Genomic DNA, 55638 nt, shown 5'->3' with positions numbered 1-55638 from the left:
AGCCCGCGCCCTGCTCGTGCCGGGTGCCGACGTGGCGGATGCCGTGGCGTGGCAGGTGCTCGTAGATCTCGAGGTTGTGGGTGCCGGGGATCCCGAACACGACGTCGACCCCGTGCGCGGCGAGCGCGGCGACCAGCGCCGCGCCGCCCGTCATCTGCTCGGCCATGTCTCAGGCTCCCGCAGACGAGTCGGCGTAGACCACCTTGCCCAGCCACTGGCCGCCGTCGACGCTCAGGACGTCGCCGGTGACGTAGCCGGCACGACGGTCGTCGAGGAGGAACGCGGCGGACTCCGCGACCTCCTCGGGCGTCGTGAACCGCCCGGCGGGCACGCTGCCCAGCACCCGGGTGCGGTCGGCCTCGGTCGGCCACAGGGCGGCACCCGCGCCCTCGGTCTCGGTCGGGCCAGGGGAGATGCAGTTGACCCGAACCCCGCGCGGACCCCACTCCGACGCGAGGGTCCGCGTCATCGCGAGGATGCCGCCCTTCGCCGCTGCGCTGTGCACGGTGCCCGGGTGGCCGTGCCAGGCATAGCTGGCGATGACGTTGAGGATCGCGCCACCGCCCGCGGGGAGCATGTGCTGCGCCGCCGCGCGGGTGGCATAGAAGGTGCCGTTGAGCACGATGTCGACGACCGCGCGCCAGCCGCCGGGGGAGAGGTCCTCGGCGGGGCACACGAAGTTGCCGGCGGCGTTGTTGACCAGGGCGTCGATCCGCCCGAAGTCGGCGACCACGCCGTCGACAGCGGTCGTCAGTGCGTCGGCGTCGCGAACGTCGCAGCTCACGGTGCCGGTGCGCACGCCGAATTCAGCCGCGAGCTTGGCCGTCTCGTCGAGCGGCTCGGCCCGGCGCCCGAGGACGACGACGTCGCCGCCGCCCGCGGCGTAACGCAGTGCGATCGCGCGGCCGATGCCGGACCCGCCGCCGGTCACGAGGGCCACCTTGCCCTCGAACTCGGTGGTGCGGTCGAACGAGCGCGTCCCGCTCGCCTCGATGGTGTCGGTCACTTCACAGCTCCTGTCAGCTCCACGTCGGTTGTGGTGTCGGCCGTGTCGGCGAGCACCACGAGGGCATCCACCGCCACGGCTCCGCCGGGGCCGACCCGCAGCGGGTTGATCTCGGCCTCGACCACGTCGGTCCGGTCGACCAGCAGCCGGGAGATGCCGGCCACGACCTCGGCCGCTGCGTCGATGTCGACGCCGGGGCGGCCACGCCACCCGGTCAGCAGCGGGAACCCGCGCAGCTCGCCGAGCAGCGCCCGGGCCGCGGCGGTGTCGATCGGCGCGAGGGCGAGGCGGGTGTCGCGGTAGAGCTCGGCGTGCACGCCGCCGATCCCGACCAGCACCACCGGCCCGAACGACCGGTCGTGCCGCGCCCCCACGATCAGCTCGACGACGTCGCTCTGGTCGTCCATCTCCTCCAGGACATAGGCGCCGTCGCCGAGGCGACCGCGCATGTCGTCCCATGAGCTCTCCGCGGCAGCGGCGTCCAGTCCGACCGCCACGCCCCCGACCTCGGTCTTGTGCTCGAGCCAACCCGCCTTCAGGACGTACGGCGCCCGCAGGTCCGCGATCGCCGCGCGCAGCTGCTCGCGCGTGCTGACGGCCGCGGCGCGCGGGTAGGCGACGCCGTACCGGCCGACGAGCTCGCGCGCGGCGAGATAGTCGGTCGCCGACCCCACTCCGGCTGGCGGTGTCGGGACCGCGACCGGAACCGGCCGGTCGCGGGTCTCGGCGATGGCGGTCGCGAGGTCGAGGGACCGGGCGACCGCGTCGATCGTGTGGAGCGTCGGCACCGCCTGCGCCCGCATCGATCGCACCGCGGTCGAGTCGTGGCTCATGCTGTGCACCAGGATGGGCCGCTGGTGGGCGCGCGCCGTCCCGGCGAGCGTCTCGACGATCTCGAGCTCGCGCTCCTCGAGCGCCGGGGTGTCGGCGCCGTAGCAGCCGAAGTAGCCCGACAGCACGACCGCGTCGACCTCGCCGCTGCTGGCGAGCACGTCGACGACGCGTGCGTACGTCGCCAGGTCCTGCTCGCCGCCGCCCGCGAGGTCCACGGGGTTGGCCACTGCCGCTGTTGCGGGCAGCAGCCTGGCGAGCGACGCGCTCGTGGCAGCGGACAGCCGCGGCACGGTCAGGCCGTGCCGCGCCATCGTGTCGGCGCCGACGGCGCCCTGGCCCCCGCTGTCGCTCACGACGGCGACGCGGCGCCCTGACGGAAGCGGGCTGCCGACCAGCAGGTGGGCGAGGTCGATCGCCTGCGCCGGCGTCTCGACGAGCACGGCGCCTGCCGCCCGGCACGCCGCCGCGACCACGTCGGTCGCCGCGGTGAGGGCCCCCGTGTGGGAGCGGGCCGCCGCGCGGCTCGCCTCGCTCGAGCCGACCGTCAGCACGACCACCGGCTTGCCGGCGTCGCGAAGGCGCGCCATCGTCGCGACCAGCTCGCGGCCGTCGGCGAAGCTCTCCAGGTAGAGCACGACCGCCCGCGTCTCCGCGTGGTCGACCAGGTCGTCGAGCAGCTCCCGGGCGGTCACGTCGGACTGGTTGCCGACCGAGACGAACCGTGCGACCCCGAGACCCGCGTGGGCGGCCAGGCCCGCCAGCTCCAGCCCGAGCTGGCCCGACTGCGAGACGATCGCCAGGCTGCCGGGCGCGAACGTCCCCCACGCCAGCTCGAGCTGGTTGGCGGCGTCGTAGAGGCCGAGGCAGTTGGGTCCGACGAGGCGGGCGCCGGCTTCGCGGATCTGCGCAGCGACCTCCCGCTCGAGGCCGGGGGACACGCCGTCGAGCCCTGCGGTGATGCCGAGGAACCCGCGCGTCCCCTGCTCGAGGGCGGTGGTGACAACGTCGGGGATCGTGGGCGCCGGGGCGCACAGGACCACCAGCTCGGCCGCCTCCGGGAGGGCGGACAGCGACGGCACGGACGGCGTGCCCTCGATGACCGTCGACCGAGCGTTGACGAGGTGCACCGTCCGGCGGTGCGCGCCACGCAGCGCGCCGCGCGCCAGCCAGTAGCCCCACTTCGCCGGGTCGGCGGACGCGCCGAGCACAGCGACCGACCGGGGGTCGGTGAAGACGGAGAGGTCGGTCATCGCTTCCCGCCGACCGCGCGCGAGATGATCAGCCGCTGGATGTCGCTGGTGCCTTCCTCGATCTCCTCGAGCTTGGCGTCGCGCAGCCACTTCTCCACCAGGAACTCCCGCGAGTAGCCCCACCCGCCGTGGGTCTGGAGCGCGGCGTTCGTCACCCAGGTGGTGTTCTCCGACGCGGTGAGCTTCGCGACGGCCGACTCGGCCGCGACGAACTCGCCCTGGTCGAAGAGCCGGGCGGCGCGCATGGTCACGAGGTGCGACACGTCGGTCTTCGCGGCCATGTCGGCGATCCGGAACGCGACCGCCTGGTGCTCGATGATCGGGCGCCCGAACTGCTCGCGCTCCCGGGCGTAGGTGATCGTCGCGTCGAGCGCGGCCCGCGACAGGCCCGTCGCGCCCGCGCCGATGAGGATCCGGGATGCGTCGAACGTGCGCATCAGCCCGTAGAAGCCCTGTCCCTCCTCGCCGAGGCGGTTGCCGACAGGAACCCGGACGTTGTCGAGGAACACCTCGGCGTTGACGATGCCGCGCTGCCCCATCTTGGGCATCGGGCCGCCGATCGTCACGCCCGGCGTCTCGCGGTCGACGACGAACGCGGTCACGCCCTTGGACCGCAGGCCGGGGTCGACGGTGGCGAACACGACGATCCATTTGGCGTAGGGCGCGTTGGAGATCCACGTCTTCTGGCCGTTGAGCACGTAGTCGTCGCCGTCGCGGACGGCGCGCGTCTGGATGGAGGCGGAGTCGGACCCGACGCCGGGCTCGGTGACCGCGACCGCGGTCACCGGCGGCTCTGCGGTCGTCAGCGGAGTGAGCCACCGCTTGCGCTGCTCCTCGTCGCCCAGGGCCTCGACCGGGCCGGCGAAGAACGCGCTCGAGGTCAGGAAGTTGCCGATGCCGATGTCGCCGTAGCAGAGCTCCTCCTGCACCAGGCACTGCGTCACCAGATCGGTGATCCCGCCGCCGCCGTACTCCGCGGGCAGCATGTAGGACGCGAGGCCGATCTCGGCGGCCTTGGCCCAGAGGTCGAGCGGCGACTCGGTGTCGGCCTCGTCGACGGCCCTGGCCCGCGGCCGGATCTCGCGCTGGGCGAAGTCGCGGGCCAGCGCGACGAACTCGCGCTGCTCCTCGGTCAGGTCGATCCCGTCGCGCACGTGGTGAGTCATGTCTTCTGCTTCCGTTCGATTCGAGTCAGTGGGCAAGCTGGTCGGGCCGGTCCGCCCTGCGGCGCCGGCTGGGGGTCGGCATCGCGCCGGCGGTGCCTCAGTCGGTGACGTCGTCCTCGACGACGAGCGTGTGCTCGGGGTGCCAGTGAGCGGTCACGGCGAGGCCGGGAGTCGGCGCCAGGTCCCCGCGGGCCTCCGTGCGGGTGATCAGGGTGCGGCCGTCCGGGAGGGTGACCTCGACGCGCAGGCCGGAGCCGAGGTAGACGACCTCGCTGACCACGCCATCCACCGCGTTGTGCTGCTCCGGCGGGAGGGTGCGACTGTCGGTCAGCCGGACGTGCTCGGGTCGCACGACGAGCGCCGTCCCGGCGGTCCGCTCCGCGACGGCGAACGACGCGCCGCTCGCGTCGTCCACGAAGACCGGCCCGTCGCAGCGTCCGGTGAAGATGTTGGACTCGCCGAGGAACTCGGCGGTGTAACGGGTCGACGGGCGCTCGTACAGCTCGACGGGCGTGCCGACCTGGACCACGCCGCCGTCGCGCAGCACGGCGATCCGGTCCGACATCGCCAGTGCCTCCTCCTGGTCGTGCGTCACGAAGACGAACGTGGTGCCGAGCTCGCGGTGCAGCCGCTTGATCTCGAGCTGGAGCTGCTCGCGCAGCCGCTTGTCGAGCGCGCCGAGCGGCTCGTCCATCAGCAGCGCCTGGGGCTGGAACACGATGGCGCGAGCCAGCGCGACCCTCTGCTGCTGGCCACCGGACAGCTGGTTCGGGCGCCGTTTCGCCAGATGGCCGAGCTCGACGACGTCCAGCGCGCGCTGCACGCGGGCGGTGACCTCGGCACGCGAGCACTTCCGGCGCCGGAGCGGGAAGGCCACGTTGTCCCACACCGACATGTGCGGGAAGAGAGCGTAGTGCTGGAACACCATGCCGAGGTCGCGCCGGTACGGCGGCACCTTCGTGAGGTCGCGGCCGCCGACCTCGATCGTCCCGGCATCGGCCTCGATGAACCCGGCCACGATGTTGAGGAGCGTGGACTTTCCGGACCCGCTGGAGCCAAGGAGGGTGAGGAACTCGCCCGGCTGCACGGTCAGGCTGACGTTGTCGACCGCGGTCGTCGACTTGTAGCGCTTCACGACGTCGCGGATCTCGATCGAGACGCCGGTGCTGGCCAGGTCCGCCGTCCGGGCCTCGGGTGCAGTGATGGTCATCGGGGACTCCTAGCGGCCGCTCAGGCGACCCGGTTGAGGCGGCGGGAGCGCACGAGGCGCACCAGACCGGCGGAGGCGAACAGGGCGAGGGTGACCAGCAGCAGCATCGTGCTGACCGCAGCGACCGTCGGGTCGATCTGGACCCGCACGCCGCTCCACATCTGGACGGGGAGCGTGCTGACGTCGGGCCCGGCGAGGAAGGTGCTCGTCACCACCTCGTCGAAGGACGTGATGAAGGCGAACAGGGCGCCGGCGAGCACACTCGGAAGGATGTTGGGGAGCGTCACCTTGAGGAACGTCGTGACCCGGTTTGCGCCGAGACTCATCGACGCGAGCTCCAAGCGCTCGTCGAAGCTCACCAGGGCGGCGCTGACGTTGATCACGACGAACGGCACCGCGAGCGCCGTGTGGACCAGCACGAACCCGAGGATCGACTGCGTCAGCCCCAGCTCGAGGAACACCGCGTAGACGGCGAGGCCGACGATCACGTAGGGCACGAGCATCGGCGCGAGCACGAGGCCGCTGACGATCGCACGCAGCGGGTAGCGACCGCGGACCATCGCCAGGGCCGCGCCCGTGCCGAGCACGACCGAGAGGATCGTGACCCAGACGCCGATCTGCAGCGAGTTCAGCGTGGCGTTGATCCACGCCGGGTCGTCGAAGTACGACTGGTACCACCGCGTCGAGAAGACCTTCGGCGGGAACTCCAGGAACGGGCTGGCGTTGAACGACGTCGGGATCACCACGAACACGGGTGCGACCAGGTAGATCGCCGTCAGGGTGACGACGCCGGCCAGCGCCGTCCGGCAGAGGACCTTGGTGCTCACTCCTGGCCTCCGATCAGCCGGCCGATGCGGACGAAGCGGGACACGACGAGCAGCAGCAGGCTGGTGACCACCAGCAGCACAACGGCGAGCGCGGAGGCAAAGCCCCAGTTGAGGACGCCGGACAGCTGCTGGACGATCAGCTCGCCGATCATCATGCTCTTCGGGCCGCCCAGCAGCGCCGGTGTCACGTAGAACCCGATCGACGAGATGAAGACCAGCAGCGTCGCCGCGACGACGCCTGGCAGGGTCAGCGGCGCGTAGATCCGCCAGAACGCGACGATCGGCCGGGCACCGAGGCCCTCTGCCGCGTCGACGAGGCGGCGGTCGATCCCGCGCATGGTCGCGAACAGCGGCAGCACGGCATAGGGGAGCATCACCTGCACCATGCCGATGAGCACGCCCGTCTGGTTGCGGATCAGGGCGAGCGGCTCGTCGACCAGACCCTGGTCGAGCAGGAACGTGTTGACGATCCCGGTGTTGTCGAGGAGCAGCTTCCACGCGAACGTGCGCACGAGGAGGCTGGTCCAGAACGGCACGAGCACTGCGACCAGGAGCACGCCGCGCCAGAACGGCGAGGCGAGGGTCATGAGGTAGGCGTACGGGAACCCGAGCAGGAGCGTCAGCAGCGTGACGAGCCCGGAGATCTCGAACGTGTTGACCAGGACGTCGAAGTAGACCGACGAGCTGAAGAAGTCGAGGTAGTTCTCAACGCCGACCTGGGGGTCGGTGACGCTGCGGGCCAGGATCACCGCCAGCGGCGTGATGAACACGAGCAGCAGGAAGACCACCAACGGGAGGACCAGCAGGCCCCACCTGTCGAGGCCCCGGCGTTCCGCGCCGTGCCCCCGACCCGGCCGGGTGGCCGGGTCGGTGCCGTCGGCCGGAGGCGACTCCGCGGCGTGGGTCAGGGTGGTCACTGGGCGGCCCACTCGTTGAGCCGCTCGGTCACCTCGTCGTAGTTGTCGGCCCACCAGGCGTAGTCGACGATCGCGGCGCGCTTGGCGGCGTTCTCGGGCGAGGTGGGGAGCTCACTGAGCACGTCCTCGTCGATGTGCTCGACGGCGTCCTCGGTGATCGGCCCGTAGCCGGTCTCGTTCGCGTAGCCGGCCTGCGCCTCGGGGTGGTCGACGTACCAGGCCATCCAGTCCATTGCCTGGTCCGCGTTCGGCGCACCCTTGGGGATGACCAGCTGGTCGTAGGAGAGCAGGTGCTCGTTCCACTCGTTGGCGACCGGCTGACCCTCCTGCGCGGCGGAGAAGATGCGGCCGTTCCAGGCCTGCACCAGGGGTGCCTCCCCGGAGGCCACGAGCTGCTGCTGCTGCTCACCGGTCTCGTAGAAGACGATGTCGTCCTTGATGGTGTCGAGCTTCTCGAACGCGCGGTCGATGTCCAGCGGGTACAGGTCCTCCGGAGCGACGCCGTCCGCCAGCAGGGCGGCCTCGAACATCGCGCCCGTGGCGTACTTCCAGAAGCCGCGCTTGCCGGGGAACTTCTCGGTGTCGAAGAACTCCGCCCAGGTCGTCGGGTGGTCGCCGGGGAACGTCTCGGTGTTGTAGCCAATGGTGAACGCGTACTCGAGGACCGGGATCGCGCAGTCCGTGACCTCCTCGGCCTTGAGCTCGCTCGTGTCGACCACCTCGGTGTCGAGCTTCTCGGCCCACCCCTTCTCGCACGCGGTGTGCGCGAAGTTCGGCTCGACCTCGACCACGTCCCAGCTCACGTTGCCGGACTCGACCTGGGCACGGAACTTGGCGTAGTCGCTGGGGGAGTCCTGCTTGACGGTCACGCCGGCGTCCTCGGCCCAGGGCTCCACCGCCTCCTCGACGTGGGTCTTCTGGTCCGCGCCGCCCCACATGACGACCGTCAGCTGCTCGTCGCCGCTGCCGGCCGCGCCGCACGCTGCCAGGGCCGACACGGTCATCAGGGTCACGCCTGCCGTCAGAACTCGCCTCATCAGTCCACCGGTGCTTTCCAAAGTTGATTGGTCCGTCAGTTATTCAAGTGGTGTCAGCGTGACCGCCGTCACGTGGACCTGTCAAGGGGTGCGGCGAAAAGTCCCGAGAACGGAGCGAGCGCGCCGGAAAACGACAGCGGCGCCGACGGTCCGTCGGCGCCGCTGAGGGGAGCGGGTCAGCTGAGGAACTGGGTCAGCACCTGGTCGCACACCGCGCGCATCCGCTCGACGGTCATGGCGCGGGAGCCCATCAGCACCTGGAGGCTGAGCCCGTCGACCATGCCGATCAGCGCGTTCGCGAACACCACCGCGTCGCCCTCGCGGAACTCGCCGGCGTCCTGGCCGTCGCGGACGATCGCGGCGACCATCCGCCGCCACTCGCCGTATACCTGCTCGTTGAGTTCCTGCAGGTCAGGGTCGTGAAGGGCTTCGATCCAGAGCTCGGCCCACACGTTCCACGCGGTGATCGTCTCGTCGTCGGAGGGTAGGTAGGAGTCGATGAACCTGCGGAGCCGCACCGAGGGCGGCTCGGCCGCGTCGAGGAGCTCGCGCCGCCGGTCGACCGACCGCGAGAAGTTCCACTCGAAGGCGGCGTGCATCAGGTCGCGCTTGGTGTCGAAGTAGTAGTGGACCGTGCCGGTGCTGGTCCGTGCCCGTTTCGCCACGTCGGCGATCCGGAGCGACTTGAAGCCGATCTCCGCGATCACCTCGCACGCGGCCGAAAGGATCTGCTCCTTGCGTTCGGCCTCAACGCTGACCCGCGGCATGCTGCCTCCTCATTTCTGACGCATCAGTCAGTTAGTCAACCACACGCGAGGGACACGGTCGAGCGTCTCCGGGCCCGGCGCGCCGGGAGGTGCGGGCCACCGGCACGGCTTCGCAGCGGGCACTAGCCTTCTCCGGACGTACGGCATCGAGACGGGACGGGTGGATGGCGGAGACCGGGGACTCACGGCGTCGGCGCATCCTCGAGGCGACGCTCGAGGTCATCCGCGACAAGGGGCTCGCCGGCGTGCGCACCCAGGAGGTGGCGCGGAGGGCCGGCGTCAGCGCGGGCCTCCTGCTCTATCACTTCGGCACGCTCGAGGGCGTGGTCGCCGCGGCGATGAGGGAGTCCGAGGAGGACTACTACCGCTCCTTCGAGGACGAGGCCGCCGCCGACCTCCCCGCGCCGGACCGTCTCCGGCTCCTCGTGCTCCGGCAGGGCGAGCCCGACGCCGTCGTGGCGGCGTGGACGTTGTGGATGGAGTTCTGGGTGCGCGCTCTCCGCGACCCGGAGACGGCACAGCTCTGCGCGGACCTCGACTCCCGCTGGCGATCGGCACTCCAGGTGGTGATCGAGCAAGGGGTCCGCGAGGGAGTGTTCGCGTGCGCGTCACCGCGCGCGACCACGATCCGGCTGTCCGCGCTGCTGGACGGGCTGTCGGTCGCCGCCACCCTCGACGACCCAGAGGTCCCGGTCGCCGCGGTCCCCGACCTCTGGCTCGAGACCGCCGCGCTCGAGCTGGGGTGCGACCGGGCGCTGCTCGGTCTGGGCTAGACGACGGTCGACGGGAGCCCGTCGTTCGACGCGCGCCGCGATCCCAATGCGGCGACCACCTCGCGAGCGGCGCGCTCCCCGGACCGGATCGCACCGTCGATGTAGCCGTGCCACGGGCCGGCCGTCTCGGTGCCGGCCCAGTGGATCGGGCCGACGGGGCGCCGCCAGCCGTCCTCCCCGTACGCGGTCCACGTGCCCGGGGACGGCACCGCGCCGTACGCGCCCTCCGCCCACGGCAGGTCGGGCCACAGCGCCTCGTCGTAGGCGAGCAGCTCCCGCTCCGCGAGCCCGAGGGGCGCGAGCGAGGCGAGGACCTCGTGGTGGCGGCGGCTCGCGTCGAGCGTGCGCCACCGGCGGTAGTGGTCCGCGTAGACGAAGCCGACCAACACTCCGCGAGACGCGTCGGCGGGGGAGTTGTCGAACGTGTAGGCCACCGGGCCATCGCCGTAGTCGACGAGCTGCCCCGACAAGCCGCGCGCCCGCCAGAACGGCTCCGCAAACGTCAGGTGCACCTTCGCCACGTCGCCCATCGGGCTGCGACCGAGCCAGCGTCTGCGCGGCATCGGCAGCGGCGGCTCGAACCCGATGCGCGCCTGCGCCGGTGGCGTCCCTGTCGTCACCAGGCGCCGGGCAGCGACGGTGCCGGCAGGGGTGTCCAGCTCGACCCCCCGGGCGTGCCACCGCACCGTGCGGACGGGCGAGCGCAGGCGGACCCTACTGCCGAGCTCGGCCGCTGCGGCGCGCGCAGGGGCGTCGGCCCCGTAGAGGAACCGGCGGTCCTGGGCACAGCCGCGCGTCCCCATCAGCTGCTCGAACCCGCCCGCGGCAGCGACGTAGAACAGGAGATGGAAGAGCGAGAGGTCGCGCGGCTCGCACGCCCACACACCCTGCACGGCGACGCGCATCCGGGCGCGCGCCGCAGGCGACGGCAGGTTGCGGCGCATCCATTCGGCGACGGTCAGGGAGTCCCACTCCGCCAGGCTGTCGCACCGGGTCGGTTCGTCCACCGGGATCCGAGCGGCCATCCGATCGAGGTCCGCCAGCGCGCCGGCGTACTCCCCGGCTCCCCGCCCGGGCGCGGGCGTCCCGGAGCGGTACTGGACCGGTGCGGCGCCGGGCCAGCACTCCAGGTGCGCGCCCTCGTCGTAGGTCGGGAACGTGGCGCAGCCGAACCGGTCGGCCCAGCCGAGGAGTGCCGACTGCGTGGGGCCGACCCACTGGCCGCCACGGTCGACGACGGGCCCGTCCTCGTGCCACGACCACGCCCGTCCGCCGACGCGGCCGGACGCTTCGAGGACGAGCACGTCCAGGCCGGAGTCGCTCAGGGATAGGGCGGTGGACAGGCCGGCGTAGCCGGCTCCGATCACTGCGACGTCGACCGTGGCAGAGGGGATGGGCACGCAGGTCCTCGCTCTCTCGGATGCTCTTGACAGGTGTGAGCCGGGTCACCCATATTCCTCCTAACTGAACGTTCAGTCAAGATTGGAGCGCCATGGACCCCGAGACGCGTGCTGAGCTCGAACGCCGGATCGAGCTCATCGAGAACGGCGGGGACGACGGCGTCCTTCCGCCCCTTCCGCTGGTGGACCTGGTTGCTGCGGTGGTGGGTCTCGCCCTGGCCGCGTGCGCGCTGCTGTGGTGGGCCCTGTGAGCGCGGGTGCGGAGGTGCGCCCGGCGTCGGAGGACGCCACAATGAACGAGCTCCCGTTGCTCCGCCGCGAGCGGATCTGGGGGTTCGGCGACTACTCGGCGGTCAACGTCGGCCTGGCCATCGCGACCTGGGCCTTCCTGCAGGGCGGGGCAGTCGCCTACTACGTGGGCGCGAAGGCGGCGATCGCCAGCATCGTCATCGGCTACGGGATCAGTGTGCTGCTCGTCGCGCTCGCGCCGTGCCTGCCGTCCGCACGGTACGGCGTCGAGCAGTTCGTCAGCATGCGCAGCGCGTTCGGCGAGCGCGGTGCGCGGGTCCTGATGGTCGTCATGTCCGCCGTCCTCGCCGCGGCATGGTCGGCCGTGCTGGCGATCATGTGTGGGCACGCCCTCGTCAACGTGTGCAACCAGGTGCTCGACACCGACCTGTCGTCGTCCTCGGTCGCGGCGAGCCTGCTGGCTCTGGCAGCCCTGCTCGGGAGCTGGGTGATCGTCGCTCGCGGCCCGCGGTCGATCGAGGCCGTGAACCGGTACGTCGCGCCCGGGCTGATCGTCGTCACGCTCGTCATGCTCGCCCTGGTGTTCACCAAGGTGAGCTGGTCCGAGCTCGCCGCGACGCCGGCGTTGGACCCGTGGGGCGACGACCACCTGGACTTCATCCTCGCGGTCGAGCTCAACATCGCCGGCGGGTTCGCGTGGTGGCCCAACGTCGGGAACCTCGCGCGGATGACGCGCAGCAGCCGGTCGGCATTCTGGCCCAACGCGATCGGGCTGTTCCTGGCGTCCGTCGTCGCCGCGATCGTCGGCGTCTTCGCGGCCCTGGCGCTGGGCTCGGAGGACCCGACCGTGTGGATGGTGCCGCTCGGGGGTGCGCTGCTCGGGGTCCTCGCACTCGCGTTCGTCGGGATGGCGAACGTGACGAGCGTGGTCGCCCAGTCCTACGCGGCACTCGTGGCGATCAAGGGCGGTGCGGGCGACCGGGTGCGCCGCGTGCCCTGGGCTCTGCTCGCGGCCGCGATTCTCGCCCCGGCGGCCGTCCTCGTGTTCTTCCCGGCCGCCGTCTACGGCAACTACGCGCGCTTCGTCTCCTGGGGCGCGGTCGTGCTCGCACCACTGTGCGCGGTGCAGCTGGTCGACTTCTTCGTCCTCCGGCGCCAGCGGCTCGACCTCCGCGACCTGCACCTGCCGTACACCGAGTCGCGGTACGGGTTCTGGCGAGGCTGGAACCCGATCGCGGTGCTCGCGGTCGCGCTCGGCGCGGCGACGTACGCCGCTCTGCTCAACCCGGTGACCTACGAGCCCTCGGGATGGTTCCGCTACCTCACGGCGTCGTTGCCTGCGTTCGTGGTCGCCGGCGCTGTCCACTACGTCGGCACCCGCGTCGCGTCGAGGCGCGACGGATGGGGTGGGTACCGATGACCTGTCGCTCCCGGTCAGGCTGACGCGAGCGCGTCCCCGATCGCCCGCGCCGCCTCGGGATAGCGGGCGGGATCCGGCCCCGTGAAGTTCAGCCGCAGGTAGGGACCCGTCGGCTCGGTCGGGAACCATTCGTCCCCGGACGCGACCCAGACGCCCCGCTCCTCGCAGGCCCGGACCAGGCGGACGACGTCGGTGCCGTCGGGGAGCCGGGCCCACAGGTGCAGGCCGCCGGCCGGGCTGCGGTCGACCCGGAGGTCGGGGACGTGCTGCCGGAGGCTGTCGACGAGGAGGTCGCGCCGCTCGCGGAGCTGGCCGCGCAGGCGGCGCAGGTGGGTGCGCCAGCCGGGGTCGGTGACGACCTCGAGGGCCGCGTGCTGGAGCAGGCCGCTCACGTAGAGCGACTCCGCCGCCCGGTCGGCGGCGATCCGCTCCAGCGCGGGGCCACGTGCCACGACGGCTCCCACCCGGATGGTGGGCGACATGCTCTTGGTCAGCGAGCGGAGGTAGACGACGTGGCCGGCCTCGTCGGATGCGGCCAACGGCGCCGACGAGGTGTCGATGCCGAGGTCGTGCGCCCAGTCGTCCTCGACGAGGAACGCGTCATGCTCCCGTACGACGTCGAGCACGGCCTGCGCCCGGCCGGGGGACCACTGGACGCCGGTGGGGTTGGCGAAGCTCGGCTGTGCGTAGAGGGCGCGGGCCCCGGTCTCGCGGAACGCGCGGTCGAGCTGGACGGGGTCCGGCCCGCCGTCGTCACCCGCGACGGGCACGAGCCGGACGCCGGACTGGTGCGCGGCAAGGAGCGCGCCCCAGTAGGTGGGCGACTCCACCAGGAGGGGCTGCCCCGGTGCGACCAGCGATCGGAAGACCGAGGTGAGGCCGGCCTGGCTGCCCGGCACGATGACGACGTCGGTGGCGCTCGGCGTCGACCGGGCGGCGGGCGTCGCCGCGGCGACCTCGGCGGCGAACCACGCGCGCAGCTCCGGCAGTCCCGCCGCCGGCGGCCGGCCGGTTGCGGAAGCGCCGCGTGCGGCCCGTACCAGCGCGGCGCGGACCAGGCGCTCCGGCAGCAGTCCGGGCTCGGGATAACCGGAGTGCAGCGCGATGGCGTCGTCCGGAGCGGTCCGCATCGGCCCGGCGGTCCGGGGCAGCGTGGCGCGGGGAGCGCCCAGTGCCCCGCTCTGCCACCCGTAGTCGGGGGAGCGCGTGACGCGCGCCGCGCGCACGAACGTGCCGACCCCGGGGCGGCTCTCCACCAGTCCGGCCGCCGTCAGGCTGCGGAGCGCCTTCTGCACGGTCACCGGGCTGGCGCCGTAGTCGGCGACGAGCCGACGGGTCGACGGCAGCTGGGCGCCCGGGGGCGCCGTCCGGATCCAGTCGCGGAGCCCGTCGACGATCCGAGTGCTGCTATCGTTGCTCATGACGATCCAGGATAGCGCTACTACACCGATCGCCACGCCGCTACCGACCGCGTCCAGCGGGGTGTTCTGGGGGCTGGTCGGTGTCGCTGCCTTCTCGCTGACGATCCCGCTGACCCGGGTCGCGGTGGGTGGGATGTCGCCGCTCTTCATCGGCTCCGGACGCGCGGTCGTCGCCGCCCTGCTCGCCACGGCGGCGCTCGCCGCGGCTCGCGCGACCCCGCCGAGCGGTGCGCAGTGGTGGCGGGTCGGCATCGTCGCGGGCGGTGTCGTCGTCGGCTTCCCGGTGCTGACGTCCTACGCCCTGACCACGACGCCGGCGAGCCATGGCGCGGTGGTCGTCGCCCTGCTGCCGGCGATGACGGCCGCGGCCGCCGTCCTGCGCACCGGCGAACGTCCCGGCCGGCGCTTCTGGGTCCTCTCGGCCGCCGGCGCCGCGGCCGCGGTCGTGTTCGCGCTGCTCGGCAACGGTGGGCTCGGCGGCCTCCACGTCGCCGACCTCCTGCTCTTCGGGGCCGTGCTGGCGGCCGCGATCGGGTACGCCGAGGGCGGGCTCCTGGCGCGGGAGATCGGCGCGTGGCAGACGGTCTCGTGGGCGCTCGTCGTCGCGGCGCCGCTGATGGTGACGCTGGCCGTCGTCGCGGCGGCCGCGCGGCCGCCGTCCGGGACGGCGACGGAGTGGGCGGCGTTCGCCTACCTGTCGGCGGTCAGCATGTTCCTCGGCTTCTTCGCGTGGTACCGCGGGCTCGCGATCGGCCCGATGGCGCGGGTCAGCCAGGTGCAGCTCGCGCAGCCGGTCATGACGATCTGCTGGGCGGCGCTGCTGCTGGGCGAGCAGGTCGGTTGGCGGACGTTCGCGGGCGGGTTGCTGGTCATCGCGTGTGCCGGCGGCGCCGTACGAGCGCGGCTCGGGGTCGGCGTCACGGCGTCGCGCTGACCTGCAGCGCCACCCACGCGTCCACCCGGACCTGCGGATCGTCGAGCGAGCGGCCGAGAAGCGTCTCGATCTGCTCGATCCGGTTGCGCACCGTGTTGCGGTGGACGCCGAGCTCGGCGGCGGTCTCGCCGCGGGAGCCGTGCTGGCGGAGGAAGGCGCCGAGCGTCTCCGTCAGCGTGGCATCTCCGGCGAGAGGAGCGAGGAACGATCGCGCGAACGCGGACGCGCGGTCCCGGCCGAGCAGCCCGACGATCCCGGCGTCGGCCAGGTCGTCCCACGTGCGAACGGGCACGGAGGCGGTCGTGGCGGCGAGAGCGTGCCCGGCGGTCTCATGGCTCGCCGACGCCTCCTCCAGCGGCCGCGAGCGGCCGACGCCGACACGGAGCCCGCGCGCGGCGAGCGCATCGGCGACGCCGGATGAGCGACGGGTGGTGCCGACAGTGACGAGCTCCTCGTCGAGGACGGCGGCGAGCAGGCCCTCGTCCTCGAGCAGCGCGAGTCCGTCGTCGACGGCGTCGGCCGGCCCGCGGGCGCGCAGGAGCCGGACCTCTCGCGGCAACCGGGGTGTCGTCGCATCGGCGGCGGTCGCCCCGAGCACGATGCGCGCGGTCCGGTCGTCGTCGGCGACAAGGAGCTCGAGCGCGCGGGCGCGCAGCTGGCGGTCCGACGTACGGCGCTCGCGGCGTCGCTCGAGCCCGAGACCAAGCAGCGAAACGGCGGTCGTGATCGCCACCCGGTCGACGTCACCGATCCGCCCCGGCACGAACACCGCCAACCAGTCCTCGGGACGCGAACGGACGCCGAGTGGGCGGATTACGGTCGTGCCGAGCGGGCCGGACGCGCTCGCGGCGGCCCGCAGGCCCTGCGGCTGGATGCGCCGGACCTCTGCGGCCACGTCGTCGAGGTCCAGGTCGGGCGCGCGGGGTCCGTGCGGGCCGTCGGTCGGGGCCCCGTCGCGCGTGACCAGGGCAGCCGCCCCGTCGACGATCGTGGCGAGCCGGCGCACGACCGACGTACTCGCGTCGACGACGTCCAGCGCGGCCTGGGTCAGCAGCCGCTGAGCGTCCAGGGCGTGCCGCGCCGCGCTCTCACGCTCGGCCTCGAGTAGTCCCGCCGCGGTGCGCGAGACCGCGACGAACGCCGTGGGACGCGGGACCTCGAAGAGGTTGAGGCCGACGCCCCGGCATGCTCGCGCGAGGGACGCCGGCGGTCGGTCGTGGGTCAGGCCGACCCCGAGGCCGAGCGCGGCGACGCCCGCTGCGGCAAGGCGCTCGACGTAGCCGCGCCACTCCGCGCGCCAGCCGCGCGTCTCCAGGCCGGTGGTCAACAGCACCTCGCCGCCCTCCAGGTACGGCGTGGGGTCGACGAGCTCGCTCGTCGCGACCCAACGGACCTCAGCGCCGGGGCGGGGGAGCTCGGTCGCCGCGAGCCGCAGCGCCGGCGCGGCAAGCAGGTCCGCCACCGTCACCATGGTGTCATCTTCGCACAAGACGGCTGTCCAAACTGTGCAGGACGGGCATCGCGCCGTGTGGCCGGCGCTCGTAGCGTGGGCGGCACGTCCCCCGCGCACCGAGGAGCCCGTCATGACCCACGCCGACACCCCCGCCGTCCAGGGCGGCCCGGAGCTGGCCCAGGAGCGCCGGCTCGTCACCGAGATCCCGGGCCCGCGCTCACGTGAGCTCGCCGCCCGCAAGGACGCCGCGGTCACCCGCGCGGTGGGCACCATGCTGCCCGTCTACACCGTCGCCGCCGGTGGTGGCGTGGTCGTCGACGTCGACGGCAACTCGCTGATCGACCTCGGCTCGGGGATCGCGGTCACCACGGTCGGCAACGCCAACCCATGCGTCTCCGCGGCGGTGGCCGAGCAAGCGGCCGCCTTCACCCACACCTGCTTCATGATCACGCCGTACGACGGCTACGTGCGCGTCGCTGAGGAGCTCGCGCGCCTGACGCCGGGCCAGCACGAGAAGCGGTCGGCGCTCTTCAACTCCGGCGCCGAGGCTGTCGAGAACGCCGTGAAGATCGCGCGCGCCCACACCAAGCGGCAGGCCGTGGTCGCGTTCGACCACGCCTACCACGGCCGCACCAACCTGACGATGGCGCTGACCGCGAAGAACATGCCCTACAAGCACGGCTTCGGGCCGTTCGCCGCGGAGGTCTACCGAGCGCCGATGTCGTACCCCTTCCGCGACGCCGGCGTCGACGGCCCGGCCGCGGCCCGGCGCGCGATCGACGTGATCGAGAAGCAGGTCGGCGCGACGAACCTGGCCGCCGTGGTGATCGAGCCGATCCAGGGAGAGGGGGGCTTCGTCGAGCCCGCTCCGGGTTTCCTCCCCGCGCTCCTCGACTGGTGCCGCGCCAACGACGTCGTCTTCATCGCCGACGAGGTGCAGACCGGCTTCGCCCGCACCGGCGACATGTTCGCCTGCGACCACGAGGGCGTGGTGCCGGACCTGATCGTGACGGCGAAGGGGATCGCTGGCGGCCTGCCCCTGGCGGCGGTGACCGGCCGCGCCGAGATCATGGACGCGCCCCACGTCGGTGGGCTGGGCGGCACGTACGGCGGCAACCCGATCGCGTGCGCCGCGGCTCTCGCCGTCATCGAGACGATCGAGACCGACGGGCTGGTCGACCGCGCCCGGGCGATCGGCAAGACCATGCTCGACCGGCTCACGGCGCTCCAGGCAGACGACCCACGCGTCGGCGACGTCCGCGGTCGCGGCGCGATGGTGGCGGTCGAGCTCGTGCAGGCGGGTACCACCGAGCCCGACGCGGCTCTCACCGCCCGGATCGCTGCCGCCGCCCACGCGCAGGGGCTCGTCGTGCTCACCTGCGGCACGTGGGGCAACGTCCTGCGCTTCCTCCCGCCCCTCACCATCCCCGACCACCTGCTGGCCGAGGCGTTCGACCTCCTCGCCCAGATCATCAAGGAGAGCTGACCCGCCGATGGACCTCCACGACCGCATCGCCCACCTCGATCCCAAGCACGGGATCCTCGTCGGCGGGCGCCCCCTGGGCGCGGAGCGCACCTTCGCCGTGCATGACCCGGCGACGCTCGCGACCATCGCCGAGGTCGCCGACGCCGGGCCGGAGCATGCGACCGCCGCCGTCGACGCGGCGGCCGGGGCGCTCGCGGCATGGGCCGCCGAGACGCCGCGGGCCCGCGCCGAGGTGCTGCGTCGCGCGTTCGACGCTCTCGTCGCCGAGACCGACCTGCTGGCCGACCTGATCGTCGCCGAGAACGGGAAGGCCCGCGCCGACGCCCGCGCCGAGGTCGCGTACGCCGCCGAGTTCTTCCGCTGGTTCTCCGAGGAGGCGGTGCGCAGCGAGGGGGACTACGCCGTCGCCCCCGCGAGCGGCACCCGGACGATCGTGACCCACCGTCCGGTCGGCGTCGCCGCCCTCGTCACGCCCTGGAACTTCCCGGCCGCGATGGCGACCCGCAAGATCGCGCCCGCGCTGGCGGCCGGCTGCACCGTCGTACTGAAGCCCGCGTCGGAGACGCCGCTCACCGCGATCGCGATCGTGCGTATCCTCCGCGAGGCCGGAGTCCCGGACGGTGTGGTCAACCTGGTGCCGACGACCGACCCGCGTGCGGTCGTCACGACCTGGCTGGAGGACAGCCGCGTCCGCAAGGTCTCGTTCACCGGGTCCACCGGCGTGGGCCGCACGCTCCTGCACCAGGCGGCCGACCGGGTCCTCAACGCGAGCATGGAGCTCGGCGGCAACGCCGCGTTCGTGGTGACCGCCGACGCCGACGTCGACGCCGCCGTCGCGGGCGCGATGATCGCGAAGTTCCGCGGCGGCGGCCAGGCCTGCACCGCCGCGAACCGCTTCTACGTGCACGCCGACGTCGCCGAAGCGTTCATCGCGCGCTTCGGCGCCGCGGTGGAGGCGTTGCGGGTCGGCCCCGGCGCCGACGAGGAGTCCGAGATCGGACCGCTCATCAGCGCCCGGGCCGTCGAGGGCGTGCAGGCGCTCGTGGACGAAGCGGTCGCCGCTGGGGCACGCGTCTCCCACCGCGGGGCCCGGCCGGAGCACGGCTGGTTCTTCCCGCCGACCGTGCTCACGGACGTCGCTCCCGACTCGCCGATCCTGGGCCAGGAGATCTTCGGCCCGGTGGCTCCGGTCGTGACCTGGACCGACGAGGAAGAGATGCTCGCGCAGGTCAACGGCACCGAGTTCGGGCTCGCGTCGTACGTCTACGCGGGCCGGCTCCAGGACGCGCTGAAGATCGCGGAGCGCATCGAGGCCGGCATGGTCGGCATCAACCGCGGCATCGTGTCCGACCCTGCCGCGCCCTTCGGCGGCTTCAAGCAGAGCGGCCTCGGCCGGGAGGGTGCCCGCGAGGGACTGCGCGAGTTCCAGGAGACGCAGTACTTCAGCGTCGACTGGAGCTGACGGAGACATCAGTTGGGGATGCACAGCGCCCAGGCGTAGACGGTGGTCTGCTGCTCGCCGGAGTTGAGGACCTCGACGCCCCAGTCGTCCCCGTTGGGGAAGGAGCGCCGCACGGCGAGGTCGGCAGACGCCGAGGAGACCCCGCCCGACACCGCCTTCTCGCCGTCCGCGCACTCCGCCGACCACGTCAACTGCTCCTTCCGGGGGATCGCCAGCGGGGTGTTGCGGTAGACCAGACCGGGCACGCCGTTCGCGCCCGGAGCGCCGACGGGGCCCTGCGGACCCTGCACCCCCGGCTCGAGGTCCGTCAGGTCGGTGAGCTGCAGGGATGCATCCCGTACGTCGGCGCCGGTCAGCGTGCCGTTACGGATGTCGGCGCCGGACACCGTGTCGTCCTTGATGCGGGCACTGCCGATCAGTGCGCCTGCGGTGGCGCTGCCGGCGGTGACCGCGACCAGCAGCAGCGCGGTGACCAGGATGGTGCGGAGGGTCCTCATCACCTCATCACCCCACACAGGGTCCAGGCGGTCATCGGCGCGCTGGCGAGGCCGGCGTTCTGCGCTCGCACCACCCACGCGCCCCGTTCCTCGCCGGCCGTGCCGAAGGGTGCGCTCTCCATGAGGTTGAATGCGCCGCCGGCGTTGCCACCGAGCCCGCCGGCGATGGCCACCTGACCGGGGCCGCAGCCCACGACCAGGGTCTTCGTCGCGTTGATGCCCACGACCTCGGTCGCCACCTGCGGGAACACCTCGCCGAGACCGTCGTCGCCGGGCCGTCCCGCCGCGCCCTGCGGACCGGGCGGTCCGATCAGCACGCCGGCGAACTCGTCCGCGCCGAGGCTGAGGTCGGCGACGTCGAAACCGGCGACGGTGTTGTCCCGGACGTCGCGCCCGGTGACGCTGCCGTCTTTGATCTGCTTGCCGGTGATGAGGTCGGCCGCGTGGGCTCCTCCGGCGACGCCGAGCGCGACGCCGGCGACTGCGGCGATCAGTGCCGCGCGCGGCGTGCTCGCGACGAGCGAGCGGACTCGCGCGGCTCTCTCGGTTCTCTTGGTCCTGCTCATGCCCTCTTCCTTGTCGTTCGTGGTCAGGCCTTGACGCAGAGCGCCCAGGCGTAAGCGGTGATCGGGGCCTTGACGTAGCTCGTCATGACGACGGCCCAGCCCGATCCGGCGTCGTCGGCGGGTGCGCTCTCCGGCAGGACCGCGAGCTTCCCGCTCGAGCCGCCTCCGGAGAGGACCCGGGTGCCGTCGGGACAGGTGGCGACCCATGCCTTCGTGCCCTCCTTGGGGATGGTCGTGGGCTCGATGACGTAGACCAGGCCGGCCGTGCCGGCGGGTCCGGTCGGGCCCCGGTCACCCTGCGGTCCGCGGGGACCCTCGACGAGGGTGGCGAAGTCGTCCGGGGTGAGGCTCTCGTCTCGGAAGTTGGCGCCACTGAGGCCGCCGTCCCGGAGGTCCCGGGTGGTGATCGAGTCGTCCTTGATCTGCTTTCCAGTGACGACGAGGGCGGCGGTCGCGCTGCTGGCGAGCCCGATGAGTGCCGCCATCGCCGCGACCAGCAGGAGGGCCGGCATCGACGTACGTCGACGCGGCGCTCCGGACGCTGGGTTGGGCATCGGTGTCTCCTGTCTCAGGTCTGGTTGACGAGACAGGAGCGTCGAGGCAGAGCGTTGAGATCGCGTTGAGGCGCCGAGAGACCTCGCTCAGTGACCGACGGCGTCGAGCAGCCGGGTCGACGCCCTGGTCGCCGCCTCCGGGTCCTGGGCCTCGATCGCCGCGAGGAGGTCGGAGTGCTGGTCGTGGAGGTCGTCGCTGCCGCTCTCGGGCAGCAGGATCGTCGTCCGGAGGCTCTCCTCGAACCCGCCGTACAGGTCGTCGAGCAGCGGGTTGTGGGCCGCCGCGACCACGCGGAGGTGGAACGCGACGTCGGCCGCGACGAACCCTGCCGCGTCGCCCCGCTTCACCGCCCGCGTCCGCTCGGCCAGCGCCCGTCGCAACGCCGTGAGGTCGGCACGGGTACGGCGCTCCGCGGCGAGCATCGCGGCGTACGTCTCGATCGCGTGCCGGACCTCGAGCACGTGGCCGAGGTCCCGCCGGCCGACCTGTTGCCGGAGCAGAGCGGCGACCTCGTTGGGCGCGGCGACGTACGTGCCGTCGCCCCTCCGCACCTGGAGGACCCCGGTGTGGGCAAGCGCGCGGACCGCCTCGCGCACGGTGTTGCGGCTGACGTCGAGGGCGCGGGCGAGCTCCGGCTCGGGCGGGATCCGGGTGCCCACCGCCCACTCGCCGCTCGCCAGCAGCTCGCGCATGCCGTCGATCGCCTGGTCGACCAGCGACCGCGGGGTGGTCGAGGAGAGGGGCACGGGCGACTCCTTGGCTTTCGTCCAATCATCCGATGTCTGGCAGACTAGCGCTCATGTCCGCCGAGCTCCATCACCCCCGGCCTCGCGTCGCGACCTCCGGCGCGCGCGGCGGGGGAGCGCTGCTTCTCGTCGCGGTGCTGCTGATCGCCCTCAACCTCCGGCTCGGCATCACGAGCGTCGGCGCACTGCTGGACCGGATGGAGGACGACGGGCTGCCCACTGGAGTCGGTGCCCTGCTCACGTCGCTGCCGGTGCTCTGCTTCGCCGTCGTCGGCGCGACGGGGATGGCTCTCGCGAGGCGGGTCGGCGTGCACCGCGGGCTGGCGGTGGCCCTCCTGCTGCTCGGCCTCGGCCTGGTCGTGCGCGTGCTCGACGGCCCCGCCGTGCTGGTCGCGGGCACGTTCGTCGCCTGCTCGGGGATCGCGGTGGCCAACGTCCTGCTGCCCGCTGTCGTGAAGGAGCACTTCCCGACCCGTGTCGGCCAGGTCACGGGCGCCTACAGCGCCGTGCTGTCGCTGGGCGCTGCGTTCGCGGCCGCCGCCTCCGTGCCTGCGGCGGACGCCGGCGGGGGCTGGCAGGCCGGCCTCGTCGTGTGGGCGCTGGTCGCCCTGGTGGCATTCGTGGCGTGGCTGCCGTGGTGCCGCGTGCGGGACGCCGCCCAGGGCCGGCGTGGCGGCGGTCATCTCTGGCGCAGCCCCGTGGCCTGGGCGGTGACGGCCGTGTTCGGGAGCCAGTCGGTGTTCGCCTACGTCGCGATGAGCTGGCTGCCGAGCATCTACGCCGACGCCGGGTTCTCGGACGCCTCGGCCGCGCTTCACCTCTCCGTCTCGATCCTCGTGGGCGTGCCCGTCTACTTCATCGCACCGTCGCTGGCGATCAGGCTCGGTGCCCAGGGGCACCTGATCGCCGTGCTCTCCACGATGGTCGCGACCTCCTTCGTCGGCCTCGCCGTCGCACCCGTGGCCGGCTCGTGGCTGTGGGCGGTGCTGATGGGTGTCGGCGGCGCGGTGTTCCCGGTGTCGCTCACGATGTTCGCCCTGCGCACCCGCACCGCGACCGACACCGCGGCGCTCTCCGGGATGGCGCAGAGCGTCGGTTACCTCGGTGCCGCGGCGGGCCCGTTCACCGTCGGCCTGCTCAGCGACGCCACCGGGTCGTGGACGCTGCCGTGCCTCCTGCTCGCGGGCCTCGCCGCGATCCAAGTCGTCGTCGGCTACGTGGCCGGGAGGCCGGTCGTCATCGGCGAGGAGTCGGGCGCCGTCACGGCCTGATGATCCGCCGCTCGATCGCCGCCGCCACGGCGCCGGCGCGGGTGTCGACGCCGAGCTTGCCGTAGATGTGCGACAGGTGGGACTTCACCGTCGCCTCCGACACGAAGAGCTCGCGCGCCATCTCGCGGTTGCCGAGCCCCCGCGCGAGCAGCTCGAGCACCTCCACCTCGCGCTCGGTGACGGTCGGGCCCGGCTGCGAGGTACGGCGCACCAGGGTCGCGGCGACGGAGGGCGCGAGCACCGTCTCGCCCCGGGCGGTGGCACGGATCGCGGCGAACAGCTCGGTCGGCGGCGCGTCCTTGAGCAGGTAGCCCCGGGCGCCGGCGTCGAGCGCCCGCAGGATGTCGGCCTCGGTGTCGTAGGTCGTCAGCACCAGGACCTCCGGCGGCTCCGGCAGCGCGCGCAGCCGGGACGTGACCTCGGCTCCGCCGACCGCATCGGCGCCGAGGCTGAGGTCCATCAGCACGACGTCCGGCCGCTGGTCGTGGACCGCGGTCAGGGCGGTGTCGAGGCCGTCCGCCTCGCCGACGACAGAGAGGTCGTCCTGCCCGTCGACGAGTGCGCGGAGCCCGGCCCGGACCACGGGGTGGTCGTCGACCAGGAGGATCCGGATCATCGGGCCGCCTCCATCGGGAAGCGGACGGAGACGGTCGTGCCCTCGCCCGGGACGCTCTCCACGTCGGCGCGGCCCTCGAGCGCGGCGGCGCGAGCACGGATGCCGCTCAACCCGCGTCCCCGCAGGCCGCCGGCGCCGGTCTGCTCGGGGTCGAACCCGCGGCCGTCGTCGCGCACGTCGATCATCACCTCGTCCGGGTGGTAGGTCAGCGTCACCACGACGCGGGTCGCCTCGGCGTGCTCACGGACGTTCGCGAGCGCGCCCCGCGCCGTACGGACCAGAGCCGAGGCGACGTCGGCACGCACCGGCGCCGGGTCCCCGTGGATGCGCACCTCGGCAGCGACGTCGGGGCCGAGCACGGCCAGCGACCGCCGAAGAGCGTCGGGGAGCGCCGCGGTGCCGCCGTCGCCGGCCAGCTCGGAGGGGGCGAGGTCGCGGACGACGCGACGCACCTCGTCGAGGCCCTCGCGAGCCGTCGTCGCCGCGGTCGTCACGTGCTCTCGCGCTGTGACCGGGTCGGCGGGCAGGGACTGCTCGGCCGCCTGGAGCAGGAGGTTGATGCTCGAGAGGCCCTGGCCGACCGAGTCGTGGATCTCGCGCGAGATGCGCGCCCGCTCGGCGAGGGCGCCGGTGCGGTGCTGCTGGTCGGCCAGGTCGGCCTGCGCCTCGGTCAGCTCGTCCAGCAGCGCCTGGCGCGCCTCGGCCTCGCGCTGGAGGGCGCGGTAGGCGACCACCGTAACCAAGGCGATGCCCACCGGGCCAACGACGAGCGTGGGGTCGACGGAGTCGGTGATGCGCAGCCACCCGCCGGCGACCACGAGCGTCATGACCACGACGGTGGCGGTCGCGAGGGCGAACGGGACGACCTGGAGCACGGCGAACGCGACGGGCACCGCGCACCACGCGAACGACGGCGCCGCCAGGGTGAGCGCGGTCCACACCGACACGATCAGCCCGACCCACACCGACGGCCACCACGCCCGGCCGGCCAGCGCCGGGCGGGCGGCGTACATCAGCAGGAGGCAAGCAGCACCGACGAGGACGGCGACACCGGCCGCGTCGAGACCGTGCCGGTCGACGTAGCGCGCCGCGCACGTCACGACCATCACCGCGAGCACCAGCTGCAGCCACGCGTCGAGCCGGGCGGCGGGGGCGAGGATCCCGCGGAGCCCGGGACGGTCGCTCTGCACGCTCATGATCGGTTCAGCGTAGGGACTCCGGCCGATCGCGGCATCAGCCGATTGGCTATCGGATCGTGGCCGGCTGCCCGACGTACGCCGGCGCCGGGGCGAGCACGCTGGTGGCGACCCACCAGACCCGAGGAGAGACCCACATGCGCAAGACCACCGTCCTGACCGCGACCGCCGTCCTGCTGCTGGCCGGAGCCGCGCCGTCGATCGCAGCCACGCAGGACCCGCGGCCGAGCAGCTACCAGCTCACCGGCGACCCCGGTGGCTCGCGGTTCGAGGGCATCGGCGCCGACCAGCGCCGCGGCCTGTTCTACGTCAGCGAGACGACCGGCGGTGAGATCCACCGCGGCAGCGCCGGTCACGCGGTCACCGAGGAGTGGCTCGCCGGCGACGGCACCGACGGACGCTTCACCGCGCGCGGCATCACGGTCGACGCCGCCGGCAGGGTGTACGTGGCTGGCGGCCCGAACGGCATCGGCACCGGCCGCCCGGACCTGTGGGTCTACGCGCCCGACGGCTCCCTGCTCGCCGCGCTCCGCGCGCCGGGCAACGACGTCTTCCTCAACGACGTTGCGATCGGTCCGGACGGTGCCGCCTACTTCACCAACTCCAACGACCCGCAGGTCTTCCGGGTCGCCGACGACGGCGACGGCTGGGACGCGGCCCTCTGGGCTGACGCGACTGGCACCGTGGAGCGCCGTACCGGCTTCAACCTCGGTGGCATCGTGCTCACGGCTGACCGGACCGCGTTCGTGGTCGCCCAGGGCAACACCGGGCAGCTGTGGCGGTTCGACACCCGCAGCGGCGCGGTCACCGAGGTCAGGACGCGAGGCGCCGACCTGGTCAACGCCGACGGCCTGGTGCGCCGGGGTGGCACGCTCACCGTCGTGCGGAACTTCTCCCGGATGCTGGCGACGCTGCGCCTCTCCGCCGACGGCCGCACCGCCGAGCTGGTCCGCCAGCAGGCGACCGACCCCGACCGGGTGCTCACGACCGCGAAGGCGCTGCGCGGGCGGGTGCTCTACGTCGACAGCAAGTTCGACGAGCAGGTCGCGTCCGGGCCCTACGAGGTCGTGACCTCACCGTTCGCGCGATGACCCGACGTACGACGGGCGCGGTGCTCACGGCGGCGGTGCTGGTCGCCGTGAGCGCCTGCGCCGGCACCACGTCTGGCGGCTCGCCGGACGAGTCCGCGTCGCCGTCGGCCGCCGACCTGCGCGAGCCGACCGCGCGGGCCGAGCGGACCGAACGGTCGCGGACGGAGGTCGACCGCGGGCGCCGGGCTCGCAACACGGCGACCCAGGCCGAGCTCGACGCGCGGCTCCGGGACGCCGCCTGGGGCGACGACGTCGCCACCGCTCGACGGCTGATCGCACAGGGAGCCGACGTCAACGCCAAGGACGAGACCCAGCAGTCCGCCTACCTGATCGCCACCAGCGAGGGCTACCTCGACCTGCTGCGGCTCACGCTCGCCAACGGCGCGCGGATCGACGACAAGGACAGCTGGAACGGCACCGGCCTGATCCGCGCGGCCGAGCGCGGGCACGCGCTCGTCGTCGGCGAGCTGCTGCAGGCGGGGATCGACCGCGACCACGTCAACCGCATCGGCTATCAAGCCGTGCACGAGGCGGTCTGGCTCGGCGAGGACGACGCCGACTACGCGACGACGGTGCGGGTGCTGGCCGCCGGCGGCGTCGAGCTCGACCGGCCGTCAGTGGAGGAGCGGCTGACGCCGCTCCAGATGGCGAGGGAGCGAGGATTCGCCGGACTGGAGAGGGTGCTGACGAGGATGACGACCGGACGACCCGCCGACGCGGACGCGGCTCTGCTCGAGGCTGCGCGCACGGGCGACCCTGACGGGGCGGCCGCTGCGCTTCGCGCCGGCGCCGACATCGAGGTGCGCGACGCCGCCGGACGGACCCCACTGCTACTCGCTGCGACGTACGACCGGGTCGAGGTGGCCCGCCTGCTCGTCGCCCTGGGTGCCGACCCCGACGCCCTCGACGACCGGCACGACACGCCCTGGCTGGTCACCGGCGTGACCGGCAGCGTCGCGATGCTCGAGACGCTGCTGCCCGCCGGGCCGGACCTGACGATCGAGAACCGGTTCGGCGGCCTCTCGGTGATCCCGGCGAGCGAGCGCGGCCACGTCGACTACGTCCGCCGGGTGGTGCGCACGCCGATCGACATCGATCACGTCAACCGGCTCGGCTGGACCGCGCTGCTCGAGGCGGTGATCCTCGGCGACGGCGGCCCTGCGCACCAGGAGGTGGTCCGGATCCTGCTCTCCGCCGGCGCGGACCGGTCGATCCCGGACGCGGACGGCGTGACCGCCCTGGACCATGCGGAGCGGCGGGGGTTCGAGGAGATCGCGCGGCTGCTCCGTCGGTGACCCTCCGCGGTGGTCGAGGAGGCCGGCCACGGCCGTCACGAGACCCCTCCCGGTGGTCGAGGAGGCCGTCCACGGCCGTCACGAGACCCTTCTGGTCAGGGCTTACCGATTTACGTGGTTGCTCGCCGCTTGGGTCGCGGTGCTTGGTTGCTTTGCTGCGTCGGTTTCAGGCCGTCTGCGGTCGTCGTTCTGTGGTCACGGTACGACGGCAACGGGCGGTCGGTGGTTGAGGTGCGAGGCCGGCCACGGCCGAGCCTCGAAACCACCGATCCAGGGTGGTCGAGGAGCCGTGTTCAGGGTGGTCGAGTAGCCCGAGCCGCTAGGCGAGGGCGTATCGAGACCCACTTCCCGTCCACAGGCGGTGATCGAGAATTCCCTATCCACAGGCGGGTTTCCGGCGTCTGGTTGTGTCGGTCCCCGGTAGTTCAATAGGGGTCATGGATCTCGGGACGGCACCCCTCTTCGACCTCCCGGCCGCACCCCCGGCCGGCACGGTCGACGCGCCGTTGACCGAGGCCCCGCTCTCCCGCGCCGACGAACTGCTGAAAGGGATCGCGCAGCGCCGGAGGATCATCACCGACCAACAGCTCGGCGAGGTCCGCGACATCGCCGAATGGGCCATGCAGCACACCGTCGAAGTCCCGGAGGACGCCTCCACCCTCACCGAACGCGGCCTGGACACCGGCCTGCCGCTGGCGGGTGAGGGTGCCCCGTTGATCTCCGACTTCGCCGTCCTCGAGCTCGGCGCCATCCTCGCCCGCGGGATCGACTCGGTCCGCAACTACGTCGGGCAGGTCGTGGAGCTCTCCCACCGCCTCCCCCAGGTCTGGGCCGGTGTCCTGGACGGCCGCGTGCCGGTGTGGAAGGGCCTGCGGATCGCCGACTGCACCCGCGACCTCGGTGTGGAGGCGGTGGGGTTCGTGGATCAGCATCTGGCTCGGTTCGCCGACGGGCCGGTGGTTGAGGTGCGAGGCCGCCCGCGGCCGAGCCTCGAAACCTCCGGCCCCTACTGAGGCCACAGGTCGATGCCCTGGGCCTATCTGCTCGAGTGCGCTGACGGCACCTACTACGCCGGCAGCACCGTCGATCTCGACGCACGGATATGGCAGCACACCACGACGACGACCTCGGCGCGGCCTACACGCGATCGCGACGCCCAGTGGTGTTGGTGTGGAGCGGCTGGTTCGACCGCATCGACGACGCCTACGCCTTCGAGAAACAGATCCAGGGCTGGAACCGCCGCAAACGACAAGCCCTCATCAACAACGAGTGGCACCAGCTCCCAGCGCTCTCCCGCCGCTCCGCTGTACAACGCCGCGACGCCGAGGCCGACCACCCCGACCCGCCATCCCGCTGAGGCGCCGGAGGTTTCGAGGCTCGGCCGCGGGCGGCCTCGCACCTCAACCACCGGCAACCCCCGTCACCGCGGAGCAGATCCGCGAATGGTGCGCTGCCGCGGGCACCATCATCGTCCGGCCCGTCCTCGACGTCGCCGGCCACGAACCCACCGGCGCCTACGAGATCGCCGAACGCCAAGCCCGCCAAGTCCTGCTCCGCGACCAGACCTGCGTGTACCCGCACTGCAATCGTCCCGCCGAGGCCTGCGACCTGGACCACGTGATCCCCCACGCCAAGGGCGGCGTGACCTGCCCGTGCAACCTCGCTCCGGTCTGCCGCGGACACCACCGCTTGAAAACACACCGGGCCGGCTGGGCGTATCGGGTCCTCGCCCCCGGCATCTACCACTGGCGCGGCCGCACCGGGCACCAGTGGCTGGTCACCCCCGGCGGCACCTACGCCCTCGACACCCGACCCTGCCCCGGCACCTCGACGACGGACTCGACCGACCCGCCCGACGAGTAGCCACCACGCCCCGCACCCCGCCGAACCCCACCATCGGCGGGGGCACCGGCATGCCATGGGGGCCGGTGCATGGTCAGCGCAGACGCGGCAGTGGATCGGCCGAGCCGAGTCGCCACACCGCGGTGCCGCGCAGCCCGAACCGGTGGGCGAGCTGCACGCGCAGGCGGTAGGAGCGTCCGTCGGACCACCGGAGCTCGGTGCCGTTGGACAGCGTCGCGGCCCATTCGCCCACCTTGCGGCGGAACTCGGCCTCGGCACCGTCCTCGCGGACGAGGCGACGCGCGGCGCGGGGACTGAGCGAGCGCCCGGTTCCCGTCTCGGGCCAGGTGTAGCCGTAGCCGGCGACGCCGAGCTGGACCTTCTCGGCAGGAACCTTGCGCAGGAGTGCGCGGACCGCGGCTCGCTGCCAGGGAAGCGGTCCGATCGGGCCCGGGTCGGACCAGGTCGGCCCGCTGTAGTCGTAGGCCATCAGGTCGACGACGTCGGCGTGGCGGGCGAGGCCGCTGAGGCGGTAGCCGTGCTCGCGGTAGGCACGAATGCTGGTGGAGGCGCTGACGTCGATCGACACGGTGCGGTGCGGGGGCATCGCGCGCTGCAACGCGGCGACGAACCTCACCAGGCCGGGGCCGTCGCTGGCGCGCACCCGCTCGAGGTCGACGTTCACGCCGTCCCACGGTCCTTGCCGTACGGCGACCGCCAGGCGAGCGGCGACGCGACGGATGTGGCGGGGGCGGTCGAGCAGGCGGTGCAGCGCTCGCGGGTCGAAGGCCCCGAGCCGGTTGCTGTAGTTGGACACGAGCAGCTCGGTGCGGAGCCCGTTGCGGCGGCCTGCTCGAGCCAGTCGGAGCATGTCGGAGGTGACCGGCGCCGTGCTTGCGCCGTCGGGGCGAAGACCGACGCCGACGACCGCGAGGGTGGTCAGCCCGTGGGCGTTCTGCCGCACCAGCCGGTTGGCCGCCGACGGCAGGATCCAGCCGGTGACCTCGTGGTCGGATCGCGCCGCCGACGCCTGCGGTGGCAGGACCGCGCCGGCCAGAGGCAGGGTGAGCGCGAGAACGCTCAGGACGGTCGGCGCGATCCGCTTCATGTCCCGATCATCGGCCAGGGGCCAAACGAGGTGCGGCCACGGTGGGGGCCACACGGCGCGTCGGCGTGAGCTGGCCGGCGACCAGGGCGGTGAGCGCGAGCCCGAACCCGATCGCCTGGAGCGGGCCGAACGTCTCGCCGAGCACGACGGCGCCGAGCGCCGCGGCGACGAGCGGCGAGAGCAGGCCGAGCAGCGCGACGGACGCGACCGGGAGGCGGCCGATCCCGCGGAACCACAGCACGTAGGCCGCGAGCCCGCCGATGACGCCGAGCCAGAGGTACCCGCCCGCCGCCTGGCCGTCGATCGCCGGGGGAGCGCCCTCGACCAGCGCCGTGAGTGGCAGCAGCACCAGGCCGCCGCCGGTCAGCTGCCAGCCGGCGAACGCGACCGGGTTGACGCCCTCGGGGCGTCCCCAGCGCTTGGTGAGCGTCACGCCCAGGGCCATCGACAGCGCGCCGGCGACGCCCGCGAGGACGCCGACGGGGTCGAGCGCGGCGTCGGGACCGAGCACCACCAGTCCGACGCCGGCCGCGCCCGCCATGCCCCAGCCGATCCGCCAGCGTGAGGGCGCCTCGCCGAGCACCACGACGGCGAGTACAGCGACGACGATCGGCTGCACCGCGCCGAGCGTGGCGGCGACCCCGCCGGGGAGCCGCTCCGCGGAGACGAACAGCAGCGGGAAGAAGAAGCCGATGTTGAGGGCACCGAGCACGAGCGAGCGCCACCACCATTCGCCGCGGGGGAGCACCCGCAGCACGGCGAGCACCAGCAGCCCGGCCGGGAGCGCGCGGAGCAGACCTGCGAGGAGGGGATGGCCGGGCGGCAGCAGCTCGGTGGTGACGAGGTAGGTCGTGCCCCACACCGCAGGTGCGAGCGCGGTGACGGCGGTGGTCGCGGGGACGGTGCTCGTGGTCATGGCTCCAGCGTCCGCCGGAACGATCGATGAGTCCAACACATGCTTTTCATCCCATCGATCGTGGATCTCGATGGATCGAGGGAGTACCAGCGCGAGGCGGTGCCCTAGGACAGGCGGTGGGCGCCCGCCGACGGGTGCGCCGTGAAGGCCACCGGCGCCCCGAGCCCCGCCGCGGCGAACGCGACCTCCACCGCCGACGTCGCCGCCGCGACCCGCTCGTCGGGCACCAGCGCGATGACGCACCCGCCGAACCCACCGCCGGTCATCCGCGCACCGACGGCGCCTGCCTCCACGAGGGTCTCGGCCGCGAGGTCGAGCGCCGGCACCGTGACCTCGAAGTCGTCGCGCAGCGACGCGTGCGACGACGACAGCAGCGGGCCCGTCGCCGCGAGGTCGCCGCGCCGCAGGAGGTCGACCACGGCGCGGACGCGGTCGTTCTCGGTCACGACGTGGCGGGCGCGGCGGCGCAGCACGTCGTCGTCGAGCCGGTCGAGCGTGCCGGGGTCCGTGACGTCGCGGAGGCTGGCCACCCCGAGGCGGCGTGCCGCCTCCTCGCAGGAGGTACGCCGCGCCGCGTACTCGCCGTCGACGTGGCCGTGCTCGACGCGGGTGTCGACGACCAGCACCCGCAGCCCGTGGTCGGCGGGTGCGAACGGCACCGGCTCGGTCGAGAGGTCGGCGAAGTCGCACAGCAGCACGTGCCCGTCGCGGCTGCGGAGCGAGGCGAGCTGGTCGAGGCCGCCCGTCGGTGCGCCGACCACGTCGTTCTCCGCCGCGCGGGAGACGGCGAGCAGGTCGTCGGCGCCGAGGTCGAGGCCCAGCAGGTCGGACAGTGCGCCGGTCACCGAGCACACGACTGCGGCCGAGGAGGAGAGACCCGCCCCGACGGGCACGTCGCTGTCGATCTCCACGCGGACCGGCGGCACGTCGTGGCCACGGTCGCGCAGCACCTTCGCCGGGCCGAGGACGTAGCGGACCCAGCCGTCCGGCAGCTCGCCGAGGCTGTCGACCTCCACGGTGTGCCCGTGCTGGGCCGATCGCGCAGCGAACCCGTCGGCCGTCGCCGCCGTCGCGGTGCAGCCCTGGGCGAGGGCGAACGGGAGGGCGAGCCCGGCGTTGTAGTCGGTGTGCTCGCCGATCAGGTTGACGCGCCCCGGCGCGCGCCAGCGCACGCTCACCGCGGCCGCCAGCGCTTCCAGAGTGCCGTCGCCTCGGCGCGGACCTTGCCGTCGTGCTCGAGCCGCACCTCGGCGGTGATCGCCGACTCGTCGGCCGCGGAGATGGTCGCGACGAGCGACACGCTGTCGCGCAGCGGAGCCGGGCGCTTGTAGCGGACGTCGATGCCCGCCGTCACGAAGGGCAGCAGGGCTCCGCCCAACGGCTCCCAGCCGTGCGCGAAGGCCTTGTGCGTGACCGCCGCGCCGCTGTGGCAGTCGAGCACCGTCGCGATGATGCCGCCGTTGAGGAAGCCCGCGCCGTTGTCGTGCTCCGGCCACGGCGTGAAGGTCGCGACGACCGTGCCGTCGCCCTCGTCGTACGACTTCAGCCGGAGGCCCTTCTCGTTCGCCGGCCCGCACCCGAAGCAGGGGAGGTCGGCGAAGTAGCGGTCCTGGAGAGCGTCCACGCGCGCACTCTGCCACGCGCGCGGTGAGGGGCCCTCGCCGGAGGTGGGAGATCCCTCCTCCGAAGGGAGGAACTGGGGGGCCGTTCCCGCATCCCGGCGGTGGGGCGCAGGTATCCAGTCATCGTGAAGATCATGCTGCCGGTCACCGGCTCCGTCGTCCTGGGCGCCGCCCTCACCTCGTCCGCTCTTGTCGGCGTCACCGCCGCCCACGCCGCGACGCCCCGCTGCCAGGGGGTGCAGGCGACCATCGTCGGCACCTCCGGATCCGACACGCTGGCCGGGACCAACGGCCGCGACGTGATCTGGGCCGGTGGCGGCAACGACAACGTCTCCGCGCGCGGCGGCGACGACCTGGTCTGCGCGGGCGGCGGCGCCGACGAGGTCCACGCCGGCAACGGCGCCGACCGGATCCTCGGCGAGAGCGGCGGCGACGAGCTCGACAGCAGCACCGGGCACGACGACGTCGTCTCGGGCGGCTCAGGCGACGACACCCTCATCGGAGGCAGCGACGAGGCCCGCCTCGACGGCGGCACCGGCGACGACACCCTGACCGGCAACGAGGCGGGCGTCGTCCTCGAGGGCGGCGCCGACGACGACCGCCTGCTGTCGCGCTGGCCAGGCGTCGTGCTCCACGGCGGCGACGGCGATGACTACATCGACGGTCACTGGAACCGCGACGCGGACATCGACGGTGGTGCCGGCAACGACACGATCGAGGCCGGCGGCGGCCTGGACGGCAGCCCGGCCAAGCCGGTGCGCGGCGGCTCGGGCAACGACGAGATCCTCGGGCAGGGCAGCCGGGACTACGTCGACGCCGGCCCCGGCAACGACACCGTCGACCTCGGTGACGGCGACGGCGGCTGGGCCCAGGGCGGCACCGGCAACGACACCATGACCACCGGCGAGACCAAGGACACCGCGCTGTTCGGCGGCGCGGGCAAGGACCGGCTCACGCTCGTCGAGGTCGGCTCGATGGCCGACGGCGGCGCCGACGACGACGTCCTGACCGGGAGCCTGTGGGACGACCAGCTCGACGGGGGCGACGGTTCCGACACCGCGCGCGCCGGCGAGGGCGACGACGCCCTGACCGGCGGCGACGGCAACGACAGCCTCTTCGGCGAGGAGGGTGCCGACACCTGCTCCGGCGGCGCCGGCACCGACACCTGCGACGGCGGCCCGCTCGGGACCCCCGCGCCGAGCTCGGAGGACCCCGACCTGTGCCAGTCCGACGTCGAGACCAAGATCAACTGCCGTGGTGACTCCGGTGACTGGACCGGCACGGCTGACGGCACCCTGGTCCACTCCGGTGGCGTGACCGAGACCTGGTCGGCGACGATCGACATGGACGAGCAGGCCGCCGGCTACTACTGGCTGGGCGACGCCGACATCGCCTGGACCGTGTCCGGCACCAGCGCCTCCGGCTGTGTGTACGACGGCGCCGCGACCCTCGACGGCCGCGCGGAGATGGCGCACTTCGACTGGGAGGGCGAGTACTCGGTCAGCCTCTGGCGCACCACCGTCACGGCCGAGGTCGTGATCGACTGCCCCCACGCGGAGCCGGAGACCATCGTCTACAACCCGATGAACACCAACGCCGCCGAGGCCGACGACCAGGCGCTCCCGCAGGGCCCGGTCACCGAGCTGTCGGGTACGGCGACGTACGTGCCGATGAACGCGCCCGAGGGGACGGCGACGTGGAGCTGGGAGCTGCAGCGCGCCTCGTGACCGAGGTCGGGACCGGGGCTACGGTGCCTCGCCCGCGGTGATCTGCTGGGCGAGGTACTGCTCGGCGCCGACGCGCTCGATCGCGTCGAGCTGGCTCTCGAACCAGTCGGCGTGCTTCTCCTCGTCGCGGACCATCTCCTCGAACACCGCGGCGGAGCCGTGGTCGCCGAGCTCGTGGCACTCCTTGGCCGAGGCGTTGAACTGCGCGACGGCGGCCTTCTCGCTCTCCAGAGCCAGCCGCAGCATCTCCTCGGCGGTCTCGCCCACGGTGATGGCGTTGAGCTTCTGCACGTTGGGGTGGCCGTCGAACATCAGGATCCGGTTGATGAGGTCGTCGGCGTCCTTCATCTCGTCGATCGACAGCTCGTAGAACACCTTCCCCAGCTTGGGCAGGCCCCAGTTGTCGAGCATGCGCGCATGCAGGAAGTAGGTGTTGGTGACGGTGAGCTCGAACGTGAGCGCGTCATTGAACATCTCGACGATCCGAGGGCTAACAGGCTGCACCGTCTACCTCCGCGGGAGTGGGGTCCGAGGACCCGATGGTCGCATCCCGACCCCCGGCTAAGGCCAGACTCAGGCCCCGGTTCGTCCGACGATCAGCTGGCGGCGCCGTCGGCGGCGAGCACGGCGTCCTCGCGCGCGTGGTGCTGGCAGACCAGCGCCTTGACCGTGAAGATGCACGAGCCGCAGTCCTGGGCGGCGCCGGTGGCGCGGCAGACGGCGGCGACCGTGCGGGCACCGTCGGCGACGGCGGTATCGACCGCTCTGTCGCTGACGACGCGGCACTGGCAGACGATCACGCCGTACTCCCGTTCCGGATGGGCTTGCTTGAGGTGAGGCTACCCTAAAGAACGCCGCCCTGGACAGGTGACGCCGGTCACCGGTCGGGCTGTTCGCCCCCAGCGGAACCGCGCCGGGAACGCCCGGATCGCACCCGGAGTTGAGTCCACATCACTCAACTCCGAAAGAGGGTTTCCATCATGTCCTTGAGGCGCCTGCCCCTCCTTCTCCTCGACGACGTCGTCCTCCTCCCCGGGATGGTGGTGCCGATCGAGCTCGACGAGACCGCCCAGGCCGCCGTCGACGCCGCCCGTGCCGCCGATCTCGACGAGATCCTGGTCGCGCCGCGGCTCGACGACCGCTACGCGTCGTACGGCGTGGTCGCCGCCCTGGAGAAGGTCGGGAAGTTCCGCGGCGGCGGTCCCGCCGCACTCCTGCGCACCGGCGGGCGCGCCCGCATCGGCAGCGGCGTGACCGGCCCCGGTGCCGCGCTGTGGGTCGAGGTCGAGCCGGTCGAGACGCCGGCCCCGACGGCCCGCGTCCGCGAGCTCGCCGCCGACTACAAGAAGCTCGTCGTCGCCGTCCTCCAGAAGCGGGAGGCCTGGCAGATCATCGACGGCGTCAACGGCATCGACGACCCGTCGGCCCTCGCCGACACCGCGGGCTGGGCGCCGTACCTGTCCAACGACCGCAAGCGCGAGCTGCTCGAGACGCCGGACGTCGAGCAGCGGCTCGAGCTGCTCGTCGAGTGGACCCGCGACTTCCTCGCCGAGAACGAGGTCAACGACAAGATCAGCGAGGACGTCCGCGAGTCGGTCGAGAAGCGCAACCGCGAGTACCTGCTCCGCGAGCAGCTCCGTGCGATCCGCAAGGAGCTCGGCGAAGACGAAGATGGCGAGGGCACCGGCAGTCCAGGCGACTACCGGGCGCGCGTCGAGGCCGCCGACCTCCCGGAGGCGGTGCGGGAGGCCGCGCTGCGCGAGGTCGACAAGCTGGAGCGCAGCAGCGACCAGAGCCCCGAGGGCGGCTGGATCCGCACCTGGCTCGACACCGTGCTCGACCTCCCCTGGAACGAGCGCACCGCCGACCGCACGTCGCTGACCGACGCCCGCGCGGTGCTCGACGCCGACCACCACGGCCTCGACGAGGTCAAGGAGCGGATCGTCGAGTTCCTCGGCGTCCGCGCCCGGCGCGAGGAGCGCGGGCTGTCCGTCGTCGGCGGCCGCGGCTCCGGCGCGGTGATCCTGCTGGCCGGGCCTCCGGGCGTCGGCAAGACCTCGCTCGGCGAGTCGGTGGCGCGGGCGCTCGGGCGGAAGTTCGTCCGGGTCGCGCTCGGCGGCGTGCGCGACGAGGCGGAGATCCGCGGTCACCGGCGGACGTACGTCGGCGCGCTCCCCGGCCGGATCGTCCGGGCGATCAAGGAGGCCGGGACGATGAACCCGGTCGTGCTGCTCGACGAGGTCGACAAGGTCGGCAGCGACTTCCGCGGCGATCCCGCGGCCGCGCTGCTCGAGGTGCTCGACCCGGCGCAGAACCACACGTTCCGCGACCACTACCTCGAGCTCGACCTCGACCTGTCCGACGTCCTGTTCATCGCTACGGCCAACGTCCTGGAGACGATCCCGAGCGCGCTGCTGGACCGGATGGAGCTGGTCACGATAGACGGCTACACCGAGGAGGAGAAGGTCGCGATCGCCCGCGACTTCCTCGTCCCGCGCCAGCTCGAGCGCGCCGCGGTCACGGCCGAGGAGGTCGTGGTGACCGACGACGCGCTCCGCGAGCTCGCGGCCAACTACACCCGGGAGGCGGGCGTGCGCGTCCTCGAGCGACTGCTGGCCAAGGCGTTCCGCAAGGCCGCGCTCGGCGAGCTGCCGACGACCATCGACGAGGCCGCACTGAAGGAGCTCGTGGGCAAGCCGCGGTTCACGCCGGAGGCGCACGAGCGGACGTCGGTCCCGGGCGTCGCCTCCGGGCTCGCGGTGACCGGGATGGGCGGCGACGTGCTCTACATCGAGGCGTCGACGCTCCCGGGCGACAAGGGTGGGCTGACGATCACCGGACAGCTCGGCGACGTGATGAAGGAGTCCGCGCAGATCGCGCTCTCCTACGTTCGGGCGCACGCCGACGAGCTCGGCATCGCTCCCGAGCTGCTCGACCGGCCGCTCCACCTGCACGTGCCCGCGGGCGCCGTACCCAAGGACGGGCCGTCGGCAGGTGTCACGATGACGACCGCGCTCGTCTCGCTGCTGACCGGGCGCACCGTCCGGGGCGAGGTCGGCATGACCGGCGAGGTCTCGCTGACCGGCCGGGTGCTGCCGATCGGCGGCGTGAAGCAGAAGCTGCTCGCCGCCCAGCGGGCGGGGCTGACGGAGGTCTACCTCCCGCAGCGCAACGCGCCGGACCTCGACGACGTGCCCGCCGAGGTGCTCGACGCGGTCACCGTGCACCTCGTCTCCGACGTGCGGGAGATCCTCGGCACGGCGATCGCGCCGGCCACCGTGGACGCGGCGGCGACGACCGCCGCCTGAGCCGGGCCCGGGTCAGCGACCCGCGCGGAGCATCTCCTCGCGGGTCGCGACCTTGACCCGGGTGCGGCCGGCCGCCTCGCCCAGGGCGATCTCGTGCTGGTCGAGGCGCTCCCAGTGGTCGAACGTCGCGACGTCGACGCCGCGCTCGGCGAGGTAGGCGTCGACCGCCTCGGGCTCCCGCGCGGTGGCGGTCGGCGTCGTCTCGGCGAGCAGGTGCTCGACGGTCTGGGCGGCGTCGCTCTTGGTGTGGCCGATGAGGCCGACCGGGCCGCGCTTGATCCAGCCGGTGACGTAGGTGCCGGGGATCGGCCGGCCGTCGAGGTCGAGGACCCGGCCCTCGTCGTTGGGGACGACCGCGGAGCGCTCGTCGAACGGGAGGCCCGGCAGCGCGGTGCTGCGGTAGCCGACCGCCCGGTAGACGCCCTGCACGTCCCAGAACGTGTGCTGGCCGGTGCCCTCGACGTTGCCGTCGGCGTTCGGCGAGTGGGTGCGCTCGGTGCGCAGGGTCGTCACGCGGCCGTCCCGGCCGAGCACCTCGACCGGCGCCTCGGCGAAGTGCAGGTGGATCCGGTGCGGCTTGCCGACGGGGTCGCGGCCGACCCAATTGGCGAGCGTGTCGAGCACCATCTTCTGCGCCTTGTGCTTGCCGATGTGCTCCATGCCGTGCTCGTCGACGTCGAAGCCCTCGGGGTGCACGATCACCTCGACGTTGGGGGAGTGGTTGAGCTCGCGCAGCTCCAGCGGCGAGAACTTCGCGTACGCCGGGCCGCGGCGCGCGAAGACGTGCACGTCGGTGATCGTCTTGGCCTTCAGGCCCTCGTAGACGTGGTCGGGGATGTCGGTGGTCAGCATCTCCTCGCCGGTCTTGGCGAGCACCCGGGCGACGTCGAGCGCGACGTTGCCCACGCCGATCACGGCCACGCTGGTCGCGTCGAGCGGCCACTCCTGCGGGTCGTCGGGGTGCGCGTCGTACCACGACACGAAGTCCGCGGCGCCGTACGTCAGCTCCTCGCCGGGGATGCCGAGCTCGCGGTCGGCCTTCGCGCCGGTGGCGACCACGACGGCGTCGTAGAACTCGCGCAGGTCCTCGAGCTTGACGTCGACGCCGAAGTCGACGTTGCCGAGGAACCGCACCTCGGGCTTGGCGAGCACGCGGCCGAGCGCCTTGATGATCTCCTTGATGCGCGGGTGGTCCGGCGCGACGCCGTAGCGGACCAGGCCGTACGGCGCGGGGAGCCGCTCGATGATGTCCACCGACACGTCCGTCTCGGACTTGGTGAGGATGTCCGCGGCGTAGATGCCGGCCGGGCCACCGCCCACGATCGCAACGCGAAGAGTCATGTCGACGAGTCTGTCGACGGCCGCGGTACGGCGGAACGAGGTCGCGGTTGTGCTGTCACAAGGTAGCCTTGTGACCTGTGTTGGGTCCCCACGTGCCGGAGCTGCGCGCCCTGGAGCTGCTCGCGGCCGTCGCGCGGGCGGGCAGCCTGAGCGCCGCGGCGGAGGAGCTGGGCATCAGCCAGCAGGCAGCGTCGTCGCGCGTGCGCACCATGGAGGCCCTCGTCGGGGCGCCGCTGCTGACCCGGTCCCGGCGCGGCTCGGCGCTCACCGAGACCGGTGAGCTGGTCGTGCAGTGGGCCGACCGGGTCCTCGAGGCGGCCCAGCAGCTCGACGCCGGCATCGCGTCCCTGCGGTCCGACCAGCGGGCGCACCTGAGCATCGCGGCGAGCCTGACGATCGCCGAGCACCTGCTGCCCGGCTGGGTGGTCGCGCTGCGGTCGGCCCAGCAGCAGCGGGGGCAGGAGCCGACCGAGGTGACGATGACTGCGACCAACAGCGAGCGCGTGGCGACGCTCGTCGCGGACGGCGACGTCGACCTGGGGTTCGTGGAGGGGCCCGCGGCGCCCGGTGGCCTGCGTCGGCGCCTGGTCGGCACCGACGAGCTGGTCGTCGTGGTCGGGCCGGGGCATCCCTGGGCGACCCGCGGCCGCCGCCCGGTCAGCGCGGCCGTGCTCGCGGCGACGCCGCTGGTCGTGCGCGAGGCCGGGTCGGGCACGCGGACGGTCCTCGAGCAGGCACTGGCGGACCTGGACACCGCCCCGCCCGCCCTCGAGCTGTCGAGCACCGCCGCCGTCCGCGCGGCGGTCGCGGCCGGCGCCGGCCCCGCCGCGCTCGGCGCGCACGCCGTGCGCGACGACCTGGCGACGGGCCGGCTGGTCCGGGTCCAGGTGAGCGGTCTCGACCTGACCCGCCGGCTGCACGCCGTGTGGCGCGGCGGGCCCCAGCCGCCGCAGGGCCCGGCGCGCGACCTCGTCGCGTGGGCGGCGGGACACGCCGTGCGGGCGTAACGACGGGCTGACTAGGGTCGGTCGCGTGGGAGCGGGACACGGGCACGGGCACGCCGCCGGGCGGCACCGGTGGCGGCTGGCGGTCGCCTTCGGGCTGGTCGCCTCGTTCTTCGTCGTGGAGCTCGCCGTCGGCCTCCTCTCGGGCTCGCTCGCGCTCCTGTCCGACGCCGGCCACATGGCCGCCGACGTCGTCGCGCTCGGCGCCGCCCTCGTCGCCACCAAGATCGCCACCCGCCCCGACCGGAGCGGGCGGCGCACCTACGGGTCCTACCGCGCCGAGGTCTTCGCGTCCGGGCTGACGGTGCTGATCATGCTCGGGGTCGCGGTGTACGTCGCCGCGGAGGCCGTGGCGCGCATTGGCGACGAGCCGGAGGTGCAGTCGACCGCGCTGCTGGTCGTCGGAGCGCTCGGGCTCGTCGTCAACGCCGTCTGCCTGGTGCTCCTGCGGGCCGGCGCCGACGAGTCGCTGAACGTCCGCGGCGCCTACCTCGAGGTGGTCGCCGACGCCGCCGGCAGCGTCGGCGTGATCGCGGCCGGCGTGCTCGTCGCGGTCACCGGCGACGGGACCTGGGACGCGGCCGTGGCCGGCGCGATCGCGGTGTTCGTGGCGGTCCGGGCCGTGCTGCTCGGGCGGCAGGTGCTCGCGGTCCTCGGCCAGCACGTCCCCGAGGGGATGGCCGTCGACGAGGTCGTCCGCGACCTCGAGGCGGTGGCGGGCGTCGCCGGCGTCCACGACCTCCACGTGTGGACGCTGACGTCCGGGATGAACGTCGCGACCGCGCACCTGGTCGCGGTCGACGACTCGACCCACGAGGCGGTGCTGGCGGGTGCCCAGGCGGTGCTGCTGGAGCGGCACCGCATCGAGCACGCGACCCTCCAGGTCGAGTGCGCCCCGAGCCGGCAGTGCCACGAGGTCGACTGGTAGCCGGATCCGGGCCGAGGGCTGGTATCCTGCAGAGCAGATCCGCCCGACGCCCCGAGCCGTCCCAGTGGCAGCGCGATCGCGCGCGAGACCCGGAGCAGACGCGGACGATCGCACGGCGACTCGCAGGCGACCAGCAGGTCGGCTGTCGTCGCGATCAGCACGTACCCGGCGACGGCCACCACGGTCGCCGCCCAGGAAGGACATTCGTGGCTCGAAGCAGCCAGCGCGGACGCTCGCAGCAGCGCCGCTCCCGCTCCGGCAACCGACCCCGCCGCGACGAGGAGGGGATCATCCCGATCCTCGCCCGCGCGGTCCGCGAGGTCGAGTCCGCCGTCCAGCGGCGCTCGGCCGCGCCCGACGTCCGCACCAAGTACCAGGTGATCGCGCTGCTCGCCCGCGAGGAGCGCAACCGGGTCAAGGAGGACGAGGAGCTGAGCGACGCCAAGCGCGCCGACGAGCTCAAGCGCCTCGACGGCATCGCGACGATCCTTGCCCAGACCGCTGCCCGCGACTCGACGCTGTTCACGCTCCTCGCCGAGGACGCGGAGATCTCCGAGTCGGCGAAGGAGCTGCGGCGCGACATGCTGCGGCGCGCCGGCTACGAGGTCGAGGAGGAGCCGGAGCCCGAGCCCGACGTCGACCTCGGCGCCGCGCAGCGCCGGGTGGTGCCGCAGTCGGTGATCGCCCGCCAGCTCGCCAACCCGTTCCTCGTGCCCGACTTCTCCGCGGCCGCGCCCAAGAACGTCCAGCCGCGCCGCCTCGCCGGGTGGGAGCTGCTCGAGCCGCTCTTCCGCTCCTTCGAGCAGGCCGACAAGGGCGCCCCGTCGTCGATGGAGCTGCCCGAGCCCACCACGCTGAAGTCGCCGGCCGGCCGCGACCTGATGCTCCACCAGGCGCAGGTCATCACCGCCGCCCGCGAGGGCCACCGCACGTTCCTGCTCGCCGACGAGCCCGGCCTGGGCAAGACGGCGCAGGCGTTGCTCGCCGCCGAGGCCGCCGACGCCTACCCGCTCCTCGTCGCGGTGCCCAACGTCGTCAAGACCAACTGGGCGCGCGAGGTCGACCTCTGGACGCCCAACCGCACCGCGACCGTCCTGCACGGCGACGGCCTCGACGCCGACGGCTTCGCCGACGTGTTCGTCGTCAACTACGAGATCCTCGACCGGCACCTCGGCTGGCTCGGCACGCACGGGTTCCGCGGGATGGTCGTCGACGAGGCCCACTACATCAAGAACAAGACCTCCCAGCGGTCGCAGAACGTGCTGGCGATCGCCGACCGGATCCGGTCCCGCTACGCGCGGCCGCTGATGATGGCGCTCACCGGCACCCCGCTGATCAACGACATCGAGGACTTCCGCGCGATCTGGCAGTTCCTGGGCTGGATCGACGAGAAGAAGCCGCTGGGCGACCTGATGGAGGCGCTGGAGGAGACCGGCCTGGTGCCGACCGACCCCGGCTTCTTCCGCGGCGCCCGCCAGGCGGTCCTCGAGCAGGGCATCGTGCGGCGTCGCAAGATCGACGTCGCCGCCGACATCCCCGCCCGTCGCGTGGCCGACCTCCCGGTCGAGCTCGAGGGCGAGGCCGGCCGCTCCATCCGCAAGGCCGAGGAGGAGCTCGCCCGCCGGATGGTCGCCCGCTACGACAAGGCCCTGGAGACCCGCACCTCCGGTGTCGTCGTCGAGGGCATCGACCACGAGCTGGTGCGCCGGGTCGCGGTGTGGGAGCGCGAGGAGCAGTCCGACAAGACCGGCGAGAACGTCTTCGGGATGCTGCGCCGGATCGGCCAGGCCAAGGCCGGGCTGGCCGCCGACTACACCGCGCAGCTGGCGCGCAACGTCGGCAAGGTCGTCTTCTTCGCCAAGCACATCGACGTGATGGACATCGCCGAGGAGACCTTCGAGTCCCGCGGCATCCGCTACAGCTCGATCCGCGGCGACCAGACCTCGACCGTCCGCCAGCAGAACATCGACGCGTTCACCAACGACCCCGAGGTGCAGGTGGCGGTGTGCTCGCTGACGGCCGCCGGCGTCGGGCTCAACCTCCAGGTCGCGTCCAACCTCGTGCTCGCCGAGCTCTCGTGGACCGACGCGGAGCAGACCCAGGCGATCGACCGGGTCCACCGGATCGGGCAGACCGAGCCGGTGACGGCGTGGCGGGTCATCGCGACCCAGACGCTCGACACCCGGATCGCCGAGCTCATCGACCGCAAGGCCGGCCTCGCCGCCCGCGCGCTCGACGGCGCCGGCGAGGACGCCGAGGGTGCCATCGACCTGCAGACCGAGGCCCTGGTCGGCCTGCTGACCGCCGCGCTGGAGAAGCGGGGCTGACTGCGGACGCGGCCACCCGCTCACCTAGGCTCGCCACCGTGAGCGAAGGAATCAGGGTGGCCGCCGTCGACGACATCCCGACCGGCGAGGGGATCGTCGTCGACCGCGACGTCACCGGCACCGACGACGACATCGCCCTGCTGCGCGAGGACGACGGCACCGTGTGGGCGCTCAACGACACCTGCACCCACCAGACCGCCTCCCTGGCCGACGGCTGGGTCGAGGACGGCCACGTCGAGTGCCCGCTCCACGGCAGCCGCTTCTGCCTCCGCACCGGCGCCGTCGACGGTCTGCCCGCCACCATCGACACCGTGCCGCACCGGGTCGAGGTGCGCGACGGCGAGGTCTTCCTGTTCCCGAACGAGGCGCCACCCCCGGCCTGATAACCCCGCCACCGCCCGCCTCGTTGGTGTGACGGACGCCACTCGCGCCGGTCGGTGGCGGGAACAGAGGTCGCCGTGCGCCGCACACCTGCGCTCATCGCCGTCACCGCGTCGCTCGCTCTCCTCGCGCCCGCGGCGGGAGCGGGGGCGGGCCCCGCCGACCTGCGCGCCGAGCCGCGCGACCCCTACGGGACCGTGTGGAACATCGTCCCGCCGGGCTCCAACGGCAACATCGGGCTCCTCGAGCTGGTCGAGGTCATCGGCGGCCTCGGCACGACCGCGGTCGACGGCGAGAACGCGCCCGACAACTACGCCGACCAGCTGGAGATGTACGACGCGCTGACCACCCAGCGGCCCGGCGACATCTCCCGCGCCGACCTCGACGACCTCTACAAGCGCGCCGGCTTCACGCCCGAGACCGTCGTCAGCACGGACACGCCGCGCGACGGCGTCACGATCCGGCGCGACCAGTTCGGGGTTCCCTACATCCGCGGCGTCACCTACGAAGACACGATGTACGGCGCCGGGTACGCCGCGATCCAGGACCGGATGTTCCTCATGGACGTGCTCCGGCACACCGGAGCGGCGCGGATGGCCGAGTTCGTCGGCGACACGCCGGCCAACGTCGCGATGGACCAGGAGCAGCTGCGCACGGCGTTCTACACGCCCGAGGAGGCCGAGGCCCAGGTCCACGCCGTCGTGGAGCGGTACGGCGCCGAGGGCCGACGGCTGCTGCGCGGGGTCGACGCCTACCTCGAGGGCATCAACGACGCCCAGGACGCGCTGTGCCCGGGCGGCCTGCCGACCGGCGTGGAGTGCCCGGTCGAGTACGCGGCCCTCCAGAAGTTCCCGACCGACTGGACCCGCGCCGACCTGGTCTACGTCGCCTCGTTGGTGGGTGGCATCTTCGGCAAGGGCGGCGGTGGCGAGGCCGGCAACGCACGCTTCCTCCAGCTGCTCCGCGCGAAGTTCGGCCGCCGCGTCGCCGACGGCGTCTACCGCGACCTGCGGACCAAGCTCGACGCCGGCGCCCCCACCACCGCCTCCGTCGACTTCTCGTACGGCGGCGGCCGGGCCGTCGAGGCCGGCCGGCCCGGCGTGGCGCTGCCCGACGTCGACGGCCCCACCGCCCCGGGGTCCGGCCACGTCGCGCGCGTGGTCACGCGGAAGCTGCGGCCTGGGGAGCGCGCGCCGCGCGGCGACCTGCCGGAGGGCGAGCTCGCCGAGCTGCCGCCCATCGAGCTGATGCTCGACCACGACGCGGCCATGTCCAACGCCCTGCTCGTCACGGCCGAGGAGTCGCGCACCGGCCACCCGCTCGCCGTGTTCGGCCCGCAGACCAGCTACTACAACCCGCAACTGCTGGTCGAGCAGGTGCTGGTCGGGCCCGGCGTGAAGGCGCGTGGCGTCTCGTTCGCCGGCACCAACCTCGTCATCCAGCTCGGCCGGGGCGTGGACTACGCGTGGTCGGCCACGAGCGCCTCCAACGACCTCGTCGACACCGTCGCCGAGCGGCTGTGCAACACCGACGGCTCCGCGCCCACGGTGCACTCGACCGGCTACCGGGTGGGCGGCCGTTGCGTCGAGATGGACCACGACCAGCACGTGGAGCACACGGTGCCCAACCTCACCGCGCCCGGGCTGCCGAAGACCTACACGTTCGATGTCTGGCGCACCCGCCACGGCATCGTCCAGGAGCGGACGACGGTCGACGGCGAGCCGGTCGCGCTCGTGCTGCAGCGGTCGACGTACGGCCACGAGGTCGACTCGGTGGTCGGCTTCTCGCGGTTCAACGACCCGGGCTACGTCCGCGACGCGCAGAGCTTCATGCGAGCCGCCTCGGCGATCGACTTCACGTTCAACTGGTTCTACGCCGACAGCCGCGACATCGCGCACTTCACCTCCTCGTTGCTGCCCGTCCGCGCCGACGGGGTCGCGTTCGACTTCCCGCGCTGGGGCGACAAGGCCTACGACTGGCAGGGGTGGGTCGGCTTCCGTGGGCACGCCCGCCAGGTCAACCCCGAGTCGGGCTACCTCGTGAGCTGGAACAACCGGCAGGCGCGCTCGTGGTCGGCCCCCGACAACGTCTGGGGCTGGGGACCGGTGCACCGGTCGCTGGCGCTGAGCGAGCGGATCGAGGGTGCGATCCGTGGGGCGCGGAAGGTCGACGCCGCGGGGGTGGTCGGGGTCATGTCCGGCGCGGCGACGCAGGACAGCCGCGCCCGCTACCTGCTTCCCTCGCTGCTCGACGTGATCGGCCGGTCGCCCGCGCTCGCGCCCGCCACCGAGCTGCTGCGGGCCTGGCTGCAGGCCGGCGCGCCGCGCGTCGACCGGGACCGCGACGGCCACTACGCCCACGAGGCGGCCATCGCGCTGTTCGACGTCTGGTACGAGCACGGCGACGACTCGCTCGGCTACGACGTGATGCGCGGCGGCCTGGGGTCGTTGGTCCACGAGGTCCCGCGGATGCTCGACGACCACCCGCGCCAGGGCGTCGGCTCGGCCTGGCTCGACCCGCCCTGGTACGGCTGGGTGGTCAAGGAGCTCGACGCCCGGCTCGGCCGGCACGTCGCCACGCCGTTCCGCCACGACTACTGCGGCCGCGGCACCCTCGCCTCGTGCCGTACGGCGCTGCGGGCCTCCCTGGCCGGTGCCGTCGACGCGGCGCTGGCCGAGCAGGGCGTCGGGTCGGTCGCGGAGCTCACCTACGACAAGGCGCAGGACGCGATCGTGCACACGACGGCGGGCCTGGTCGGCGTACGGCCGATCGACTGGCAGAACCGCCCGACGTTCCAGCAGGTCGTGGAGTACACCCGGCACCGGTAGGACCCGAGTCCCACCGGCGACCGGGTCAGAGCCCGTGGTTCGCCACGAACAGCGGGTCCTGCATCCGGGCCAGCCGCGCCCAGTCGTCGCCGTCGTAGAAGCGGCTCGCGTCGCTGCGGGTCTCGGTGAAGGTCGGCACCAGGTTGGTGCGCGACCACCGCGACATCGCCCGCACGACGCCGAACGCGGCGGCCTTGCCGGCGACCGCGGCCTGCGGGGTCGGAGCGACGGCCACGCAGAGCAGGGCGTAGTCGCCGGGGATGCTCGCCAACGCGCCTCCGGTCGCGGGGGGCCGGGCGAAGGCACCGCCGAGGTGGCGCAGCTCGGCGAACATCAGGCCGGGTCCGACGCTGGCCAGGAACGCGTCGACAGCGTCGTCGTCGAGCGGACCGAGCACGCTGTGGTCGCCCACGGCGGGCGTCGGCGCGGGCGGGTCCATGTGCACCGCGAGCAGGCCGGCTGCGGGGATCCGCGCGAACGTGTCCATCTCCGGCGCGAGCGCGCGCAGCGGCGCGAGCACTTCCTCCGCCGTCGCGTCGTCCTCGAGGACCGCCCCGTCGATGATCACCAGGTCGCGGCCGGACAGGAACGGCGGCAGCTCCGGAAGCGGCGGGAAGCTCATCACCCGCAGCGACGTGGAGGCCGACTCGGGAGCGCTCCGCGACCACTCCACCCACGCCCGGGTGACCGCGGGCGCGTGGCTGCGGTCCCACAGCAGCATGCCGGCGTAGACGTCGGCGACCGGCAGGAGGTCGAGCTCGATCGCGACGACGACGCCGAGGTTGCCGCCGCCACCGCGCACGGCCCAGAACAGGTCCGGGTTCTCCGCGGCGGAGGCCCGCACCAGGCCGCTGGAGGTCACGACCTCGACCGCGCGCACCGAGCTCGCCGCGACGCCGTGCTGCCGGCCGTAGAACGACAGGCCGCCGCCCAGCACGTAGCCGGCGACGGCGACGTCGGGGGCCGACCCGTGCAGCGCCGTCAGTCCGTGCGGCGCGGCCGCGGCCACCACGTCCTGCCACAGGGTGCCGCCGAGCACCCGCGCGGTGCGCGCCGCGGCGTCGACGGTCACGCCGGTGAGGCCGGAGAGCTTGACGAGCAGGACGTCGGAGAGGTCGCGCTCGGCCAGCGCGGCCGCGCCGTGGCCGGTGCTCTGCGGCGCGACCCGGAGGCCCGCCTCGGCGGCGGCCCGGACGACGGCGACGACCTCCTCGGTGCTGGTGGGCAGCGCGACGGCGGCCGGCCGCAGGTCGGCGGCCACGTTCCACGGCAGGCGCGCGGCGTCGTACGTCTCGTCGCCGGGGAGGACGACCGGACACGCGTCGCGGAGCGCGTCGAGGGGCCGGGTGAGGGGAGTGGTCATGAGGCTTCCTTCGGGTAGCGGGTGGGTCGGGTCGTCCAGGGGGCGTCGACGGGTCGGCCGTCGGGTTCGGTCAGGCCCGCCCGGGTCAGGAGGTACGACGCCGCGGGCCGGTGGGCGGCGGCGCGGATCGCCGAGAGGACGACGTCGGTCCGCGTGACGGCGGCGTCGGGCCGCACCCGGTCGACGTGAGCGGTGACGACGTCGGTGAGGTGGCGCGCGGCGCAGTAGCCGACGACGTCCAGCCGGTAGGCGCCGAGCGGAGCGCCGGCCGCGCGGAGCTCGCGCTCGCGCGCGGAGGGCAGCACCGCGTGGGTGGCGCCCGAGCCGGGCAGCGGCAGTCCGCGGGTGAGGCACAGGACGAAGGTCCGCAGCCCGTGCCGGCCCGCGTCGGCGATCACCGGGCCGAACGCGGACAGGTCGTCGTCGTCAGCCACGACGAGCAGCCGCGGGCGGCCGTAGGTCGCGGGGGAGTGCAGCAGGGGGTACATGCCGTCAACCGTCATGCCTCGCAGGGTCCGCCGACCATCCCGGATCCGTGGGTTCTTTCAGACCCTGGGGGTCTGGGTCATCTAGACCACCCAGATATCTGGGATGGCGCAGACCGAGGGGGTGGCTGACACTGGCAGCATGACCCGAGGACTGACCGCAGCGCGCGTGCTGCAGGACGTCGACGTGGTCGCTCGGGCGGGCCTCGATCTCGACGAATTCCTGGAGGAGGCGGTGGCGTCGGTGGCGCGCGCCGTGCCGTGGGTGAGCGCGTGCGTCGCGACCCACGACCCCAGCACCCACCTGCTCACCAGCGCCCGCAAGTACGGCGCGCTGGCCGGCACCGACAGCCACGACCACGAGTTCGGGCTGATCGAGTACGGCACCGTGGAGCCCACCGCGTTCAGCGAGATCGCCCAGGCCGACGTTCCCGCGGCCGGCGTCCACCTCGTCACCAGCGGCGAGGTCGAGCGGTCCGGGCGGATGGGCACGTTCATGAAGCCGCGCTTCGGCTTCGGCGACGAGGCGCGGATGGCGTTCCGCGACGGTAGCCAGGTCTGGGGCGCGATCGCGCTCTTCCGCGGCACCGCCGACCGGCCGTTCGACGAGGGCGAGGTCGAGTTCCTCGCGTCCCTGTCCAACCCGTTCGCCCGCGGCGTGCGCACCGGGATGCTGTCGCGCCTCGCCGAGACCGCGCCGCCCGCCTCACCCTCCGGCCCGGCGGTCCTCATCGTGAGCGCCGACGACGAGATCCTCCAGATGAGCCTGGGCGCCGAGGAGCGGCTCGCCGAGCTGTCCCTCGGCGACACCCACTGCGACGCGCTCAGCCCGGTCTCGGCGCTGGTCGGCGCCGCGCGCCGCTACGCCCGCGGCGAGACCACGATCCCACCGCGCTCCCGGGTGCGGACCCGGAGCGGCATGTGGCTGGTCATCCACGCCGGCCCGCTGACGTCGTTCGGCGACCGCCAGGGTGAGGTCGTGGTGACGATCGAGGAGGCCCGGCCGCCGGAGATCGTCGCGCTGGTCGTCGCCGCGTTCGGGCTCACGCCGCGGGAGCGCGACGTGACCCAGCTGGTGCTCCAGGGCGTCGACACCAAGGAGATCGCGGCGTCGCTCCACCTGTCCGCCTACACGGTCCAGGACCACCTGAAGTCGGTCTTCGAGAAGGCGGCGGTGCGGTCGCGGCGCGAGCTGATCGCGCGCATCTACTTCGACCAGTACGTGCCGCGGATGGGCGCCGAGCTCACGCCCAGCGGCTGGTTCGCCTGAGCCGATCCGCTTATCGTCGACAGCGTGCGACGAGGGATCGGCCTCCTGCTCGGCTGCGGGCTTACGGTGGCGTGCGCCGCGACGACGACGCCCGGTCAGGGCGCGGAGGACGCGGTGGCCGTACGGTCCGCTCCGCTGGCGGGGTGCGACGTCTTCCCCGACGACAACTGGTGGCACGCCGACGTCAGCTCGCTCCCCGTGCACGACCGCAGCGCCGACTGGCTCTCGCACATGTCGACCGACGTCGACCTGCACCCCGACTTCGGCGGCCGCCGCTACGGCATCCCGATCACCGTCGTGGGCCGCGACCACCGCAAGGTCCGGGTCCGGTTCCGCTACGCCGACGAGAGCGACCGGGTGCGCTACCCGCTGGGCAGGGACACCCGGATCGAGGGCGGCGGCGACCGCCACGCCATCGTCGTCGACCGCGGCCGCTGCCGGCTCTACGAGACCTGGGCGACGCGGAAGAGGGACGGCCGGTGGTACGCCGGGTCGGGCGCGGTGTTCGACCTCGACTCCAACGCGCTGCGCCCCGACGGCTGGACCTCCGCCGACGCGGCCGGCCTGCCGATCCTGCCCGGGCTGCTGCGCTGGTCGGAGGTCAAGAACGACACCATCGACCACGCGATCCGGTTCACCACCGACGTCACGGCCGAGCACTACCTCTGGCCCGCTCGCCACGAGGCCGGCACGAAGTCGCTCGCCTGGCCGCCCATGGGCGCCCGGTTCCGGCTCGACCCCGACTACGACGCGAGCGACCTGGGCGCGGCTGCGCGCAGGGTGGTCGAGGCCCTGCAGACCTACGGCCTGGTCCTGGCCGACAACGGCAGCCCCTGGTTCTTCCAGGGGGAGCGCAACCGCAGCTGGCCCGGCGCGCTGCTCGACGACCTCAAGACGATCCCCGCCTCCGCGTTCGAGGCGGTCGACACCAGCTGCCTGAAGGTCGACCCGGACGAGGCCACCGCCGACCCCGACGGCTGCGCCTGACGGTCCGCCCCGGGCAGTCCCTAAGGAGGGTGGGTAAATGACCGATCGGGGGTATGCGGGCGCGACGTGATCAGCGAAGGATTGATCTCGCCCCGACGGGGTATCTGAGCGGCGAGGTGGACTGACATGGACCTACGGCACGGCGATCCCACAGCCGTGATCCTCGAGACGAGGACCACGACGGCGCCGGCGCGCGTCAACGTCGCCTGCCAGTCCTACCTGGTCGAGGACGCCGACGGCGTCCGCATCGAGGACCGCGAGCTGGCCGGGAGCACCGCCTGCTCCGAGCCCGCGGTCTGGCGGGTCACCTACTCCGGCGCGCTGACCGACACCGGCGCCACCGCGCTGCGCACCAAGTGCGAGATCTGCGCCGACTCCGCCGTCGAGTCGTTCGGTCCCGGCGCGGTCACCCTGCGCCCGCTCGTCGACTGACCGGCGCGATCGTCCTACATCTCCTCGTGGGTGTCGGGGTCGCCCCCGAACAGCCGCCCGTCCGGCCGCCCGAGCGCGGCGATCGCGGCGACCTCGTCCTGGGTCAGCTCGAACGAGAACACGTCGAGGTTCTCGCGCTGCCGTGACGGCGTGCCCGACTTGGGGATCGCGATCGACCCGAGCTCGACGTGCCACCTCAGGACCACCTGCGCCGGCGTGACGCCGAGGCGCTCCGCCGCGGCGGTCACCACCGGCTCGGCGTACGGCGCCTGCCGCTTGCCGAGCGGGCTCCACGCCTCGGTGCGGATCCCGAGCTCCTCGTGGGCGGCGCGCATCTCCGGCTGCGGGAAGTAGGGGTGCAGCTCGACCTGGTTGACCGCCGGCGTCACGCCGGTCTCGTCGATGATGCGCTCGAGGTGCGCCCGGGTGAAGTTGGAGACCCCCACCGAGCGCACCAGGCCGCGCTCGCGAAGCTCGACCAGCGCGCGCCACGCCTCGCCGTACTTGCCGACGCTCGGGTTGGGCCAGTGGATGAGGTGCAGGTCGAGGTAGTCGAGCCCCAGCCGCTCGAGCGACTCCTCGGTCGAGGCGATCGCGTCGTCGTAGGCGTGGTGGCGGCCCGGCAGCTTGCTGGTGACGAACAGCTCGTCGCGCGGGACGCCCGACTCCCGGAGCCCGCGGCCGACCGCCTCCTCGTTGCCGTAGTTCACGGCGGTGTCGATCAGCCGGTAGCCCGCGTCGATCGCGCTCGCGACGGCCACAACGGCCTCGTCGTCGCGGAGGGGGTAGGTGCCGAACCCCAGGGCCGGGATCGGGCGTCCGTCGTTGAGCTCGTAGGTGGGGGCCGTCGTCATGCGGCCAGCCTGCCGTATGCGGCAAACCCCCGCGGGTACGGCACCGTTATGCAGCTCGACCAGGTAAGGACAGTCCTCGATCGCCCCGGTCCCTACGTCTCGGTCCACCTCGACGTGAGTCGCGCGACCGAGGACGCCCGGCAGCAGCTCGACGCGCGGTGGACGACCAGCCGCCACGAGCTCGAGCGGCACGGCATCGCCCCGGCGGTGATCGACGAGATCGGCGAGCGCCTGCACGAGCCGACCCACCTGCCCGGGGAGGTGCGGCGCACGATCGTCGCCACGCCGGAGGGCGTGGTGCTCGACGACGCGCGCGCCGGGAGCTCCTGGTGGCCGGAGGGGGTGAGCGTCGGCCCGCTGCCCGACCTCGCCGGCTGGCTCGGCATGGTCGACGGCGAGTTCCCGTTCGTGCTGGTCCGCGCCGACCGCGCGGGCGCCGACCTGGAGGTCTACGTCGCGCGGGGCCGGGGGGTCGCCGAGGCGACCTCGGTCGACGGCGAGACCATGGACATCCGGAAGCTGCCCGAGGGCGACTGGATGCAGAAGAAGTACCAGCAGCGCGCCGAGAACAACTGGCAGGCCAACGCCGAGCTCGTCGCCGGTCAGCTGCGCGAGCTCGCGACGAGCTATCAGCCGCGCGTCGTCATCGTCTGCGGTGACGTCCGGGCCCGGACCGACCTGGTCGAGATCATCGGCGAGGTGCCCCAGGTCGACGTCGAGGTCGTCGAGAGCGGCGGGCGCGCCGCCGGCGTCGACGAGGACGCCCTGTGGGCCGACGTCCAGCGGGTGCTCGACGCCTACGAGGCTCGCGACACCGAGGACCTGCTCCAGACGCTCGCCCGGGGAAAGGCCGTCGGCGAGGGTGCGGCGCTCGGCGTCGACCCGGTGGTCGACGCGTTCGTCCAGGGTGGCGTGGACACGCTGGCGATCGACCTCGCGACCGCTCACGAGAAGGCGATCGACGCCGCCGACCACCCCGGCCTCACGCTGCCCGAGAGCGCGGCGGGCGCCGGACCGTTGCCGGCCGACCAGGTGCTCGTCGCCGCGGCCGCGATGACCGACGCCGGGCTCACCGTGCTCCCGCGTGACGTGCTCGAGGAGCCCGTGGCGGCCACGCTGCGCTGGGGCTGAGCCCGCCTGATCCGCGGGTTCTTTCCTTCCGCGACACAGGTTCACCGAAAGGTCCGGAACCTCCGCGCTGGAGTATCGTTATCGGGACAAGGCCACGTGCCAGGCGATCACTCGGGTCCCGTCGAAAATGCGGCCTGAGGACGGGTGGCGGTGGCTGGGGGGTTCCGCCACCCGTCCATTTTCTCGCTACGAGCGACTGACGCGCGCGCTGATCCGGAAGCGCTGGTCCTGGTCGACCGGCGTGCCCGCGCACGCGAACAGCGTGTGCCGCTGGCAGCGGTAGCGGCGCGAGGCGTTGACGGCGGTGACGACCACCGACGTCACCCGCGCGCGGCCGAACGGGACCCGGACGCGGCCGTCGCCGCGCGGGCCGAGCGTCATGGGGTGTCGGGTGACGGATCCGTCGCGGCGCCGTACGGTCACCAGCGCAGCGGGAGCCGTCCGCCGCGGCGGGCCCGCAACGGAGATCTCCAGCACGGCGCGCCGTTGCGGTGCGTCCCGGGTCGGCCGTACGACGACGTGGGCCGCCGCGAGATGGTCGATCTCGAGGCTGCGGGTGCGGTCGTCGCCGGGCGCGAGCCTGAGCCGGGCCGCCACGGCGGCGTGCGGCCAGCGGTCGCCCTCGGCGTAGCGCGTCGCCGGGTCGAGGTTCGTGGCGGCGTACGACGCCAGCACGTCGCGGAGCCCGCCGTGGTCGCGGAGCACCCGCGCGAGCGCCTCGACGGAGTAGTCGTCGGGCGCGGTGCCGCGGGCGTCGGCGCGCCGCCACACCCGGGGCACGACGCCGGGGCCGAACCGGGTGCTGAGGTACTCCCAGAACGCCCAGTTGCCGTAGTGGGCGTAGCTGTTGTTGGAGAAGTGGTCGAGCGACGCGCCGGGCCGGCGGACCGAGCCGTAGCGCAGGTAGCGGCGGTTGTCGTCGGCGCGGTCCGCGAAGCGCTCCTCGATCCAGGTCGCGGTCGACTCGAGCAGCCACGGGTCCTCGCGGAAGTCGTAGCCGAACTGGATCGCGTGGAAGAACTCGTGCGCGGCGGTCACGCGCAGGCTCGCGCGCGGTGCGGCGCCGTACTGCTCGCGCGAGAAGTCGTCGTCGAGCACGCAGTAGCCCGACGCGGCGAACCGCTCGCCGGGCACGCGCCGCTCGGGCGTGCAGTAGCCGAACAGGCCGCGCGCGCCGAGCTCGGCGAGGTAGACGTCGAACCGGCCGTCGCCGCCCTTGCGGCCGTCGGACGGCGGCGGGCGCAGGCCGAGGGTGCCGACCTCGTAGGACCACACGGCCGACAGGGTGCGCAGGGTCCGGCCCACCCAACGGTCGCCGGAGGGGGCGTCGACGCCGCGCCGGGCGTAGTGGACGCAGATCCGTCGGCCGCACCGGCGGTCGGACTCGCCCTGGTAGCCGTCGCCGCCGGTGTCGCGCTCGCCGTCCGTGGGGCGTGCGAGCAGCAGGTCCGCGCGCACGGAGTCGAAGAACCCGAGCTCGGGGCGCGCGAGGAACAGGTCGCGCATCGCGAGCGTGAGCTCGGCGTGGTGGCCGCCGTGACCGGGGCCGCTCTCCTCGGTCTCGGCCGTCAGGATCCTCGCTGCCTCGTTGACGGCGTCCGCGGGATCGCCCGTGCCGCGGTGGTCGGCTCGCGGCCGCGGTGGCTCGGCGCCCGCGGGGGGCGCGGCCGCCGTACCGACGAGGAGCGCCAGCAGCGCGACGGCGGCCGAGGTGGCGCGGCCGATTGCGCGCATGACAGCTCCAAGCGGGTCGGGGAAGGGACCGCCCGGGGACCTGCTGGTCAGGAGATGGTCGAGATCTTCTCGATCAGCGCCGTCGTCGAGATCGCCGGGGTGCGGGGCAAGTAGACCACCTCGCAGGCGTCCGACAGCTCATCGAAACGCCCTTTCCAGTCATCTCCCATGACGAGCACGTCGGCGGCGAACCGCTCGATGTAGTCGCGCTTGAGCTCCAGGCTCTCCTCGAGGAACACCTCGTCGACGGGCTTGAGCGCGGCGACGATGGCCAGCCGCTCGCCCTCGCTGAACACCGGCTCGCGGCCCTTCTTGCGGACGTTGAGGGCGTCGGCGGACACGCCGACGACGAGCCGGTCGCCGAGCTCGGCAGCACGCTCGATCACTCGCAGGTGACCGACGTGGAAGACGTCGAACGTCCCGAACGTGATGACGGTACGGCCGCTGGACATGGCGGGCATCCTCTCATGCACGCGCCCGCCGTTAGGCAAGGATGGGGACATGACCGGGTTCATGCAGGCGACGGAGACCGCCGCCGACGCCGTACGGCGCAGCGCCCTGCGGCGCATGCGCACGGTCGCGGTGTCGCTGCTGCTGTTCGCCGC

54 protein-coding genes (2 of these 54 cut by a window edge) are annotated in these 55638 nt (G+C 73.2%); 24 read left to right on the top strand and 30 right to left on the bottom strand.

Features of this window, described 5'->3' with window-relative positions:
- From HNR19_RS14625 to HNR19_RS14585, 9 genes are all read right to left on the bottom strand, one after another.
- Positions 1-166: the 5' portion of a 5-guanidino-2-oxopentanoate decarboxylase gene (locus HNR19_RS14625; RefSeq protein ID WP_179668606.1), read on the bottom strand. It extends 1439 nt beyond the left edge of the window; the window shows 166 of its 1605 coding nt (coding positions 1-166); the start codon lies at positions 164-166; its stop codon lies off the left edge, out of view.
- 3 nt (positions 167-169) lie between these two features.
- Positions 170-1006: an SDR family oxidoreductase gene (locus tag HNR19_RS14620; RefSeq protein WP_218910263.1), complete on the bottom strand. Its 837-nt coding sequence runs from the start codon at positions 1004-1006 to the stop codon at positions 170-172.
- Entirely contained in the window at positions 1003-3090 is a 2088-nt protein-coding gene (locus tag HNR19_RS14615) for an acetate--CoA ligase family protein (RefSeq protein WP_179668605.1), read from the bottom strand. The genes HNR19_RS14620 and HNR19_RS14615 overlap by 4 nt, the downstream gene beginning before the upstream one ends.
- Complete coding sequence (locus HNR19_RS14610) at positions 3087-4256, bottom strand: acyl-CoA dehydrogenase family protein (protein WP_179668604.1); 1170 nt, start codon at positions 4254-4256, stop codon at positions 3087-3089. Before HNR19_RS14610 ends, HNR19_RS14615 begins: the two co-directional genes overlap by 4 nt.
- A gap of 97 nt (positions 4257-4353) precedes the next feature.
- On the bottom strand, positions 4354-5466 hold the full coding sequence (locus HNR19_RS14605; RefSeq protein ID WP_179668603.1) for an ABC transporter ATP-binding protein: 1113 nt from the start codon (positions 5464-5466) through the stop codon (positions 4354-4356).
- A gap of 20 nt (positions 5467-5486) precedes the next feature.
- Positions 5487-6293, bottom strand: a complete 807-nt coding sequence (locus tag HNR19_RS14600; RefSeq protein ID WP_179668602.1) for an ABC transporter permease subunit — start codon at positions 6291-6293, stop codon at positions 5487-5489.
- Entirely contained in the window at positions 6290-7210 is a 921-nt protein-coding gene (locus tag HNR19_RS14595; protein WP_218910262.1) for an ABC transporter permease subunit, read from the bottom strand. Before HNR19_RS14595 ends, HNR19_RS14600 begins: the two co-directional genes overlap by 4 nt.
- Positions 7207-8247 (bottom strand): ABC transporter substrate-binding protein, encoded by a 1041-nt coding sequence (locus HNR19_RS14590; protein WP_179668601.1) that lies wholly within the window; start codon positions 8245-8247, stop codon positions 7207-7209. Before HNR19_RS14590 ends, HNR19_RS14595 begins: the two co-directional genes overlap by 4 nt.
- Positions 8248-8423: 176 nt before the next feature.
- Complete coding sequence (locus tag HNR19_RS14585) at positions 8424-9014, bottom strand: TetR/AcrR family transcriptional regulator (RefSeq protein WP_179668600.1); 591 nt, start codon at positions 9012-9014, stop codon at positions 8424-8426.
- A 164-nt stretch (positions 9015-9178) separates the two neighbouring features.
- Here HNR19_RS14585 and HNR19_RS14580 point away from each other — a divergent pair, with 164 nt between their 5' ends.
- Complete coding sequence (locus HNR19_RS14580; protein ID WP_179668599.1) at positions 9179-9787, top strand: TetR/AcrR family transcriptional regulator; 609 nt, start codon at positions 9179-9181, stop codon at positions 9785-9787.
- Here the strand turns inward: HNR19_RS14580 and HNR19_RS14575 are convergent.
- On the bottom strand, positions 9784-11187 hold the full coding sequence (locus tag HNR19_RS14575) for an FAD-dependent oxidoreductase (RefSeq protein ID WP_179668598.1): 1404 nt from the start codon (positions 11185-11187) through the stop codon (positions 9784-9786). The two genes, HNR19_RS14580 and HNR19_RS14575, sit on opposite strands and share 4 nt — an antisense overlap.
- Positions 11188-11279: 92 nt before the next feature.
- On the opposite strand from HNR19_RS14575, the gene HNR19_RS14570 reads away from it, so the two are divergent.
- Both HNR19_RS14570 and HNR19_RS14565 read left to right on the top strand, forming a co-directional pair.
- On the top strand, positions 11280-11438 hold the full coding sequence (locus tag HNR19_RS14570; protein WP_179668597.1) for a hypothetical protein: 159 nt from the start codon (positions 11280-11282) through the stop codon (positions 11436-11438).
- A gap of 41 nt (positions 11439-11479) precedes the next feature.
- On the top strand, positions 11480-12856 hold the full coding sequence (locus tag HNR19_RS14565; protein WP_179668596.1) for a purine-cytosine permease family protein: 1377 nt from the start codon (positions 11480-11482) through the stop codon (positions 12854-12856).
- 14 nt (positions 12857-12870) lie between these two features.
- Here the strand turns inward: HNR19_RS14565 and HNR19_RS14560 are convergent, their stop codons facing one another.
- Positions 12871-14277, bottom strand: a complete 1407-nt coding sequence (locus HNR19_RS14560; protein WP_179668595.1) for an aminotransferase-like domain-containing protein — start codon at positions 14275-14277, stop codon at positions 12871-12873.
- Here HNR19_RS14560 and HNR19_RS14555 point away from each other — a divergent pair.
- A complete protein-coding gene (locus HNR19_RS14555; RefSeq protein ID WP_179668594.1) occupies positions 14276-15211 on the top strand; it encodes a DMT family transporter in 936 nt (311 codons plus the stop codon). The two genes, HNR19_RS14560 and HNR19_RS14555, sit on opposite strands and share 2 nt — an antisense overlap.
- Here HNR19_RS14555 and HNR19_RS14550 read toward each other — a convergent pair.
- On the bottom strand, positions 15195-16673 hold the full coding sequence (locus HNR19_RS14550) for a PucR family transcriptional regulator ligand-binding domain-containing protein (protein ID WP_179668593.1): 1479 nt from the start codon (positions 16671-16673) through the stop codon (positions 15195-15197). The genes HNR19_RS14555 and HNR19_RS14550 overlap by 17 nt on opposite strands.
- 121 nt (positions 16674-16794) lie before the next feature.
- Here HNR19_RS14550 and gabT point away from each other — a divergent pair, with 121 nt between their 5' ends.
- Both gabT and HNR19_RS14540 read left to right on the top strand, forming a co-directional pair.
- Positions 16795-18150 (top strand): 4-aminobutyrate--2-oxoglutarate transaminase, encoded by a 1356-nt coding sequence (gene gabT, locus HNR19_RS14545; protein ID WP_179668592.1) that lies wholly within the window; start codon positions 16795-16797, stop codon positions 18148-18150.
- A 7-nt stretch (positions 18151-18157) separates the two neighbouring features.
- On the top strand, positions 18158-19612 hold the full coding sequence (locus tag HNR19_RS14540) for an NAD-dependent succinate-semialdehyde dehydrogenase (RefSeq protein ID WP_179668591.1): 1455 nt from the start codon (positions 18158-18160) through the stop codon (positions 19610-19612).
- Between the two features lie 8 nt (positions 19613-19620).
- On the opposite strand, the gene HNR19_RS14535 is transcribed toward HNR19_RS14540, so the two are convergent.
- From HNR19_RS14535 to HNR19_RS14520, 4 genes are all read right to left on the bottom strand, one after another.
- The gene (locus HNR19_RS14535) at positions 19621-20109 is read right to left on the bottom strand and encodes a hypothetical protein (RefSeq protein ID WP_179668590.1); all 489 of its coding nucleotides are present in this window, start codon (positions 20107-20109) and stop codon (positions 19621-19623) included.
- Positions 20109-20675, bottom strand: coding sequence for a hypothetical protein (locus tag HNR19_RS14530; protein ID WP_179668589.1), 567 nt, complete (start codon positions 20673-20675; stop codon positions 20109-20111). Before HNR19_RS14530 ends, HNR19_RS14535 begins: the two co-directional genes overlap by 1 nt.
- A 23-nt stretch (positions 20676-20698) precedes the next feature.
- Positions 20699-21229 carry a hypothetical protein gene (locus tag HNR19_RS14525; protein ID WP_179668588.1) on the bottom strand — a complete coding sequence of 177 codons (531 nt, stop codon included), beginning with the start codon at positions 21227-21229 and terminating at the stop codon, positions 20699-20701.
- 87 nt (positions 21230-21316) lie between these two features.
- The gene (locus HNR19_RS14520) at positions 21317-21976 is read right to left on the bottom strand and encodes an FCD domain-containing protein (RefSeq protein WP_179668587.1); all 660 of its coding nucleotides are present in this window, start codon (positions 21974-21976) and stop codon (positions 21317-21319) included.
- A 53-nt stretch (positions 21977-22029) separates the two neighbouring features.
- Here HNR19_RS14520 and HNR19_RS14515 point away from each other — a divergent pair, with 53 nt between their 5' ends.
- Positions 22030-23247: an MFS transporter gene (locus HNR19_RS14515; protein ID WP_179668586.1), complete on the top strand. Its 1218-nt coding sequence runs from the start codon at positions 22030-22032 to the stop codon at positions 23245-23247.
- Here HNR19_RS14515 and HNR19_RS14510 read toward each other — a convergent pair.
- Together HNR19_RS14510 and HNR19_RS14505 are read right to left on the bottom strand one after the other, a co-directional pair.
- Positions 23237-23863: a response regulator gene (locus tag HNR19_RS14510; RefSeq protein WP_179668585.1), complete on the bottom strand. Its 627-nt coding sequence runs from the start codon at positions 23861-23863 to the stop codon at positions 23237-23239. The two genes, HNR19_RS14515 and HNR19_RS14510, sit on opposite strands and share 11 nt — an antisense overlap.
- Positions 23860-25059 (bottom strand): sensor histidine kinase, encoded by a 1200-nt coding sequence (locus HNR19_RS14505; RefSeq protein ID WP_179668584.1) that lies wholly within the window; start codon positions 25057-25059, stop codon positions 23860-23862. The genes HNR19_RS14510 and HNR19_RS14505 overlap by 4 nt, the downstream gene beginning before the upstream one ends.
- Positions 25060-25196: 137 nt before the next feature.
- Here HNR19_RS14505 and HNR19_RS14500 point away from each other — a divergent pair, with 137 nt between their 5' ends.
- The 5 genes from HNR19_RS14500 to HNR19_RS14480 all read left to right on the top strand — a co-directional run bounded on the left by HNR19_RS14500 (position 25197) and on the right by HNR19_RS14480 (position 29308).
- On the top strand, positions 25197-26150 hold the full coding sequence (locus HNR19_RS14500; RefSeq protein ID WP_179668583.1) for an SMP-30/gluconolactonase/LRE family protein: 954 nt from the start codon (positions 25197-25199) through the stop codon (positions 26148-26150).
- Entirely contained in the window at positions 26147-27445 is a 1299-nt protein-coding gene (locus HNR19_RS14495; protein ID WP_179668582.1) for an ankyrin repeat domain-containing protein, read from the top strand. Before HNR19_RS14500 ends, HNR19_RS14495 begins: the two co-directional genes overlap by 4 nt.
- 437 nt (positions 27446-27882) lie before the next feature.
- Complete coding sequence (locus HNR19_RS14490; protein ID WP_179668581.1) at positions 27883-28458, top strand: hypothetical protein; 576 nt, start codon at positions 27883-27885, stop codon at positions 28456-28458.
- Between the two features lie 89 nt (positions 28459-28547).
- Entirely contained in the window at positions 28548-28802 is a 255-nt protein-coding gene (locus HNR19_RS14485; protein ID WP_218910261.1) for a GIY-YIG nuclease family protein, read from the top strand.
- A gap of 212 nt (positions 28803-29014) precedes the next feature.
- Positions 29015-29308, top strand: a complete 294-nt coding sequence (locus HNR19_RS14480; protein ID WP_179668580.1) for an HNH endonuclease signature motif containing protein — start codon at positions 29015-29017, stop codon at positions 29306-29308.
- A 73-nt stretch (positions 29309-29381) separates the two neighbouring features.
- On the opposite strand, the gene HNR19_RS14475 is transcribed toward HNR19_RS14480, so the two are convergent.
- The 4 genes from HNR19_RS14475 to HNR19_RS14460 form a co-directional block, all read right to left on the bottom strand.
- The gene (locus HNR19_RS14475; RefSeq protein ID WP_179668579.1) at positions 29382-30395 is read right to left on the bottom strand and encodes a glycosyl hydrolase family 18 protein; all 1014 of its coding nucleotides are present in this window, start codon (positions 30393-30395) and stop codon (positions 29382-29384) included.
- Positions 30396-30402: 7 nt separating this feature from the next.
- The gene (locus HNR19_RS14470; RefSeq protein WP_179668578.1) at positions 30403-31311 is read right to left on the bottom strand and encodes an EamA family transporter; all 909 of its coding nucleotides are present in this window, start codon (positions 31309-31311) and stop codon (positions 30403-30405) included.
- A 104-nt stretch (positions 31312-31415) separates the two neighbouring features.
- On the bottom strand, positions 31416-32489 hold the full coding sequence (gene galK, locus HNR19_RS14465) for a galactokinase (protein WP_343047193.1): 1074 nt from the start codon (positions 32487-32489) through the stop codon (positions 31416-31418).
- Positions 32486-32935 (bottom strand): hotdog domain-containing protein, encoded by a 450-nt coding sequence (locus tag HNR19_RS14460; RefSeq protein WP_179668577.1) that lies wholly within the window; start codon positions 32933-32935, stop codon positions 32486-32488. Before HNR19_RS14460 ends, galK begins: the two co-directional genes overlap by 4 nt.
- Before the next feature lie 132 nt (positions 32936-33067).
- Between HNR19_RS14460 and HNR19_RS14455 the strand changes: the two genes are divergently transcribed.
- Positions 33068-34660 (top strand): calcium-binding protein, encoded by a 1593-nt coding sequence (locus HNR19_RS14455; protein WP_246304831.1) that lies wholly within the window; start codon positions 33068-33070, stop codon positions 34658-34660.
- Between the two features lie 18 nt (positions 34661-34678).
- Here the strand turns inward: HNR19_RS14455 and bfr are convergent, their stop codons facing one another.
- Entirely contained in the window at positions 34679-35164 is a 486-nt protein-coding gene (gene bfr / locus HNR19_RS14450; RefSeq protein WP_179668575.1) for a bacterioferritin, read from the bottom strand.
- A 92-nt stretch (positions 35165-35256) separates the two neighbouring features.
- Complete coding sequence (locus HNR19_RS14445; RefSeq protein WP_179668574.1) at positions 35257-35460, bottom strand: (2Fe-2S)-binding protein; 204 nt, start codon at positions 35458-35460, stop codon at positions 35257-35259.
- Between the two features lie 180 nt (positions 35461-35640).
- Here HNR19_RS14445 and lon point away from each other — a divergent pair, with 180 nt between their 5' ends.
- Entirely contained in the window at positions 35641-37968 is a 2328-nt protein-coding gene (lon, locus tag HNR19_RS14440) for an endopeptidase La (RefSeq protein ID WP_179668573.1), read from the top strand.
- Positions 37969-37980: 12 nt separating this feature from the next.
- Here the strand turns inward: lon and HNR19_RS14435 are convergent, their stop codons facing one another.
- The gene (locus tag HNR19_RS14435; protein WP_179668572.1) at positions 37981-39309 is read right to left on the bottom strand and encodes an FAD-dependent oxidoreductase; all 1329 of its coding nucleotides are present in this window, start codon (positions 39307-39309) and stop codon (positions 37981-37983) included.
- A 77-nt stretch (positions 39310-39386) separates the two neighbouring features.
- Here HNR19_RS14435 and HNR19_RS14430 point away from each other — a divergent pair, with 77 nt between their 5' ends.
- The 5 genes from HNR19_RS14430 to HNR19_RS14410 all read left to right on the top strand — a co-directional run bounded on the left by HNR19_RS14430 (position 39387) and on the right by HNR19_RS14410 (position 46777).
- Entirely contained in the window at positions 39387-40316 is a 930-nt protein-coding gene (locus HNR19_RS14430; RefSeq protein WP_179668571.1) for a LysR substrate-binding domain-containing protein, read from the top strand.
- Between the two features lie 25 nt (positions 40317-40341).
- On the top strand, positions 40342-41241 hold the full coding sequence (locus tag HNR19_RS14425; protein ID WP_179668570.1) for a cation diffusion facilitator family transporter: 900 nt from the start codon (positions 40342-40344) through the stop codon (positions 41239-41241).
- Positions 41242-41447: 206 nt separating this feature from the next.
- The gene (locus HNR19_RS14420) at positions 41448-43568 is read left to right on the top strand and encodes an SNF2-related protein (RefSeq protein WP_179668569.1); all 2121 of its coding nucleotides are present in this window, start codon (positions 41448-41450) and stop codon (positions 43566-43568) included.
- Positions 43569-43606: 38 nt separating this feature from the next.
- Positions 43607-43951, top strand: coding sequence for a Rieske 2Fe-2S domain-containing protein (locus HNR19_RS14415; RefSeq protein ID WP_179668568.1), 345 nt, complete (start codon positions 43607-43609; stop codon positions 43949-43951).
- Positions 43952-44026: 75 nt separating this feature from the next.
- The gene (locus HNR19_RS14410; RefSeq protein ID WP_179668567.1) at positions 44027-46777 is read left to right on the top strand and encodes a penicillin acylase family protein; all 2751 of its coding nucleotides are present in this window, start codon (positions 44027-44029) and stop codon (positions 46775-46777) included.
- 25 nt (positions 46778-46802) lie between these two features.
- On the opposite strand, the gene HNR19_RS14405 is transcribed toward HNR19_RS14410, so the two are convergent.
- Both HNR19_RS14405 and HNR19_RS14400 read right to left on the bottom strand, forming a co-directional pair.
- A complete protein-coding gene (locus HNR19_RS14405; protein ID WP_179668566.1) occupies positions 46803-48140 on the bottom strand; it encodes an FAD-binding oxidoreductase in 1338 nt (445 codons plus the stop codon).
- A complete protein-coding gene (locus tag HNR19_RS14400; RefSeq protein WP_179668565.1) occupies positions 48137-48643 on the bottom strand; it encodes a PIG-L family deacetylase in 507 nt (168 codons plus the stop codon). The genes HNR19_RS14405 and HNR19_RS14400 overlap by 4 nt, the downstream gene beginning before the upstream one ends.
- Positions 48644-48767: 124 nt before the next feature.
- Between HNR19_RS14400 and HNR19_RS14395 the strand changes: the two genes are divergently transcribed.
- The 3 genes from HNR19_RS14395 (at position 48768) to HNR19_RS14385 (ending at position 51314) form a co-directional block, all read left to right on the top strand.
- Positions 48768-49895, top strand: a complete 1128-nt coding sequence (locus HNR19_RS14395; protein ID WP_179668564.1) for a helix-turn-helix transcriptional regulator — start codon at positions 48768-48770, stop codon at positions 49893-49895.
- 24 nt (positions 49896-49919) lie between these two features.
- Entirely contained in the window at positions 49920-50882 is a 963-nt protein-coding gene (locus HNR19_RS14390) for a hypothetical protein (RefSeq protein WP_179668563.1), read from the top strand.
- 126 nt (positions 50883-51008) lie between these two features.
- Positions 51009-51314, top strand: a complete 306-nt coding sequence (locus HNR19_RS14385) for a hypothetical protein (protein ID WP_179668562.1) — start codon at positions 51009-51011, stop codon at positions 51312-51314.
- A gap of 14 nt (positions 51315-51328) precedes the next feature.
- On the opposite strand, the gene HNR19_RS14380 is transcribed toward HNR19_RS14385, so the two are convergent.
- Positions 51329-52168, bottom strand: a complete 840-nt coding sequence (locus HNR19_RS14380; protein WP_179668561.1) for an aldo/keto reductase — start codon at positions 52166-52168, stop codon at positions 51329-51331.
- A gap of 48 nt (positions 52169-52216) precedes the next feature.
- Between HNR19_RS14380 and HNR19_RS14375 the strand changes: the two genes are divergently transcribed.
- Positions 52217-53299, top strand: coding sequence for a baeRF2 domain-containing protein (locus HNR19_RS14375; RefSeq protein WP_179668560.1), 1083 nt, complete (start codon positions 52217-52219; stop codon positions 53297-53299).
- A gap of 186 nt (positions 53300-53485) precedes the next feature.
- On the opposite strand, the gene HNR19_RS14370 is transcribed toward HNR19_RS14375, so the two are convergent.
- Positions 53486-55033, bottom strand: a complete 1548-nt coding sequence (locus HNR19_RS14370; RefSeq protein ID WP_179668559.1) for an MXAN_6640 family putative metalloprotease — start codon at positions 55031-55033, stop codon at positions 53486-53488.
- Positions 55034-55080: 47 nt separating this feature from the next.
- Positions 55081-55485, bottom strand: a complete 405-nt coding sequence (locus tag HNR19_RS14365; protein ID WP_179668558.1) for an FAD synthase family protein — start codon at positions 55483-55485, stop codon at positions 55081-55083.
- Positions 55486-55534: 49 nt separating this feature from the next.
- Between HNR19_RS14365 and HNR19_RS14360 the strand changes: the two genes are divergently transcribed.
- Positions 55535-55638: the 5' portion of a DUF445 domain-containing protein gene (locus HNR19_RS14360; protein ID WP_246303517.1), read on the top strand. It continues 1156 nt past the right edge of the window; 104 of the gene's 1260 nt are visible here — the first part of the coding sequence; it begins with the start codon at positions 55535-55537; the stop codon falls past the right edge of the window.

It is taken from the genome of Nocardioides thalensis, assembly GCF_013410655.1.
In the GTDB taxonomy this organism is placed as follows: Bacteria; Actinomycetota; Actinomycetes; order Propionibacteriales; family Nocardioidaceae; genus Nocardioides; species Nocardioides thalensis.
The sequence above is the reverse complement of the archived record's forward strand: the minus strand, read 5'-3'. Positions and strand labels throughout refer to the sequence as shown.

What these genes read in the sequence shown, in the direction of transcription:
- HNR19_RS14615 (WP_179668605.1), bottom strand. Translation starts at nt 3,090, where the DNA reads ATGACCGACCTCTCCGTCTTCACCGACCCCCGGTCGGTCGCTGTGCTC.
- HNR19_RS14610 (WP_179668604.1), bottom strand. Translation starts at nt 4,256, where the DNA reads ATGACTCACCACGTGCGCGACGGGATCGACCTGACCGAGGAGCAGCGC.
- HNR19_RS14605 (WP_179668603.1), bottom strand. Translation starts at nt 5,466, where the DNA reads ATGACCATCACTGCACCCGAGGCCCGGACGGCGGACCTGGCCAGCACC.
- HNR19_RS14590 (WP_179668601.1), bottom strand. Translation starts at nt 8,247, where the DNA reads ATGAGGCGAGTTCTGACGGCAGGCGTGACCCTGATGACCGTGTCGGCC.
- HNR19_RS14585 (WP_179668600.1), bottom strand. Translation starts at nt 9,014, where the DNA reads ATGCCGCGGGTCAGCGTTGAGGCCGAACGCAAGGAGCAGATCCTTTCG.
- HNR19_RS14580 (WP_179668599.1), top strand. Translation starts at nt 9,179, where the DNA reads ATGGCGGAGACCGGGGACTCACGGCGTCGGCGCATCCTCGAGGCGACG.
- HNR19_RS14570 (WP_179668597.1), top strand. Translation starts at nt 11,280, where the DNA reads ATGGACCCCGAGACGCGTGCTGAGCTCGAACGCCGGATCGAGCTCATC.
- HNR19_RS14565 (WP_179668596.1), top strand. Translation starts at nt 11,480, where the DNA reads ATGAACGAGCTCCCGTTGCTCCGCCGCGAGCGGATCTGGGGGTTCGGC.
- HNR19_RS14555 (WP_179668594.1), top strand. Translation starts at nt 14,276, where the DNA reads ATGACGATCCAGGATAGCGCTACTACACCGATCGCCACGCCGCTACCG.
- HNR19_RS14560 (WP_179668595.1), bottom strand. Translation starts at nt 14,277, where the DNA reads ATGAGCAACGATAGCAGCACTCGGATCGTCGACGGGCTCCGCGACTGG.
- gabT (WP_179668592.1), top strand. Translation starts at nt 16,795, where the DNA reads ATGACCCACGCCGACACCCCCGCCGTCCAGGGCGGCCCGGAGCTGGCC.
- HNR19_RS14540 (WP_179668591.1), top strand. Translation starts at nt 18,158, where the DNA reads ATGGACCTCCACGACCGCATCGCCCACCTCGATCCCAAGCACGGGATC.
- HNR19_RS14535 (WP_179668590.1), bottom strand. Translation starts at nt 20,109, where the DNA reads ATGAGGACCCTCCGCACCATCCTGGTCACCGCGCTGCTGCTGGTCGCG.
- HNR19_RS14530 (WP_179668589.1), bottom strand. Translation starts at nt 20,675, where the DNA reads ATGAGCAGGACCAAGAGAACCGAGAGAGCCGCGCGAGTCCGCTCGCTC.
- HNR19_RS14525 (WP_179668588.1), bottom strand. Translation starts at nt 21,229, where the DNA reads ATGCCCAACCCAGCGTCCGGAGCGCCGCGTCGACGTACGTCGATGCCG.
- HNR19_RS14515 (WP_179668586.1), top strand. Translation starts at nt 22,030, where the DNA reads ATGTCCGCCGAGCTCCATCACCCCCGGCCTCGCGTCGCGACCTCCGGC.
- HNR19_RS14510 (WP_179668585.1), bottom strand. Translation starts at nt 23,863, where the DNA reads ATGATCCGGATCCTCCTGGTCGACGACCACCCCGTGGTCCGGGCCGGG.
- HNR19_RS14505 (WP_179668584.1), bottom strand. Translation starts at nt 25,059, where the DNA reads ATGAGCGTGCAGAGCGACCGTCCCGGGCTCCGCGGGATCCTCGCCCCC.
- HNR19_RS14500 (WP_179668583.1), top strand. Translation starts at nt 25,197, where the DNA reads ATGCGCAAGACCACCGTCCTGACCGCGACCGCCGTCCTGCTGCTGGCC.
- HNR19_RS14495 (WP_179668582.1), top strand. Translation starts at nt 26,147, where the DNA reads ATGACCCGACGTACGACGGGCGCGGTGCTCACGGCGGCGGTGCTGGTC.
- HNR19_RS14490 (WP_179668581.1), top strand. Translation starts at nt 27,883, where the DNA reads ATGGATCTCGGGACGGCACCCCTCTTCGACCTCCCGGCCGCACCCCCG.
- HNR19_RS14485 (WP_218910261.1), top strand. Translation starts at nt 28,548, where the DNA reads ATGGCAGCACACCACGACGACGACCTCGGCGCGGCCTACACGCGATCG.
- HNR19_RS14475 (WP_179668579.1), bottom strand. Translation starts at nt 30,395, where the DNA reads ATGAAGCGGATCGCGCCGACCGTCCTGAGCGTTCTCGCGCTCACCCTG.
- HNR19_RS14470 (WP_179668578.1), bottom strand. Translation starts at nt 31,311, where the DNA reads ATGACCACGAGCACCGTCCCCGCGACCACCGCCGTCACCGCGCTCGCA.
- HNR19_RS14455 (WP_246304831.1), top strand. Translation starts at nt 33,068, where the DNA reads ATGCTGCCGGTCACCGGCTCCGTCGTCCTGGGCGCCGCCCTCACCTCG.
- lon (WP_179668573.1), top strand. Translation starts at nt 35,641, where the DNA reads ATGTCCTTGAGGCGCCTGCCCCTCCTTCTCCTCGACGACGTCGTCCTC.
- HNR19_RS14435 (WP_179668572.1), bottom strand. Translation starts at nt 39,309, where the DNA reads ATGACTCTTCGCGTTGCGATCGTGGGCGGTGGCCCGGCCGGCATCTAC.
- HNR19_RS14405 (WP_179668566.1), bottom strand. Translation starts at nt 48,140, where the DNA reads ATGACCACTCCCCTCACCCGGCCCCTCGACGCGCTCCGCGACGCGTGT.
- HNR19_RS14400 (WP_179668565.1), bottom strand. Translation starts at nt 48,643, where the DNA reads ATGACGGTTGACGGCATGTACCCCCTGCTGCACTCCCCCGCGACCTAC.
- HNR19_RS14395 (WP_179668564.1), top strand. Translation starts at nt 48,768, where the DNA reads ATGACCCGAGGACTGACCGCAGCGCGCGTGCTGCAGGACGTCGACGTG.
- HNR19_RS14385 (WP_179668562.1), top strand. Translation starts at nt 51,009, where the DNA reads ATGGACCTACGGCACGGCGATCCCACAGCCGTGATCCTCGAGACGAGG.
- HNR19_RS14380 (WP_179668561.1), bottom strand. Translation starts at nt 52,168, where the DNA reads ATGACGACGGCCCCCACCTACGAGCTCAACGACGGACGCCCGATCCCG.
- HNR19_RS14375 (WP_179668560.1), top strand. Translation starts at nt 52,217, where the DNA reads ATGCAGCTCGACCAGGTAAGGACAGTCCTCGATCGCCCCGGTCCCTAC.
- HNR19_RS14370 (WP_179668559.1), bottom strand. Translation starts at nt 55,033, where the DNA reads ATGCGCGCAATCGGCCGCGCCACCTCGGCCGCCGTCGCGCTGCTGGCG.
- HNR19_RS14365 (WP_179668558.1), bottom strand. Translation starts at nt 55,485, where the DNA reads ATGTCCAGCGGCCGTACCGTCATCACGTTCGGGACGTTCGACGTCTTC.